Origin of the sequence: Sagittula sp. P11 (genome assembly GCF_002814095.1) — a bacterium.
Taxonomy (GTDB): domain Bacteria; phylum Pseudomonadota; class Alphaproteobacteria; order Rhodobacterales; family Rhodobacteraceae; genus Sagittula.
Window position 1 is genome coordinate 2182397 of record NZ_CP021913.1, and the last position, 57671, is coordinate 2240067.

Annotated in this window: 42 protein-coding genes and 1 tRNA gene (1 of these 43 cut by a window edge); 25 read left to right on the forward strand and 18 right to left on the reverse strand. The window is 68.0% G+C overall.

What is annotated here, in order from left to right; genetic code table 11:
• Window positions 1-106: 106 nt before the first annotated feature.
• The gene (locus CDO87_RS10670) at window positions 107-1081 is read left to right on the forward strand and encodes a ketopantoate reductase family protein (RefSeq protein ID WP_100928762.1); all 975 of its coding nucleotides are present in this window, start codon (window positions 107-109) and stop codon (window positions 1079-1081) included.
• A 2-nt stretch (window positions 1082-1083) separates the two neighbouring features.
• Here CDO87_RS10670 and CDO87_RS10675 read toward each other — a convergent pair whose 3' ends face one another.
• Window positions 1084-3306 (reverse strand): response regulator, encoded by a 2223-nt coding sequence (locus CDO87_RS10675; protein WP_100928763.1) that lies wholly within the window; start codon window positions 3304-3306, stop codon window positions 1084-1086.
• A 68-nt stretch (window positions 3307-3374) separates the two neighbouring features.
• The gene (locus tag CDO87_RS10680) at window positions 3375-3947 is read right to left on the reverse strand and encodes an HD domain-containing protein (RefSeq protein ID WP_100930923.1); all 573 of its coding nucleotides are present in this window, start codon (window positions 3945-3947) and stop codon (window positions 3375-3377) included.
• 239 nt (window positions 3948-4186) lie between these two features.
• On the opposite strand from CDO87_RS10680, the gene CDO87_RS10685 reads away from it, so the two are divergent.
• Complete coding sequence (locus CDO87_RS10685) at window positions 4187-4528, forward strand: DUF2853 family protein (RefSeq protein ID WP_100928764.1); 342 nt, start codon at window positions 4187-4189, stop codon at window positions 4526-4528.
• A gap of 255 nt (window positions 4529-4783) precedes the next feature.
• On the opposite strand, the gene CDO87_RS10690 is transcribed toward CDO87_RS10685, so the two are convergent.
• Window positions 4784-5182, reverse strand: a complete 399-nt coding sequence (locus tag CDO87_RS10690) for a DUF1761 domain-containing protein (RefSeq protein ID WP_100928765.1) — start codon at window positions 5180-5182, stop codon at window positions 4784-4786.
• A gap of 228 nt (window positions 5183-5410) precedes the next feature.
• On the opposite strand from CDO87_RS10690, the gene CDO87_RS10695 reads away from it, so the two are divergent.
• Window positions 5411-5911 carry a hypothetical protein gene (locus CDO87_RS10695; protein ID WP_157814967.1) on the forward strand — a complete coding sequence of 167 codons (501 nt, stop codon included), beginning with the start codon at window positions 5411-5413 and terminating at the stop codon, window positions 5909-5911.
• Between the two features lie 15 nt (window positions 5912-5926).
• On the opposite strand, the gene CDO87_RS10700 is transcribed toward CDO87_RS10695, so the two are convergent.
• From CDO87_RS10700 to tsaD, 4 genes are read right to left on the reverse strand one after another with little or no spacing between them, the layout of a single operon-like run.
• Entirely contained in the window at window positions 5927-6346 is a 420-nt protein-coding gene (locus tag CDO87_RS10700) for an EVE domain-containing protein (RefSeq protein ID WP_100928767.1), read from the reverse strand.
• A complete protein-coding gene (locus tag CDO87_RS10705) occupies window positions 6343-6615 on the reverse strand; it encodes a YciI family protein (protein WP_100928768.1) in 273 nt (90 codons plus the stop codon). Before CDO87_RS10705 ends, CDO87_RS10700 begins: the two co-directional genes overlap by 4 nt.
• Before the next feature lie 2 nt (window positions 6616-6617).
• Window positions 6618-7580 carry an NAD(P)H-dependent glycerol-3-phosphate dehydrogenase gene (locus CDO87_RS10710; RefSeq protein WP_100928769.1) on the reverse strand — a complete coding sequence of 321 codons (963 nt, stop codon included), beginning with the start codon at window positions 7578-7580 and terminating at the stop codon, window positions 6618-6620.
• Window positions 7577-8656: a tRNA (adenosine(37)-N6)-threonylcarbamoyltransferase complex transferase subunit TsaD gene (gene tsaD, locus CDO87_RS10715; protein ID WP_100928770.1), complete on the reverse strand. Its 1080-nt coding sequence runs from the start codon at window positions 8654-8656 to the stop codon at window positions 7577-7579. Before tsaD ends, CDO87_RS10710 begins: the two co-directional genes overlap by 4 nt.
• A 73-nt stretch (window positions 8657-8729) precedes the next feature.
• Here tsaD and CDO87_RS10720 point away from each other — a divergent pair, with 73 nt between their 5' ends.
• From CDO87_RS10720 to CDO87_RS10735, 4 genes are all read left to right on the forward strand, one after another.
• Entirely contained in the window at window positions 8730-9476 is a 747-nt protein-coding gene (locus CDO87_RS10720; RefSeq protein ID WP_100928771.1) for a uroporphyrinogen-III synthase, read from the forward strand.
• Between the two features lie 14 nt (window positions 9477-9490).
• Window positions 9491-10939, forward strand: coding sequence for a COG4223 family protein (locus CDO87_RS10725; protein ID WP_100928772.1), 1449 nt, complete (start codon window positions 9491-9493; stop codon window positions 10937-10939).
• A 13-nt stretch (window positions 10940-10952) separates the two neighbouring features.
• Complete coding sequence (locus CDO87_RS10730; protein ID WP_198521863.1) at window positions 10953-12521, forward strand: heme biosynthesis protein HemY; 1569 nt, start codon at window positions 10953-10955, stop codon at window positions 12519-12521.
• Between the two features lie 46 nt (window positions 12522-12567).
• Window positions 12568-12643, forward strand: a tRNA-Thr gene (locus CDO87_RS10735).
• A 78-nt stretch (window positions 12644-12721) separates the two neighbouring features.
• Here CDO87_RS10735 and CDO87_RS10740 read toward each other — a convergent pair.
• On the reverse strand, window positions 12722-14887 hold the full coding sequence (locus tag CDO87_RS10740) for a malate synthase G (RefSeq protein WP_100928773.1): 2166 nt from the start codon (window positions 14885-14887) through the stop codon (window positions 12722-12724).
• 290 nt (window positions 14888-15177) lie between these two features.
• Between CDO87_RS10740 and CDO87_RS10745 the strand changes: the two genes are divergently transcribed.
• The 4 genes from CDO87_RS10745 to CDO87_RS10760 all read left to right on the forward strand — a co-directional run bounded on the left by CDO87_RS10745 (window position 15178) and on the right by CDO87_RS10760 (window position 20319).
• Window positions 15178-16569 (forward strand): phosphomannomutase, encoded by a 1392-nt coding sequence (locus CDO87_RS10745; RefSeq protein ID WP_100928774.1) that lies wholly within the window; start codon window positions 15178-15180, stop codon window positions 16567-16569.
• A 111-nt stretch (window positions 16570-16680) separates the two neighbouring features.
• The gene (locus CDO87_RS10750) at window positions 16681-18000 is read left to right on the forward strand and encodes a UDP-glucose/GDP-mannose dehydrogenase family protein (RefSeq protein ID WP_100928775.1); all 1320 of its coding nucleotides are present in this window, start codon (window positions 16681-16683) and stop codon (window positions 17998-18000) included.
• A 110-nt stretch (window positions 18001-18110) separates the two neighbouring features.
• Window positions 18111-19112: a lipid A-modifier LpxR family protein gene (locus tag CDO87_RS10755; RefSeq protein ID WP_100928776.1), complete on the forward strand. Its 1002-nt coding sequence runs from the start codon at window positions 18111-18113 to the stop codon at window positions 19110-19112.
• Window positions 19113-19254: 142 nt separating this feature from the next.
• Window positions 19255-20319, forward strand: a complete 1065-nt coding sequence (locus CDO87_RS10760; protein ID WP_100928777.1) for a Hint domain-containing protein — start codon at window positions 19255-19257, stop codon at window positions 20317-20319.
• 144 nt (window positions 20320-20463) lie between these two features.
• Here the strand turns inward: CDO87_RS10760 and CDO87_RS10765 are convergent, their stop codons facing one another.
• Entirely contained in the window at window positions 20464-20958 is a 495-nt protein-coding gene (locus tag CDO87_RS10765) for an SH3 domain-containing protein (protein ID WP_100928778.1), read from the reverse strand.
• Window positions 20959-21061: 103 nt separating this feature from the next.
• Between CDO87_RS10765 and CDO87_RS10770 the strand changes: the two genes are divergently transcribed.
• The 6 genes from CDO87_RS10770 (at window position 21062) to CDO87_RS10795 (ending at window position 25893) form a co-directional block, all read left to right on the forward strand.
• Window positions 21062-22048, forward strand: a complete 987-nt coding sequence (locus CDO87_RS10770; protein WP_100928779.1) for a D-glycerate dehydrogenase — start codon at window positions 21062-21064, stop codon at window positions 22046-22048.
• A complete protein-coding gene (locus CDO87_RS10775; protein ID WP_100928780.1) occupies window positions 22045-22398 on the forward strand; it encodes a CidA/LrgA family protein in 354 nt (117 codons plus the stop codon). Before CDO87_RS10770 ends, CDO87_RS10775 begins: the two co-directional genes overlap by 4 nt.
• Window positions 22391-23107 (forward strand): LrgB family protein, encoded by a 717-nt coding sequence (locus CDO87_RS10780; RefSeq protein ID WP_100928781.1) that lies wholly within the window; start codon window positions 22391-22393, stop codon window positions 23105-23107. Before CDO87_RS10775 ends, CDO87_RS10780 begins: the two co-directional genes overlap by 8 nt.
• An 89-nt stretch (window positions 23108-23196) precedes the next feature.
• Window positions 23197-24984: a gamma-glutamyltransferase gene (ggt, locus tag CDO87_RS10785; RefSeq protein ID WP_100928782.1), complete on the forward strand. Its 1788-nt coding sequence runs from the start codon at window positions 23197-23199 to the stop codon at window positions 24982-24984.
• A gap of 327 nt (window positions 24985-25311) precedes the next feature.
• Window positions 25312-25572: a hypothetical protein gene (locus CDO87_RS10790; RefSeq protein ID WP_100928783.1), complete on the forward strand. Its 261-nt coding sequence runs from the start codon at window positions 25312-25314 to the stop codon at window positions 25570-25572.
• Between the two features lie 120 nt (window positions 25573-25692).
• Window positions 25693-25893 (forward strand): hypothetical protein, encoded by a 201-nt coding sequence (locus CDO87_RS10795; protein ID WP_157814968.1) that lies wholly within the window; start codon window positions 25693-25695, stop codon window positions 25891-25893.
• Between the two features lie 33 nt (window positions 25894-25926).
• Here CDO87_RS10795 and CDO87_RS10800 read toward each other — a convergent pair whose 3' ends face one another.
• Together CDO87_RS10800 and CDO87_RS10805 are read right to left on the reverse strand one after the other, a co-directional pair.
• Entirely contained in the window at window positions 25927-27489 is a 1563-nt protein-coding gene (locus CDO87_RS10800) for a 2-isopropylmalate synthase (RefSeq protein ID WP_100928785.1), read from the reverse strand.
• 12 nt (window positions 27490-27501) lie between these two features.
• Window positions 27502-27858: a cupin domain-containing protein gene (locus CDO87_RS10805; RefSeq protein ID WP_100930925.1), complete on the reverse strand. Its 357-nt coding sequence runs from the start codon at window positions 27856-27858 to the stop codon at window positions 27502-27504.
• Window positions 27859-28155: 297 nt separating this feature from the next.
• Between CDO87_RS10805 and CDO87_RS10810 the strand changes: the two genes are divergently transcribed.
• Window positions 28156-31113 (forward strand): type I secretion protein, encoded by a 2958-nt coding sequence (locus CDO87_RS10810; protein WP_100928786.1) that lies wholly within the window; start codon window positions 28156-28158, stop codon window positions 31111-31113.
• Between the two features lie 229 nt (window positions 31114-31342).
• Here CDO87_RS10810 and epsE read toward each other — a convergent pair whose 3' ends face one another.
• Window positions 31343-32560 carry an exopolysaccharide biosynthesis GT4 family glycosyltransferase EpsE gene (gene epsE, locus CDO87_RS10815; protein WP_100928787.1) on the reverse strand — a complete coding sequence of 406 codons (1218 nt, stop codon included), beginning with the start codon at window positions 32558-32560 and terminating at the stop codon, window positions 31343-31345.
• Window positions 32561-32740: 180 nt separating this feature from the next.
• On the opposite strand from epsE, the gene CDO87_RS10820 reads away from it, so the two are divergent.
• From CDO87_RS10820 to CDO87_RS10850, 7 genes are all read left to right on the forward strand, one after another.
• Complete coding sequence (locus CDO87_RS10820) at window positions 32741-33571, forward strand: glycosyltransferase family 2 protein (protein WP_100928788.1); 831 nt, start codon at window positions 32741-32743, stop codon at window positions 33569-33571.
• Window positions 33568-34923 (forward strand): oligosaccharide flippase family protein, encoded by a 1356-nt coding sequence (locus tag CDO87_RS10825; RefSeq protein ID WP_100928789.1) that lies wholly within the window; start codon window positions 33568-33570, stop codon window positions 34921-34923. Before CDO87_RS10820 ends, CDO87_RS10825 begins: the two co-directional genes overlap by 4 nt.
• Before the next feature lie 193 nt (window positions 34924-35116).
• Entirely contained in the window at window positions 35117-41563 is a 6447-nt protein-coding gene (locus CDO87_RS10830) for a type I polyketide synthase (RefSeq protein ID WP_100928790.1), read from the forward strand.
• A gap of 3 nt (window positions 41564-41566) precedes the next feature.
• Window positions 41567-42556 carry a glycosyltransferase family 2 protein gene (locus tag CDO87_RS10835; RefSeq protein ID WP_100928791.1) on the forward strand — a complete coding sequence of 330 codons (990 nt, stop codon included), beginning with the start codon at window positions 41567-41569 and terminating at the stop codon, window positions 42554-42556.
• Entirely contained in the window at window positions 42543-47066 is a 4524-nt protein-coding gene (locus tag CDO87_RS10840; RefSeq protein ID WP_100928792.1) for a MupA/Atu3671 family FMN-dependent luciferase-like monooxygenase, read from the forward strand. Before CDO87_RS10835 ends, CDO87_RS10840 begins: the two co-directional genes overlap by 14 nt.
• Window positions 47067-47188: 122 nt before the next feature.
• The gene (locus tag CDO87_RS10845) at window positions 47189-47836 is read left to right on the forward strand and encodes a 4'-phosphopantetheinyl transferase (RefSeq protein WP_100928793.1); all 648 of its coding nucleotides are present in this window, start codon (window positions 47189-47191) and stop codon (window positions 47834-47836) included.
• 267 nt (window positions 47837-48103) lie between these two features.
• Window positions 48104-49432, forward strand: coding sequence for a Wzz/FepE/Etk N-terminal domain-containing protein (locus CDO87_RS10850; RefSeq protein WP_100928794.1), 1329 nt, complete (start codon window positions 48104-48106; stop codon window positions 49430-49432).
• A 156-nt stretch (window positions 49433-49588) separates the two neighbouring features.
• Here the strand turns inward: CDO87_RS10850 and CDO87_RS27210 are convergent, their stop codons facing one another.
• From CDO87_RS27210 to CDO87_RS10880, 6 genes are all read right to left on the reverse strand, one after another.
• A complete protein-coding gene (locus CDO87_RS27210) occupies window positions 49589-51061 on the reverse strand; it encodes an exopolysaccharide biosynthesis protein (RefSeq protein WP_254698419.1) in 1473 nt (490 codons plus the stop codon).
• 171 nt (window positions 51062-51232) lie between these two features.
• Entirely contained in the window at window positions 51233-53332 is a 2100-nt protein-coding gene (locus CDO87_RS10860; RefSeq protein ID WP_100928795.1) for an NAD-dependent epimerase/dehydratase family protein, read from the reverse strand.
• On the reverse strand, window positions 53333-54292 hold the full coding sequence (locus CDO87_RS10865) for a glycosyltransferase family 2 protein (RefSeq protein ID WP_100928796.1): 960 nt from the start codon (window positions 54290-54292) through the stop codon (window positions 53333-53335).
• Window positions 54289-55530: a glycosyltransferase gene (locus CDO87_RS10870; protein WP_100928797.1), complete on the reverse strand. Its 1242-nt coding sequence runs from the start codon at window positions 55528-55530 to the stop codon at window positions 54289-54291. The genes CDO87_RS10865 and CDO87_RS10870 overlap by 4 nt, the downstream gene beginning before the upstream one ends.
• Window positions 55527-56675, reverse strand: coding sequence for an NAD(P)-dependent oxidoreductase (locus CDO87_RS10875; RefSeq protein ID WP_100928798.1), 1149 nt, complete (start codon window positions 56673-56675; stop codon window positions 55527-55529). Before CDO87_RS10875 ends, CDO87_RS10870 begins: the two co-directional genes overlap by 4 nt.
• Window positions 56676-56725: 50 nt before the next feature.
• Window positions 56726-57671, reverse strand: partial view of a Gfo/Idh/MocA family protein gene (locus tag CDO87_RS10880; RefSeq protein ID WP_100928799.1) — the 3' portion only. Its footprint extends 179 nt past the window's final position; 946 of the gene's 1125 nt are visible here — the last part of the coding sequence; its start codon lies off the right edge, out of view; the stop codon is at window positions 56726-56728.

Below are 57671 nucleotides of genomic sequence, written 5' to 3' on the forward strand. Positions count from 1 at the left end.
GTCGCGACGCGCCCAGCCTTTGTGTTCCGTGGCGGATCGGGAGCGGTTTCCAACGGTGCATGACCGCGTTTAGGGTGAAGCCGCGGAACGGGACAGGGGGCGGCACATGCGGATCATCGTTTACGGATTGGGCGCCATAGGCGGATGCGTCGCCGGGCTGCTGGCGCGGTCGGGGACAGAGGTCATCGGCATCGCGCGCGGCGCCATGCTCGACGCGGTCCGGGCGGACGGCCTCTGGCTGAAAGGCCATGACCTGGACGAAGCCGTGCCCCTGACCGTGGTCGGCCATCCGACCGAGATCGTCTTCCGCAATGGCGACATGATCCTGATGTGCATGAAGGCGCAGCACATGGCGGGCGCGCTGGAGGATCTGCGCGCAGCGGGTGCCGCCGATCAGCCGCTGTTCTGCCTGCAGAACGGTGTCGTCAACGAGGACATGGCGCTGCGGCTTTTCCCCAAGGTCCATGGCGTCATGGTCTGGATGCCCGCGACCTACATCGATCCCGGGCGCGTGCTCTGCTTTGCCGCTCCGAAGTTCGGAGTGTTCGAGACCGGGCTTTTCCCCGGCGGGCTGGATGCGGATGACGAGCGGTTCGTGGACGCCTTCGACCCGGCGGGCATGGCCGGGTTCACGCATCCGAAGGTGATGGCCTCCAAGTACGGCAAGCTGCTGATGAACCTCGAGAATATCCTGAACGCGGCGATGGGGCCGGAGGCGGAAAAGGGACCGCTTCCCGATCTGATGCGGAAGGAGGCGCTGGCCGTCCTCGACGCTGCCGGGATCGCGTGGGAGGACCGCGCCCAACTGGTGCCGGAACGGCGGGGGCTGGCGCAGATTTCCGACCTTCCGGGCGAGGCGCGGTCGGGCAGTTCCTCGGCGCAGAGCCTGCTGCGCGGCGCCGGATCGATCGAGACGGATTACCTCAACGGCGAGATCACTCGCCTTGGCCGGCTGCATGGCGTGCCGACGCCCGTCAACGCCGCGATGCAGCGGGTGGGGGCGCGCATGGTCCGCGGCGGGTTGCGGCCCGGGGACCTGACCCTGGCCGATCTGATGGCCGAGGTCGGCAACACGGTCTGAGGTCAGGCGCGGCGCTCCTGCGGCACCGCGTCCAGCCAGCGGGCGATCATTTCCAGCAGTTCGATCCTGCGGACGGGCTTAGCCAAGAAATCGGACATGCCCGCTTCGAGGCAGGCGGCCCGATCCTCTGCCATGGCATTGGCGGTCAGCGCGATGATCGGTACGCCGGACGCGCCCGAGGCCCCCTCAAGTTCGCGCATGCGGCGGGTGGCCTCGTAGCCGTTCATCACCGGCATGGAGACGTCCATCAGGACGATGTCCGGCGGGTCGTTGATGTAGCTGGTCACGGCCTCCGCCCCATTGGCGGCGATCTGGAGCGTCACGCCGGTTCCGGCCAGCAGCTTGCGGATCACGAGCTGGTTGGTGGCGTTGTCCTCGGCCAGAAGAATGCGGCGCGCAGAGAAATCCGGCACGCGGGCGGTGGCCCGTGGCGGGACGGGTGACTTGCCGGTCTGAAGCGGGCTTTGGGTGCGGCACAGTTCGCTGGCCAACGTCTCCTGCAAGAGCGGTTTGCGCAGGGCGCCGACGAACCCCTGCTCCTCCAGCGTTTCCATCGGGACATCCCGGTCCGCGCGAAGCATCAGCAGGCAGCCCGGGCTTTCCGGTCCGAGCGACCGGCGCAGCGCGTCGGCCAGCGCCGTGGCCGTCATGTCGGGCAGTTCGTCGGACAGGATCGCAAGCTGGAAGACCGTGCCCTGTTGCGCGTAGGTCCGGGCGAGCGACAGGGCCTCTTCCCCGTTGCGGGCCACCACCGGGCGCAGGCCCATACCGCCCAGAACCGTGCGCAGGGCCGCGCATGTTACTGCCGATGCATCGGTCAGGAGGATGCGTTTGCCCGACAGGTCGCGCCGGGCCATCCGCCAGAACGCGACCTTTCCCGGCGGGGCCTCGGTCCCGGGAAGCGGCAGGCGCAATTCGAAGACGGAGCCCACACCGGGGCGCGACCTGGCCGACAGGCTTCCCCCCATCAGCCGGACCAGCCGGAGCGAGATCGCCAGCCCAAGGCCGGTTCCGTCGTACCGGCGCGTGTGGGTGCTGTCGATCTGGGAGAACTCCTCGAAGATGTGGTCCAGCTTGTCCTCGGCGATGCCGACGCCGGTGTCCGTCACCTTCACGACGATCTGGCCGTCCTCCGACCTGTTCAGCCAGATGTGCACGTTGCCCATGGCGGTGAACTTGACCGCGTTGCCGATGACGTTCAGCAGGCATTGCCGCAGGCGCGTGCTGTCGCCCATGACCATCAGTGGCATTTCCAGTACCGACTCCACGCAGATCTCGACCCCCTTGGCTGCCGCAGCCGGAGAGAACAGCGTGGCCACCTCCTCCACCAGCTTGATCGGATCGAAGGGTTCGGAATGCACCAGCATCTTGCCGGCCTCGATCTTAGAGAAGTCGAGGATGTCGTTGATGATCGCCAGAAGCGCCACGGCAGACGAGGAGATCGTCGAGGTCATGGAGCGTTGCTCGGGGTTCAGCGTGCCCTGTTCCAAGAGTTCGGACATGGCGATGATGCCGTTCATCGGGGTCCGTATCTCGTGGCTCATGTTCGCGAGGAAGGCGGATTTGATGCGCTCCGCCTCCTCCGCGCGCTTGCGGGCATGGTCGAGACCGGCGGCCGTCTTCTTCAGCTGCACCCAGTAGTAAAGTCCGGTGGCGACCGGGATCAGCATGGTGGTCGAGATCAGAAGCGCGACACTCAGCACGAGGTGGCTGTAGAGTTTCGCGATGGCTTCGGACGCGCGCGTGATGTCGATGTAGACCTCGTAGACACCGCGGATCTCGCCATTGAAGCGCACCGGGCTGTAGATCTCCGCGTAGCGTCTGGCGGCGCTGTCGGAGGCGACGATTTCCGTCACGGCCTTTCCGGTCCGCAGCACCTTCCCGGCATTCGACCCTGCATCGGTCTTGTGGGGCATGCGGGTAGGTCCGTTCAGGGAAAACACCGGCTGTCCCCGGCTGTCGAATATCCGGAATTCCAGCACCCCTTCGTCGCGAGCCATCTGCCAGAGGCGGTCGCGGGCCATGGGCGAGGGTGGGTTCCCGTCGAGCAGGGCACGCAGGCCCGTGTACTCTCCCTCTGCATGATGCAGCCAGATGGAGGCCCGTTCCTCCGCACGTGAGACGAGGTCCTGCCGGGCGGCGTCAAGCGCCAGCCGGTTGCCCAGCCAGAGGCTGATCGCCAGCGCGAAGACACAGGCAGAAACGATGTAGACGATGCGGTGCATGCGGTCCTGCGGGCCGTGGGCGGTTGCGCCCTCGATACCGCAGGCCGATTAAGACCTGCTGAACCGCTTCAGCCCACCAGCCGGGAGACGAACCCCTCGCGCAGCACGGCCGGGTCGTAGGCTTTCCGCGAAAAGACTTCCTCGACCATGGGCTCGAAGTGGTCCAGCGGCAGAGTGTCGTAGTCCGGGTCGAAGGACGACTGGTCCCAGCGCTCGCAGAACTCGGCGCAATTGTCGAAACAGGGATGATCCCGGAACCGGTCGCGGGCGTTGCGGTCCCAGCCGTAGTGGTGCGCGTAGTACAGCATCTGGAAGATGCCGTGATGCTCCACCACCCAGGCCACGTCCCAGCGCACGAAGGGGCGGATGACCTCGGCTGACATGCGGTCGTGGTTCTGCGGGGCAAGGCCGTCGCCGATGTCGTGCAGCAGGGCGCCCACGATCCAGTCGAGGTCGGCGCCGTCCCGTTCCGCCCGCGTCGCGGATTGCAGGCCGTGTTCCAGACGTGTGATCCGGTAGCCCTCCAGCGTGACCTCTCCGGCGCGGCGCAGCTCTCCGAGCACGCGGTCGGCGGTCAGCGCGAGGAAGGGCTTCTCCTTCTCCTCCAGCAAGAGATAGTCCTCGCGCGTTCCGTCCTTCATCTGCGTGAAGGTGACGGTACGGGTATCGGTCATCTGCGGCTTCCTTCTGTGACAGGGCCGATGCTGGCAGCGTTTCGGGCGGCGGGCCAGCGGATTTTGGGCCAAGGCACTCGGATCCTCCTCGGGTCATTTTCCTTGCCTGCCCGACCGGAACGGTTAACCATGCCCGACACGGTCGCGAGGGCCGAGAATTCAAGCAAAGTGCGCACAATGCGCCGGGAACGAGGGAGCCTGCTGTCATGGGAAAACGTGACGAACTGATTCAGAAATACGCCGAGGATCTGCGCACCAAATGCGGGATGGAGCCGGACATGGACCTCCTGACCAAGGTGACCATCGGTTGCGGGCCGTCGATCTACAACGCCGATTCCTCCACCGTGGCCTCCAGCCAGCCGGGCGAGCTCGAGACGGTGAAGGACAACTTCCTCGTCAAGAAGCTTGGCCTGAAAGACAGCCCCGACCTGATGGAAGCCATCAACCAGGTGATCGAGACCTACGGCAAGTCCGAGCGCAACAAGTACCGGGCCGTGGTCTATTACATGCTCACCAAGCATTTCGGCAAGGAAGCCGTCTACGGCTGAGCCGGGACGCCTTTGCCTCTGACGCCGCCGCGTGAAACCGGCGGCGTCCGTCATGTCCGATCGGCTTGGGTTTGCCAAAAATTGCCGGGACATCTCGATTGCGGCAGCGGTCACCCGACGCTAGGGTTTCCGTGACATCTGGCCAGAATGGCTGGACCCCAATCCGGTTTCACGTGTGGTGCGTAGGGAGCACGTGGGTGAGAGGGGGGTCCGGTTCGTCCGGCCCCCCGTTTCTTTTCAACTAGGCTTTGCCGTTCAGAAAAGGCTCAGCACGATCCCCATGATCGTACAGGCCAGCGTCGCGTAGCCGCCGTCGATCAGGGTCAGTTTCCGGTCCCGCATCGCGTACATGTTGTTCAGCGCGATCCATGGCGTGATGAAGAACAGGCCGATCCCCAGTCCGCCGACAAGACCGGCGCCGAGCGTCTCGATCCCGCTCAGCACGAAGACGTGGCGCATCATGCCCGCCACGATCAGCTGCATCACGAACCCCAGCCCGTAAATGACCGCGGGCGATCCGCCGCCCTTTGGTCTGCCGTTCTCATCCGTCGGGATGCCGGTGGCCCTGAGCCACGGCTTCGACATGACGTTGTACCAGACCGCCCCGGCGATGAACGCGGCGAGCGTGGCACAGATGACGCTGACAAGGTCCATCAACGATCATTCCCTCCGGTAGTGTGCAGAACCGTTTTGGCCACATCCAGAATTGCAACCTGCCAGGCGCTGTCAACGCCGATCTGCGCGCGCTTCCGGACAGTCGGTCACGCCTTCCAGCGCAAAGAAGTCTTTACTACTGCAACCAGAGATAGATAGTGGGCGGATCGGTGTGTGTATCTTGTTGGCGTCAGCTCTTGCTGGGGCCCGGTTGAAAGTGAGGTTGGTATGCTTTCATTGGAAAAATTCCCAATTCAGGGGTTGGCGGTCATCCGGTGCGAAGGGGCGCTGACCCGAGCCGATGTGTTCGATTGCATCGAAGCGGCGTTCCTTGGCCAGCAGGATCTTCGACGCAACGCCGTGTTCTTCGATCTCTCCGGCATGACGCGCGCCGATATCACCTTCGTCGACTGGCTGGAGGTGTCGCAGCGCCTTCAGGACATCAACGAAGGGGTGCGCCGGGCGCCCGTCAGGGTCGCGGTCTTCGCGCCGGGCGTTCTGGCCTTCGGCGTCGGGCGGATGTGCCAGCAGCTGGTCGAACTCTGTGCGCCGTACGAATTCTGCGTCACGCGGGTCAGGTCGGTGGCGCTTGCCTTTCTCGACCTGAGTGAACTGCCCGCAGCGCCGGAGCCGGAAACCGGGCTGAACGCGATGCTCCGGCGGTTGACCCCGGGATGGCGGGCCGCTCTTGCCCAGGGCGGGGGCGCCTCGAAACCCGACACCGCCTGACACGGGCCGCAGCTGTCAGCCCGTCTTGCCGCCCATTGTACAGATCACGTCCCACTCCGCGGCGGTCACCGGCTGCACGGACAGCCGCGAATTCCGGACCAGAACCATGTCGGCCAGCCGCGGCTCCGCCTTGATCTCGTCGAGCGTGACCGGCCTCGGCAGGGGCTCCACCGCCTTGATGTCCACGCACTCCCATCGGTCGTCGTCGGTGGTGCTGTCGGGATGTGCGGGCGCGCTGACCTCGACGATGCCGACGATCTCCCGGTCTTTCTGGGAGTGGTAGAAGAACCCGAGATCGCCCGGCGTCATCTCACGCATGAAGTTGCGGGCCTGGTAGTTGCGCACGCCGTCCCATTCCTCGCCCGCGTCGCCCTTGGCCACCTGGTCGTCCCACGACCAGGTGGAGGGCTCTGACTTGAACAGCCAGAACTTCATCCGATCACCTTTTTCCAGGCGGTCAGGGTGACGTTCTCGAACAGCCCGGCCTTGGCGTAGGGATCGGAGTCGGCCCAGGCGCGGGCGCTGGCCATGTCCTCGACGTCGAGGATCACCAGCGAACCGGCCAACTCGCCGGCTTCGTCCAGCAGGGGACCGGCCTGCGTCACGACACCCGTCGCCTCGATATAGGCGAGGTGGGCATCACGGTTGTCCTTGCGGGTCTGGAGGTGGCCGGGCTTGTCCCGGGCCATGAGTGCAATGAGCATCGTCATTCTTCCTTGAGTGGTCGTGAAAGCAGGTCGTCCATCGCCTCGCGCACCGTCAGGGCGCCGGTGGTCAGCCGCGCGGTCACGGTGGCGATGGGGGCAGAAAGACCTTTGTCGTCGGCCAGCCGCGCGGCGGCCCGGGCGGTGGCGGCCCCTTCGACCGTGATCTCGGGATCGAAGGCCTCGCCCCGGCCAAGCGACAGGCCGTAGCGGTAGTTCCGCGACAGGTCGGACGTGCAGGTCAGCGTCAGGTCGCCAAGACCGGAGAGCCCGGACAGCGTCTCGGGCCTGGCGCCGAGCTGTTCGGCAAGGCGCATCATCTCGGCGAAGCCGCGCGTCATCAGCGCGGCACGGGCGCTGTCGCCCAGCCCCGCACCGATGCAGGCGCCGCAGGCAATGGCGATCACGTTCTTCAGCGCCCCGCCCAGTTCCGCCCCGGTCACGTCGGTGGTGCGGTACAGACGCAGGGACGAGGTAGAGAGCTGGTGCTGGAGCGTTTGACCGATGGTCTCGTCGGCACAGGCCAGTGTCAGGGCGGTCGGCAGCCCCTTGGCGATGTCGGCGGCAAAACTCGGGCCGGTGAGGACCGCAGGGACCAGGCCGGGTTTCACCTTCTGCGCGGCTTCCGACACACCCAGCCCTGTTTCGAGGTCGATGCCCTTGCAGCACAGCACGAGGGCGCGATCGTCCAGCGGGCTGTCGATGCGCTCCAGAACGCTGCGCAGGGTCTGCGTCGGCACGCTCACCAGGACGGTTTCCGCGTTTGCCGCGGCGTTGAGGTCGGTGGTCGCGCTGACGATATCGGGAAGCTGCACGCCCGGCAGGCGTGGGCTTTCCCGGTGGTCGCGGATGCGCGACACGGCATAGGGATCGCGGGCCCAGAGCGTGACAGGGCGGCCCTCCCGGGCGAGCGTGGTGGCCAGTGCCGTGCCGAAGGCACCGGCGCCCAGGATGGAAATGCTCATGCCTTGGCTCCTTTCCGGCCGTGGCCGATGAGTGGTGCCGCCTGCGTGTCCAGCGGCCAGCGCGGACGGGCGGCAAGCGTCATGTCGTCCTCGGCGCCCGCGGCCAGAAGTTCTGAACCGGCATAGGCGATCATGGCCGCGTTGTCCGTACAAAGTGCCAACGGCGGTGCAGTGAATCTCAGGCCGGTCTCGGTGCAGACGGTCTCCAGCGCACCGCGGATCGCCATGTTGGCCGCGACGCCGCCCGCAACGGCAAGGGCCGGAGCGCCGGGCTGTTCGTCGAGGTACAAGGCGACGGCGCGGCGGGTCTTCTCGGCCAGCGTGTCACGCACCGCCGCCTGGAACCCGGCGCAGAGGTCGGCCCGGTCCTGCCGTGTCAGGCCGTTCTTCTCGGCCACGATCTTGTCGCGCTGGCGCATCAGCGCGGTCTTCAGGCCGGAGAACGACAGGTCGCATCCGGGACGGTCCAGAAGCGGGCGCGGGAAGCGATAGCGGCGCTCGTCCCCCAGCCGTGCCTCTGCCTCTACCGATGGCCCGCCGGGTTGAGGCAGGCCCAGAAGGCGCGCGGTCTTGTCGAAGGCCTCGCCGGGGGCATCGTCGATTGTGCCGCCCAGACGGGTGAAGTCCTGCGCGCCCCGCACGATGAGGAACTGGCAGTGACCGCCCGAGACCAGCAGCATCAGGTAGGGATAGCGCAGCCCGTCTGTCAGCCGTGGCGTCAGCGCGTGCCCGGCAAGGTGGTTCACGCCGACCATGGGTTTGCCCAGTCCGGTCGCCAGCCCCTTGGCCAGCATCACGCCGGACAGCACGCCGCCGATCAGCCCGGGCCCGGCGGTGACGGCAATCGCGTCCACCTCCGACAGCGTAACACCCGCCTGCTCCAGCGCCCGCTCGACGCAGAGGTCGAGCCTTTCGGCATGGGCGCGCGCCGCGATTTCCGGGACCACCCCGCCGAAGTCCGCATGCAGCGCGCTCTGGCCCTCCACCACGGAGGCGAGGATCTCCCGGCCGCGCAGCAGAGCTGCGGCGGTGTCGTCGCAACTGCTTTCCAGCCCGAGGATCAGGGGGTCGTTCATCCGGCGCTCCCGTGGACATGCGTGAGCACAGCGAGTACCACCGGAGAACGCGCCCGACAACGCCAGAGGCCACATGCATGAAACGCTTCCCGTTCTGCTGATGACACGGCCCCGCGCCGCCTCCGAACGATTCGTGGCAGAACTGGACCGGGCGGGTGGGCGCTTCAGGCCGGTCGTGTCGCCGCTGTTCGAGATCGTGCAGACGGAGACCGCGCTGCCGCTGGATGGCGTGAAGGGCCTGATCTTCAGTTCGGTGCATGGCGTGGCGGCATGGAAGGCGCGCGGGCTGAAGCTGCAGATGCCCTGTTACACCGTCGGACAGGCCACGGCGCAGGCGGCGCAGGCCGCCGGTCTGCGCCCGGCCATCGTGCAGCCGACCGCTGCGAGCCTCGTGAAGGAATTGCTGGGGGCGGGGATCGAAGGCCCGCTGCTTCATCTGCACGGGACCCACACGCGCGGGGACATCGCAAGGCGGCTGACTTTTGACGGGCTTTATACCCGCGCCGTTGCGGTCTACGATCAGCCCGAGTTGGCATTGAACGAAACCGCGCGGGCTGCGTTGGTCGGGGACGTGCCGGTCGTCGCTCCGGTGTTTTCTCCCCGGACGGCTTCATTACTGGCGCAGGAAAGGGCAAAAGCGCCGCTTCTTGTCGCGGCAATGAGCGAAGCGGTGGCCTTGGCCCTGCCTCCGCTTCATATAGTGTTTCTGAAGGTCGCGGACCGCCCCGACTCGGGCGCGATGGTGACTGCGGTGCTCGAGACGCTCGACAGGGCGCAGGCGCAGATAAAAGGATCCGGGGCCTCTCCGGACGAAGGTTGAAAGGGTGACAGGACGTGGCAGACACGACTGAGGACAAATCGGCGAAGGAAGAGACCGACGCCGCAACCGAAACCGGACCGGAGGAAGGCCGCAAGACGGACCTGACGCCACAGGAGACGGAAGAGACTGTCGAGACGTCCTCTGACACCGATGCCGCAAAACCTGACGAAGATGCCGGCTCAGAAGGCACGGTAGACGAAACCGGGAACGATGCCTCGATTGACGGCACGGTGGACGAAGCGGCGGCGCCCGAACAGGGTGTGACGCCTGACGATGAAGTTACATCTGAGCAGCCCGCTGTCGTTGCCGACGAACCCACATCCACGGGCGACGAGCCCGCTGCCAGCGACAGCAAGCCCGCGACCGGGATGGTTCCGGTGGCCCCGCAGGCGGAGAAGAAGTCCGGCGGTTTCGTTCCGATGCTGCTGGGGGGCGTGATCGCCGCCGGCCTCGGCTACGGCGCCGCCTATTACGGACTGACGGCGGGCGGCCCCGAGGAGCCCGATCCCTTCTTCGCCGAAACCCGTGCCGCCCTGTCCGACCAGGGCGCTGAACTGGAACGTCTGTCTGCCGGTGCCGATAGCTCTCGCAGCGATCTGGATGCCATCCGGGCGCAGGTCGAAGGCATCGACCTGTCCGCCCTCGAAGGCGGTCTGACGGCGGTGCAGTCGGCGCTGAACGACATCGACAGCCGGATCACCGGGATGGGCGACGAGATGGCGGCTATCGACGGACGCCTGACCGCTCTGGAAAAGCGTCCGATCGAAGAGTCTGTCTCTCCCGAAGCGATTGCCGCCTATGAGCGTGAACTCGACGCCCTCCGCGACGAGGTGACCGCACAGAAAGAGGCGTTGGAGGCCGAGAAGGCCGCCCTGAGCCAGCAGATCGAGGCGCAGACCGCCGAGATGGAGCGTGTCCTGTCGGAAGCGCAGGCACTGGAGACCAGCGCCGAGGATCAGGCCCGCCTGGCCGAGAACCGCGCCGCGCTGGCCGATCTGACGGCGCGCGTGCAGGACGGACGCCCGTTCTCCGAGCCGGTCAACATCCTGACGACAAACGGCGTCTCGGTCCCCGGCGCGCTGGAGGCGACGGCAGGCGATGGGGTTCCCTCGATCCCGACGCTGGCCGAAAGCTTCCCGGACGCGGCGCGCGATGCGCTGGCCGCGGCCCGCAGGGCTCCGGCCGCGGACGGCGAGGAGGGCGGCGGCGGGTTCGCCAGCTTCCTGACCAGCCAGATGGGCGCACGCTCTGTCGTACCGAAGGAAGGCAACTCCGCCGACGCGATCCTTTCGCGCGCGGAAGCGGCCATCAAGGGGGGTGACCTGCAGACCGCGCTTGCGGAACTGGAGGCGCTGCCGGAGGAGGCGAAGGCCGCGATGTCCGACTGGATCGCGCTGGCCCAGTTGCGTGCAGACGCGCTCGCCGGGGCGGACTCGCTCGCCCAGGAACTGAACCAGCAATAAGGGTCCGGAAATCATGTTGTGGTCACTGATAAAGATCGTCGTATTCGTCGTCATCGTGGCGGCGCTGACCCTGGGGCTGGGGTATCTCATCGAAGCGGACGGCACCGGGCTGGCGCAGGCACGCATCACCCTGAACGGCGTGGAATACACGCTGACCCCGGTGATGATGGTCATCGGCGCGATGGTCCTGTTGCTGGGGGTCTGGCTGCTGCTGAAGCTCGCCAGCCTGCTGGTTGCCCTGCTGCGGTTCATCAACGGCGATGAAACCGCCCTGTCGCGCCACTTCCACCGCAACCGGGAGCGCAAGGGCTACGAGGCGCTGTCGGACGGCATGATGGCGCTCGCCTCGGGCGAGGGCCGCCTCGCCATCGCCAAGGCGCAGAAGGCAGAGAAGTACCTGCACAAGCCGGAACTGACCGACCTCGTTACCGCACAGGCTGCCGAGATGATGGGCGACCGCAAGAAGGCAGAAGAGACCTACAAGAAGCTGCTGACCCGCGACGGTACCCGTTTCGTCGGTATCCGGGGGATCATGAAGCAGAAGCTGGCCTCGGGCGACACCGACACCGCGCTGCAACTGGCCGAACGCGCCTTTGCGCTGAAGCCCAAGCACGAGGAAGTGCAGGACACGCTCCTCCAGCTTCAAGCGGAGAAGGCCGACTGGTCCGGCGCCCGCAAGACCCTTCAGGCCAAGCTGAAGCACGGCACCCTGCCGCGCGACGTCTACAAGCGGCGTGACGCGGTGCTGGCGCTGAGCCAAGCGACGGAGATCGAGAACCGGGACGAAAGCATCGCCGCCGCCGAGAAGGCGATCGAGGCGAACCGCAACTCTCCGGACCTCGTGCCTGCCGCCGCGAAAGCCGCCCGCGCCTACATCGCCCAGAACCGCCCGCGCAACGCGATCCGCGTGCTCAAGAAGGCGTGGGAAAGCCATCCGCACCCGGATCTCGCCGCGGCCTACGCCGAGATCGAGCCGAACGAGACGCCGGACGAACGCATCAAGCGGTTCGTGCCGCTGACCCGGATCAACCCGGACCACCGCGAGACCCGTCTTCTGAAGGCGGAACTGAACCTCGCGGCGGAACACTTCCCCGAAGCGCGCCGCTCGCTGGGGGATCTGGTGGAGAAGGAGCCGGACGCCCGTGTCCTGGCGATCATGGCAGCCATCGAGAAGGGCGAAGGCGCGCCCGACCAGGTGGTGCGCGGCTGGCTGGCGAAGGCGGTCACCGCCCCGCGCGGCCCGCAGTGGGTCTGCGATAACTGCAAGACCATCCACGGCGAATGGCGCCCGACCTGCACCAACTGCGGGGCCTTCGACACGCTGGCGTGGAAAACCCCGACCCAGTCGGAGGTCGTGCTTCCCGCACAGGCCAACATGCTGCCGCTGATCATCGGCGCGCTGGAGGACAAGGCGCCCGCCAAGGACCCCGCCGTCGTGCCCGAAGCCACCCCCGGCATGATCGACGTCAGCCCGGTGGAGCGCAAACCGAAGGCGCCCGACGCCACGGAGCCCGCCGACGCGGAGATCCTTGGAGAGCCGAACGAGGCCGCCCGCGCCGAAGCGGCCGCCGGATCAAAATAGGCCTTCCCCTCGGTCGGGCGGCCTGCTAATAGGCCGCCCACCAGATGCCGGTGTAGCTCAGCTGGTAGAGCACGTCATTCGTAATGATGGGGTCGGGGGTTCGAGTCCCTTCACCGGCACCACTTCCCTCCCGGAGCTTGCCGGGATCATGAAGAAGCCCCCGATCCGGGGGCTTTTCGCGTTTCAGAGGCTGCGTTGGCTCAGTGCTGGCGCGCCTTCAGTTGCAGGCGGCGGCGGTGCAGGACGGGCTCGGTGTAGCCGGAGGGCTGCTTGCGCCCGTCGAACACCAGGTCGCAGGCCGCCTTGAACGCGATGCCATCGAAGCCCGGCGCCATCGGTACGTAGTTCGGGTCCTCGGCGTTCTGGCGATCCACCACCTCGGCCATCTGCTTCATGATCTCCTCGACCTCGTCGTTCGAGACCACCCCGTGATGTAGCCAGTTCGCGATGTGCTGGGCGGAGATCCGGCAGGTGGCGCGGTCTTCCATCAGGCCCACGTCGTTGATGTCCGGCACCTTCGAGCAGCCGACACCCTGGTCGATCCAGCGCACCACGTAGCCGAGGATGCCCTGAGCGTTGTTCTCCACCTCGCGGCGGATCTGCTTGCGGGTCCACTGGCGGTAGGCAGCCAGCGGGATGTCCAGCAGGGCGTCGACATAGGCGCGGCGTCCACCCTTCGCCAGTTCCGCCTGCACCGCCATCACGTCGACCTTGTGGTAATGCGTGGCGTGCAGCGTCGCGGCCGTGGGCGAAGGCACCCAGGCGCAGGTCGCCCCGGCGCGCGGGTGTTCGATCTTCTGTTCCAGCATCGCGGCCATCTTGTCCGGCACGGCCCACATGCCCTTGCCGATCTGCGCCTTGCCCGACAGCCCGCATTCAAGGCCGATGTCGACGTTCTGGTTCTCGTAGGCGGTGATCCACGACTTGCGTTTGATGAAGTCCTTCCGAGAGAACGGCCCGGCCTCCATCGAGGTGTGGATCTCGTCCCCCGTGCGGTCGAGGAAGCCGGTGTTGATGAAGCAGACGCGGTGGCGGGCGGCGCGGATGCAGGCCTTCAGGTTGACCGAGGTGCGCCGCTCTTCGTCCATGATGCCCAGCTTGACCGTGTACTGCGGCAGGCCCAGGACCTTCTCGACATGGGTGAAGATCGCGTCGGTGAAGGCCACTTCCTCCGGACCGTGCATCTTCGGTTTCACCACGTAGACCGACCCTTCGACGGAGTTGCGCGGCCCTGCCGTCTTCTTCAGGTCGTGCATGGCGATGAGCGTGGTGAACATCGCGTCCATCAGACCTTCGTAGATCTCGCCACCGTCGCGGTCGAGGATCGCCGGGTTGGTCATCAGGTGGCCGACGTTGCGCACCAGGAGCAGCGCGCGCCCCTTCAGGGTGATCTCCGACCCGTCCGGTGCGGTGTAGGTCCGGTCGCCGTGCAGGCGGCGGGTCATCTGCTTGCCGCCCTTCTCGAACGTGTCATCCAGATCGCCCTTCATCAGGCCGAGCCAGTTGCGGTACGCAAGCGTCTTGTCCTCCGCATCGACGCAGGCCACCGAATCCTCGCAGTCGATGATCGCGGAGATTGCGGATTCGAGCTGCACGTCCGCCAGGCCGGAGGGCGTCTGGCTGCCGATGGGGTGGCTGGCATCAAAGACCAGTTCCACGTGAAGCCCGTTGTTTTTCAGGAGGATCGCGGTGGGTGCGTCGGGATCGCCCTTGTAGCCGGCAAAGGCCTCCGGCGTCTTCAGGGCGGACCCGTCAACCTCAAGCGCGCCGTCCTTCACAACGTAGCTTGTGGCCTTCGCGTGGCTGGTGGCGGTCAGCGGGAATATCTCGTCGAGGAACACGGCGGCGCGCGCCACGACGCGAGCGCCGCGCCCGTCGTCGAATCCGCCCGGCGGCGGCAGGACACCCATCGCATCCGTGCCGTACAGACAATCGTAGAAGCTGCCCCAGCGCGCGTTCGCCGCGTTCAGCACGAAGCGGGCGTTTGTCACCGGCACGACAAGCTGCGGCCCGGGCACGGTGGCAATCTCCGGGTCGACGTTTGCGGTCTCGATTGTGAAATCGCCGCCCTCGGGCACGATATAGCCGATCTGTTCGAGGAACCCCTTGTAGGCGACCCGGTTGTGCGGCGCGCTGCGGCGCTCCTTGTGCCAGGTGTCCAGTTGTTTCTGGATCGTCTCGCGCTTTTCCAGCAGCGCGCGGTTCTGCGGGCCGAAGTCATGCACCAGGGCCGAGAGGCCGGACCACAGGTCTGCGGCGTCGATCCCGGTGCCGGGCAGGACCTCCTCCTCGACAAAGCGTTTCAGCCCGGCGTCGATGGACAGGCCTTCGGTGTCGATACGGGGCGCGGCGGTCTGGTCAGGCACGGATGTTCCTCTTTCTGGTCGTGGAGCGGCTTTGCATGCCACAGTGTGCAGAATGGTGCATTGTTCGGCCGTCGCCAATGGGTCGCTGTCTGCGCGCGGCAAAATCCTCGGGTCGAAAGCGCCGAAACGGGCAGTTGCGCGGCGCAGGGAGATTGTCAGCCGGGCGCCAAGGGGGCGATCGCCCATCGCCTGCGCGACCTGACGTGGCCGGACGCCCGGCCCCCAGCTTTCCCTTGCCATGGCCGACGCCCTGCGGGACAACGCAACCGACACACGAACGGAGTAAAGACATGGCGCCAAAGTTCGGAACAAGCGGCCTGCGCGGCCTCGTGGTGGAGCTGACCGAAGACCTGGTGCACGACTACGTGTCGGCGTTCCTTGCGTCCTGCCCGCATGGCGGCTCGGTGCATGTGGGCCGGGACCTGCGCCCCTCCTCTCCTCAGATCGCGGGCTGGGTGATCGACGCGGTGCGCGCCGCCGGGCTGGAGGTGGTCGATTGCGGTGCGCTTCCGACGCCCGCGCTGGCACTGTCCTCGCTGGAGGCCGGGGCGGCGGCGGTCATGGTCACCGGCTCCCATATCCCGGCGGACCGCAACGGACTGAAGTTCTACGTGCCAACGGGCGAGATTTCCAAGGCCGACGAGACCCGGATCAACGCGGCCCTCGGGCAGCCCCGGGCATCCGGCGGGCAGGGCGATCTTGCGGTGGCCGACGCGCAGGGCGCTTACAGGGCGCGCTACGTGTCCGCCTTTGGCCGGTGCCTCGACGGCCTGACCGTGGGCGTCTACCAGCACAGCTCCGTGGCGCGCGACCTGATGATGGAGGTGTTCGAGGCGCTGGGTGCCACGACCGTCGCCATCGCCCGCTCCGACACCTTCATCCCCGTCGATACGGAGGCACTGGACCCCGAAACCAAGGAGCTGTTCGCAGGGTGGTTCGGCGCGCACGGGCTGGATGTCCTCGTCTCGACCGATGGCGACGCCGATCGGCCCATGGTGGTCGATGACGCGCAGCGGGTTGTGCCGGGCGACGTGCTGGGCGCGCTGACGGCGCAGGCGCTGGGGGCAAAGGTGGTCTGCACGCCGGTGTCCTCGAACTCCATGATCTCCGACGCGGGTTTCGGTTTCGACCGGGTGGAGCGGACGAAGATCGGTTCGCCCTTCGTCATCGCCGCGATGGAAGAGGCGCTGGCCAATGATCCCGCCGCGCGTGTCGCAGGCTACGAGGCGAACGGCGGTTTCCTTCTGGGGTTCACCGCCGACGCGCCTGCCGGTGCGCTGAAGCCGCTGATGACCCGCGACTGCCTGCTGCCCATCGTGGCACCGCTGGCCGCGGCGCAGGCAGAGGGCGTGACCCTGTCGGCCCTGTGGGACGCGCTTCCGGCGGTGTTTACCGCCGCCGACCGCATCCAAGGGATCGAGACGGACGTGTCTAAGGCCTTCATCGCGGAACTCAGGGGCTCTGCCGAGGCGCGGGCGGCGTTCTTCGACGGCTACGGGACCGAGGCATCGGTGGACGAAACCGACGGCCTGCGCACGACCTTCACCGATGGCAGCGTGGTGCACCTGCGCCCCTCCGGCAATGCCCCGGAATTCCGCTGCTACGCCGAAGCGGCGACCCGCGATGCAGCCGAAGCGCTGGTCACCAAAACGCTCGGAAAGCTGCGCGACCGGCTGGCTTGACGCGGGCGCGAGGGCGCCGAAGAAAGGACTGCGCGCCCCGGGTGCGTTGACAAACACCTGCGCGCCGCCCAAGGGTCTGCACCGAACGGCGGGCAGTTTGGGAGTGCGTTCATGAAAATCGCGATGATCGGAACCGGCTACGTGGGTCTCGTGTCGGGTGTCTGTTTCTCGGACTTCGGGCACGACGTCGTCTGCGTCGACAAGGACCCCCGCAAGATCGAGATGCTCGAGGCGGGCAAGGTGCCGATCTACGAGCCGGGCCTCGATGTGCTGATGGCCAAGAACGTTGAGGCCGGGCGCCTCAGCTTCACGCTGGACCTGCAGCAGGCCATCGACGGCGCCGATGCGGTGTTCATCGCCGTGGGCACGCCGACGCGGCGCGGTGACGGCCATGCCGACCTGACCTACGTCATGGCCGCGGCCGAGGAGATCGCCAGGGCGGCGAAGGACTACGTCGTGGTCGTCACGAAGTCGACCGTGCCCGTGGGCACCAACGCGCAGGTGCGCGACGTGGTGGCGAAGGCCAACCCGGATCTCGACTTCGACGTCGCCTCCAATCCCGAGTTCCTGCGCGAAGGTGCGGCCATCGACGACTTCATGAAGCCCGACCGCGTGGTCGTCGGCGTCGAAACCGAGCGCGCCGCCAAGGTTATGGAAGACATCTACCGCCCGCTTTACCTGCGCGACTTCCCGATCATGACGACCGACCTCCAGTCCGCCGAGATGATCAAGTACGCAGCCAACGCCTTCCTCGCGACGAAGATCACCTTCATCAACGAGATCGCCGCCCTGTGCGAACGGGTCGGTGCCGACGTGAAGCAGGTCTCGAAGGGCATGGGCCTCGACGGGCGGATCGGGAACAAGTTCCTGCACGCCGGGCCGGGCTACGGCGGGTCGTGCTTCCCGAAGGACACCAAGGCGCTGGCCCGCATCGGTCAGGACCACGCCAGCCCCGTCAGCCTCGTCGAAACGGTCATCAAGGTGAACGAGGACGTGAAACGCCGGATGATCGAAAAGCTGATGGACCTGTGCAGCGGCTCGTTCAACGGCAAGCGGGTGGCGGTGCTGGGCGTGACTTTCAAGCCCAACACCGACGACATGCGCGATGCGCCGTCCCTGACCATCGTTCCCGCGCTGATCGGCGGCGGGGCAGAAGTCCGTGTCTGCGACCCGCAGGGCCGGCGCGAGGGCGAGCACCTTCTGCCCGGTGTTTCGTGGTACGAAGATCCCTATTCTGCGGCGGCCGAGGCCGACCTCGTCGTCTTCCTGACGGAATGGAACGAGTTCCGCGCGCTCGACCTGCCGAGGATGGCGCAAGGCATGCGTGGCCGGCGGATGGCCGATCTGCGCAACATCTACAGCGCGGATGCCGCGCGGGAGGCAGGTTTTACCGCCTACGACAGCATCGGCCGGTCTGGATTTTCCGAGTAAAGGCAAACGCGCAACATCATTCCCTTAAATTGACCGGTCTCCCTTTTCGGAGCGGCGGCCTGCGTGTTATGTCAAACGGGCCCGGGGGGGCACGAAGACCGAGGACAGAGATGATCCGTCTGTTTGCCGTGGCACTGACTGCCACGTTTGCGCTTGCCCCCGCAGCGCATTCCCAGAGTTATGACGCCGATGCGGGTTATGACCCGGACGCCAGCTATGGGGCAGAGCCGGTCTATGCCGCGCCCGCGAACTACGGCACGCCCGGGCGTGTCGTTCTGGGGCACGGCCGTCTGACGAACAACGACCTTCTGGGCGATCTCGACGACCGCTGGCAGACCGGATCGGTGTCCTCGTCCCGCGTGGTGGGACGGAACTGGTCGGGCATGCTGCCGGACCGGCCGTTCGACATCCTCGAGTACCGTCTCGCCGGTCAGATCATCGCGCCGGAGAACATGCGCACGCCCGACCCGGACGATCGGCCCTGGGCCGGTGCGCTCTCGCTGGGCCTGCACACCCACTTCATGCGCGGCCCGGTGGAAATGAGCATGGGTGGCGACCTTGTGGTGACCGGCCCGCAGACCGGCCTCGGCGACCTCCAGACCTTCGTGCACGATGCCATCGGAGAACAGCCCGCCTCCAGATCGGTGCTGTCTAACCAGATCGAGAACGGCGTGCATCCGACGCTGGTGCTCGAGGCGGCCAACAGCATCCCGATGGGCGGGCAATCCGTGCTGCGGCCCTTCGGAGAGGCGCGCGCCGGGGTCGAGACGCTGGTCCGTGCGGGGTTCGACCTGACCATCGGATCCGTGGGGCAGGGCGAGCTTCTGGTGCGCGACTCCGTGACCGGCCAGCGTTACCGGGTCGTGACCGATTCAGTGCCCGGCTTCAGCTTCGTCATGGGTGGCGACATCGCCTATGTGGACAGTTCAGTGTTCCTGCCGTCCGGCCACGGCTACGACCTGAGCAACACCCGGACCCGCGCCCGCGCCGGCCTGCACTGGCAGGGGCAGAGCAACGCCATGTTCTACGGCTTCACCTGGATGTCGAAGGAGTTCGACACGCAACCCGAGGGCCAGGTGCTGGGATCGGTGCGGCTGGATCTCCGTTTCTGATGCATAACCGCTACGGTTAAAAGGCTTTAGCCGTAGGCCTGCGCTCGAAAGTATAGGGTAGGGTTCACAGGTGAAAGTTGTTCGGTTAACCTTCCAATAATAAATATAAAAATGGTAGTACTTTGAGGCAGGTAGTACAGGTATGGGAACGGGCTATAGAGGCACGTTCGTCATTTCCTGGTCGCAGACGGAAATAGACGGCCTGAAGGCCGCACCCACGTCTGCATTGACCGTCGGGGCCGCGTGGTCCTGGGCGGGTGAACCGGTGCGGGTCGACGGCCCGTCATCGGTCTTGCGATTGGACCAGGCTGACGGCGAAGCGGACTTGCGCAGACGGGCGGCACGCATGGTGCGGCGACTTGTCGGCGCCGCACTGACACAGAAGATACGGGTCGACGATGTCGAGGTGGAGCATCCGCTGACGGATTCCAGCTTTGTCGTGACCGACGGGTCGTCCAGCTACATGGTGACGCTGATCGAGGTGGAGCGCGGGTCGCGACCGCTCCTGATGTTCCTCGACGAGATCCCGCCCGCCGGGCGCGATCTGTGGATCGTGCATCACAACCTCGACCCGCTGGGCACCCACGCGGCCGGGGAACAGTCCAGCGGCGTGATCTGCTTCACGCCCGGCACACGCATCCTGACGCCCCACGGGCCGCTTCACGTCGAGGACCTGCGCGAAGGCGACATGGTGCAGACCAAGGACTCCGGGCCGCAACAGATCCAGTGGATCGGGTCGCGGCGCATGTCGGGGGCGCGGCTCTTTGCGATGCCGAAGCTCAGGCCGATCCGCATCCGTCCCGGCGCCTTCGGAATCGGCGAGCCGGACGATGAGATCCTCGTTTCGCCGGAACACCGCATGGTGGTGAAGGGTGTGGTGGCGCGGGCGCTGTTCAACACGCCCGAGGTGCTGGTGGCGGCGCGTGACCTCGTGAACGGCAGCACGGTGCGGTTGGACATGACCCTGAAGGAGGTGACCTACATCCACCTCCTGCTGTCCCGCCACGAGGTGCTGTTCGCCAACGGCGTCGAGACGGAGAGCTTTCATCCGGCCAACACCGCGCTCTCGACAATCTCGGAGGCGGATCGCGCCCGCCTGCTGAACCATCTGCCGCTTATCGCGGACAACCCGCATGCCTACGGCTCCTACGCGCGGCGCAACCTGTCGAGTTCCGAGGCGGCGATCCTGCTGCACGAGGCGGCCTAGGTCAGGACCGGCGGGGTCGCGGTCCGCCGCGGCCCGTTGTGAGTGACCCTCCGGGCGGCGCCGGGCCGGACGGCGGAGGGGGCTCTGCCCCCGTCGCGTGCCGCGACTCCCCCGAGGTATTTCGGCCAAGATGAAGGTCTGGGGTCAGTCGCGGATCTCGTCCAGGCCGACGCCCCAGAGCGCGGACTTGTCCGCCCAGCCCTTGTAGCCGTCGGCGCTCAGCTCGCACCAGTCGATGCCGCATTCGCCGAGCCGGGCGATGACACCCATTTCCAGCCGCGCGGTGACGTTGCTGTCGGCCTCCGGCCTCTGGTGAAGCGCCAGCAGGTCCTGGTCGACGATGACGGTCCGCACACCCGACAGGAGCGCGTAATGCACCCAGCCGCCCGCGCCGTCGCGGTCGCGCACGCGGCGCCAGTGTCCGTATTCCGCCGTGATCTCGAGCGGCATGTCGCGGCGCTTGTAGACCCAGTCGATCCGGTGCGACAGGGAGGGCCCCCTGCGCACGTTGACCTCTGCGGCCTTCATCGAGACGAAGCGGGGAAGCGGCAGGTTGGTGACCGGGCCGCGCTCTGCCGCAAAGGAAGCCGAGGCCAAGACGTTCAGCGACAGGATCGCCGACAGGATATGTCTGAACATGAGTTGCTGCCCGAATTATTGCGGCGGGGTTCTTGTGCCCCGTCCGGTCCTGACGCAGGTTAGCAAACGAACGGCATCCGCGAGAAGCTTTGGGAGAGATTTCATGCCATCAAAACGTCTGAGTGTTGTCGTGACGCGACGCTTGCCGGAGGTGGTGGAGACCCGCCTGTCCGAGCTGTTCGACGTCCGGCTGCGCAGCGACGACACCCCGATGACTCGCGAACAGCTTGTTTCGGCGGTGCAGGATGCGGATGTCCTGGTGCCGACGATCACCGACAGGGTCGATGCGGGGCTGATCGGGCAGGCTGGCGAACGGCTGAAGCTGATCGCCAACTACGGTGCCGGTTTCGACCATATCGACGTGGCCACGGCCCGGTCGCGCGGCATCCTCGTTTCGAACACGCCCGGGGTGGTGACCGACGACACCGCCGACATGGCAATGGCGCTGATGCTGGGCGTGACGCGTCGCATCCCGGAGGGGCTGACCGCGATGCAGGAAGGATCCTGGCAGGGGTGGGCGCCGAACGCCTTCCTCGGTGGACGTCTGGGCGGCAAGCGGCTGGGTATCCTCGGGATGGGGCGCATCGGGCTGGCCGTGGCGCGGCGGGCGCAGGCCTTCGGGATGCAGATCCACTACCACAACCGCCGCCGCCTGCGCCCCGAGGTGGAGGAGAGTGTCGAAGCCACGTGGTGGGAAAGCCTCGACCAGATGGTCGCGCGCATGGATGTGATCAGCGTGAACTGTCCCTCCACGCCCTCCACCTTCCACCTGCTGAACGCAAGGCGGCTGCAGCTGATGAAACCGACCGCGGTCATCGTCAACACGTCGCGCGGCGAGGTGATCGACGAGAACGCGCTGGTCCGGATGCTGAAGGCGGGCAAGCTGGCGGGTGCCGGTCTGGACGTCTACCAGCAGGGCACGCAGGGCAACCCGGAGCTGCGGGCCATGCCGAACGTCGTGATGACGCCGCACATGGGGTCGGCCACCCGCGAGGGCCGGATCGAGATGGGCGAGAAGGTCATCATCAACATCAAGACCTTCGCCGACGGCCATCGTCCCCCGGACCAGGTCGTCCCCTCGATGCTGTGATCCGCGTCTTCGCCGTCCTGCTGCTGTACCAGCTTGGCGGAGAGACCCTGTCGCGCGCCTTCGTTCTGGCGGTGCCCGGCCCGGTGATCGGCCTTGCCGCGCTGTTCGTCACCTTCCTTGCCGCGCCCCGCCTGGCAGAGTGGATGCGCGAGACGGTGACCGGACTGCTGGGCCACCTGTCCCTTCTGTTCGTCCCGGCGGGCGTCGGGGTGGTCGCGCATCTGGATGCCTTCACGCAGTACGGGATCGGGCTGGCCGTCGCGCTGGTGGCGAGCACGATCCTGGCGATCCTTGCCGGGGTGGGGGCCTTCGTGCTGGTGGCGCGCATGGCGGGGGTCGGTGATGAGTGAGGCTCTGGCGCTCTGGTCCTATCTGGCCCGCGAACCGCTGCTGTGGCTGACCCTGACCCTGTCGGCCTACGTCGCGGCAGAGGCGTTGTCGCAGGCGCTGGGGCGCCACGCGCTGGCCAACCCTGTGCTGATCTCCGTCATTCTGCTGGCGGGTGTGCTGCGGGTGACCGGCACGCCGTACAACACCTATTTCGAAGGTGCGCAGTTCGTGCACTTCATGCTGGGCCCCGCGACGGTCGGGCTGGCGCTGCCGTTGTACCTGAACCTCGGCCGGGTGAAACGGGCGCTCTGGCCGATGCTGGCGGCGCTGCTGGCCGGGTCGCTGGTCGCGATGCTCTCGGCGCTGGGGATCGCGTGGCTTTTCGGGGTGCGCGGGCCGGTTCTGCTGTCCCTGGCACCGAAAAGCGCGACGGCCCCGGTGGCGCTTGGCGTGTCGGAGGCGGTGGGCGGTCTGCCGACCCTCACGGCGGCGCTGGTCATCCTGACGGGCATCGTCGGCGCCGTCGTTGCCACGCCGATGCTGAACGCACTGGGGGTGACCGACTGGCGGGCGCGGGGTTTTGCGGTGGGTGTCGCGGCACACGGGATCGGCACGGCGCATGCTTTCCGCATCCACCCCACGGCGGGGGCGTTCTCTGGCATCGGCATGGGATTGAACGCGATCCTGACCGCGATGCTCGCCCCGCTGGTCGTCGGCGTCCTGTTCTGAGCCGCCAGTTCCAAGCCGCAAGGGCATTGGCCTTTCGGCAGAATCGAGTACCTTCAGGGTAGAAGTTAATACAATCAGGGAGTGTGGCGATGCGTATGTCAGGATGGGTGGCACTGTTGAGTGTCATGGCCGGGACGGCGATGGCGCAACAGGCGGCGGATGCAGTGGACGCAGAGGCGGAAACCGGAGGAACGACAGGTTTCGCCGCAATCTCCGAAGAGGTCGGCGCGGCGCTGGCGGCCAAGGAGGCGGGCGAGCCCGTGACGGCGTCGAAGTGGATGGTCGCGGCGGCCAACCCGCATGCGGTGTCCGCAGGCGCCGAGGTGCTGCGCAACGGCGGCACGGCGGCGGACGCGATGATCGCCGTGCAGACGGTGCTGGGGCTGGTGGAGCCGCAGTCCTCCGGCATGGGGGGCGGCGCGTTCCTCGTCTGGCACGATGGCGAGACGGGCGAGATCACGACGCTCGACGGGCGCGAAACCGCGCCGCTGGACGCGACGCCGCTGCTGTTCCAGGACGAGGCGGGCGAGCCGCTGGGCTTCTGGGACGCTGTGGTCGGCGGCCGGTCGGTCGGTGTGCCGGGCACACCCGCCCTGATGCAGGCCGCGCATGACAAATGGGGCAAGGCGGAGTGGGCCGGCCTGTTCGACGCAGCCACGAAGCTGGCAGAGGACGGGTTCGAAGTCTCTCCGCGCCTCGCCGCGCTGGTGGCCGAGGATCCGCTGAAGCTGACACGGCAGGAGGTTGCGGCCTCCTATTTCTTCCCGGACGGCGAACCCGTCGCGGCGGGCACGACGCTGACCAACCCGGATTACGCCGAAGTCATGAAGACCCTCGCGGCGGAGGGCGCGAAGGGGTTTTACGAAGGTGAGATCGCGCAGGGCATCGTCGACACCGTCACCGGATTCACCGACAATCCCGGCGTGATGTCCCTGCTCGACCTTGCGCTTTACGAGGTGAAAGAGCGGCCTGCGGTCTGTGCGGAGTTCCGCGATCACGAGGTCTGCGGCATGGGTCCTCCGTCCTCCGGTGCGCTGACCGTGGGCCAGATCCTCGGGATGCTCGACGCGTCGGAGCCGGGCGCAGCAGACGATCCGGACACGTGGCGCAAGATCGGCGATGCCTCGCGTCTCGCCTTCGCGGACCGTGGCCGCTACATGGCCGACAGCGATTTCGTCCCGATGCCGACCAAGGGCCTTGTCGATCCCGCCTACCTCGCCGAACGCGCCAAGCTGCTGCAGGGCGACGACGCGCTGCCGGAGGTCGCCCCGGGTGCGCCGGAGTGGGATCACGCCATGCTCTACGCCGATGACGAGAGCATCGAGTTCCCGTCGACCTCGCACATCTCCATCGTCGACCAGTACGGCAACGCGCTGTCGATGACGACGACCATCGAGAACGGTTTCGGCTCGCGCCTGATGACGAACGGCTTCCTGCTGAACAACGAACTGACGGACTTCTCCTTCCGGTCGCATGACGGCGGTGTGCCGATTGCCAACCGGGTTGAGCCGGGCAAGCGGCCGCGCTCCTCCATGAGCCCGACCATCGTGCGCAAGGACGGTGCGCCGGTGCTGGTGATCGGCTCGCCCGGCGGGTCGCGGATCATCGGTTACACCGCGCAGGCGATCATCGCATTCATCGACTGGGGGATGGACGTTCAACAGGCGGTTGCCATGCCGCACGGGCTGAACCGTTTCGGCACCTTCGATCTGGAGGAAGGGACCGACATGGCCGGGATGCAGGACGCCCTGACGGAGATGGGGTTCGAGGTCAGCGTGCAGGGTCTGACCTCGGGCCTTCATGCCATTGCCGTGGCGGCTGACGGGCTGACCGGCGGTGCCGATCCCCGGCGCGAAGGCATCGCCCTGGGCGAATGAGCGACACGGGCGCCCCGCTGGCCGGGGCGTCCGCCAAGAAGGGTTGACGGCGGCACGGCACACCTCTTGTCACACCGGCGCCACACCCATTTTCCATTGCGGACCAGTTCCTTGCGAACGAAGGTTGCCGCGGCTACGCCTTCGCGCATGACCGTGCTTTTCCCCATTCGTGCCCTTGGTGTGTTCCTGTGTTCTGCGCTTCTGGCGGCCTGCGCAGCTCAGACTCCCGGACCTTCGGTCCCCTATCAGCGGGGCGCAAGCCTTGCCTCCGCCCGCGCGGCATTCCAGAGCTGCCTTGGCCCCGCCCAACAGTCGGGACAGAACACCATGGCCGGTCATTACATCGGCAGCGTGCTTTGGGGTGGTGTGGTCGTCGGCCCGATCTTCGTCGCATCGAACGCACCGGCGCTTCGCCACAACGGTGAAGTCTCAGGCATGGACCGCTGCATGAAGAAACGCGGCTTTACCCGGCGCGACCTGACCCCGCAGGAAATGCAGGCGCTGGAAGCCGCTGACCCGGTGACGCGGCGCGCGATCCTCGATCACCTCGTCGCTGGCGGCGCGCTGGACACGCTGCCGCGCGGCTGACACGCAGGCGCGCCGACCAAGGAAATCCGTCAAAATATCCCGACACCGCCCACGGTTGTGCACATTCTTGCCCGATTGCGCCGTCATCGTTCGATGAGAGTGGATGATGGGAAAACGACGATGTCCTCAGATATGACGATCCTCGCTATCGTGGCCGCATTCGTGACATATGCCACGGCACGCGCAAGCGGCTGGGAATTCAGCGCCAGCCGCTACCTCACCGAAAAGCTGGTGCGCGCGCTCTACAAGTGCGTCGGAGCGACCTACGCCGAGAAGAAAGCACCGCAAAAGCGCAGCACCGCCTGGGACTTCGTGAACTGAAGGCGCCGGGGACAGGCCCCGGCGCGTCGTGTTTCAGAGTTCCTTGTAGCTGATCTCGCGCTTGTCGGCCCCCGCGCCGACCTTTTCGCGACGGACGATCAGACGGTTCAGTGCCTGGATATAGGCAAGCGCCGATGCGACCACGGTGTCCGTATCCGCGGACTGGCCCGTGGCGATCACGCCGTCCTCTTCCAGCCGCACCGACACGGTGGCCTGCGCGTCCGTGCCAGCCGTCACCGCGTTCACCTGATAAAGCTGGAGCCGCGCCATGTTCGGGTGCAGCGCGCGGATTGCCTTGAAGGTCGCATCCACTGGACCGTCGCCTTCGCAGGTGGCCGTCAGGTCCTTGCCGTCGATCTCGAGCTCGACCTGTGCCTCGGCCGGGCCGCCGGTGCCGCAGACCACCCGAAGATTGACGAGCGTGATCGCGTCGGCGCCTTCGGTCGTCGCGGACACAAGCGCGAGGATGTCGTCGTCGAAGACCTCCTTCTTGCGGTCGGCGAGGTCCTTGAAGCGGACGAAGATGTCCTTGAGCTGGTTGTCGCCCACCTCTGTCCCGAGGTCCTTCAGCTTTGCCCGCAGCGCGGCCCGGCCGGAGTGCTTGCCAAGCGGCAGCGAGGTGCCGGCAAGGCCCACGTCCTCAGGGCGCATGATCTCGAAGGTTTCCGCGTTCTTCAGCATCCCGTCCTGGTGGATGCCCGACTCGTGCGCGAAGGCGTTCTTGCCGACGATCGCCTTGTTCGGCTGCACCTGGAAGCCCGACACCGTCGCGACGCGGCGCGAGATGTGCATGATCTTCTTCGTGTCGATCTGCGTGTCGAAGGGCATGATGTCGTGGCGGACGCGCATCGCCATCACGACCTCTTCCAGCGCAGTGTTGCCCGCGCGTTCGCCCAGGCCGTTGATCGTGCACTCGATCTGACGGGCGCCGGCCTCCACCGCGGCAAGGGAGTTCGCCGTCGCCATGCCGAGGTCGTTGTGGCAATGCGTGGCAAAGACCACCTCGTCGGCGCCCGGCACCGTCTCGATGAGGCGGCGGATCAGGTCGGCGCTTTCGCGGGGCGCGGTGTAGCCCACCGTATCGGGGATGTTGATCGTCGTGGCGCCTGCCTTGATGGCGATCTCGATCACGCGGCAGAGGTAATCCCATTCCGTCCGCGTCGCGTCCATCGGCGACCACTGCACGTTGTCACAGAGGTTGCGGGCGTGGCTCACGGTCTGTTCGATCCGCTCGGCCATCTCGTCCATGGTCAGGTTCGGGATGGCGCGGTGCAGCGGCGAGGTGCCGATGAAGGTGTGGATGCGCGGACGCTCCGACTTCTTCACCGCGTCCCAGCAGCGGTCGATGTCGGGAAGCTGGGCGCGGGCGAGGCCGCAGATCACGGCGTTCTTCGACCGTTCGGCGATCTCGGAGACGGCGCGGAAGTCGCCCTCGGACGCGATGGGAAAGCCCGCCTCGATGATGTCGACGCCCATGTCGTCCAGAAGCTCGGCGATCTCCAGCTTCTCCTCGTGGGTCATGGTGGCGCCGGGGGATTGCTCGCCGTCGCGGAGCGTGGTGTCGAAGATGAGGACGCGGTTGCTGTCGGTGCTCATGGTCTTGATTCCTCAGATGCTCGGTTTGGAGGCCGGGGTCACGTCGGCGTCTCCGGAATTGGGTTCGCCCCTGGGCTCGATCAGGAGGACCTTCACCTCCTCCTCGGCGCGGGGCCTGTGGGTCTGTCCGGCGGGCACGACGACGATCTCGCCCGCGTGCACCGTCACCGGGTCGCGGTCGTCGTATTCCATGACCATCTCGCCCTCGAGAACAAGGAAGAAGTCATCGGTCGTGTCATGCTTGTGGAACGGGAATTCTCCCTGGAATTTCACCACCATGACGTCGTTGCCGTTGTAACCGGCGACCACGTGCGGGTCCCAGTGGGTGGAGAACAGGGCCAGCTTTTCAGCCAGATTTATCGCTTTCATGAAGTGTCCTAACTCGTGCGTGAAGTGGGTCGGCGCGTCACACATGTCCTCTGAGCACGCGCGCCGATCGGGCCACGCTCAGAGGCGAGTTAGCAGCAGGTCCAGGCCACGCGCAAACGGCGCCGGAAGGCGCTGGATGGTCGCGATATGGGCCAAGGTCATCATGGCCGCCACTATACGGACGGAATCGTGAATGAAAACCCATGAAGTTCGCGAAATGATGCCGGGGCGGTCCGGCGGTTCTTTGCGGGTGGGCCGAGTTGGGGCATACTCGTTGAAAACAGGCAGGGCAGGGCGATGATCAGGACATGGGTAACGGCGGGCGCGCTGGCTTTGGGCATCGTCCCCGGCGCGGGCCGGGCAGAGCTTTCGGTCGCGGAAGTCTACTTCTTCGGCAACTCGCTGGTGCATCACCTGAGCGAGCAGTCGAAGCTGACCAACGTCCCGCACTGGATGAACGAACTGGCGAAGGCGGACGGGCGGTCGTTCGGTGTCGACGGCCAGTGGGGGTTTTTGCGAAACTTCTCGGACGGGCTGCCGCCGACCGCCAACTGGTCTTTCGAGGGTGTGCAGGGCGTGTGGGGGCCGTCGCAGGGGTCTTTCGGCGATGCGGGCTTTGACGCGGTGGTGGTGACGCCGGCGAACTTCATCCAGTACCAGCTGCCCGACGTGCCCTACGAAGGCGACAACACCTCTGGCGAAACGCCTCTGGGCGCCATGCAGAAGCTGTTCGACTGGGTGTACGAGGAAAGCCCCGAGAGCGCGCTCTACGTCTATGAAGGCTGGGCGGAGATGGACGGCATCACCGGCCGCTTCCCCCCGCGTGAACGGGCGTTCGAGACCTACCACGAGGTCAACCGGGGCGATTATCACCAGTGGTATCTCGACCTGATCGGAATGCTGGAGGTCACGCGCCCCGACTACGAGGTGGAGCTGATCCCGGTTGCCTCCGTGCTGGCGGGGCTGATGGCGGAGGGTGGTCCGCTGGCCGATGTGCCGCCCGCGGACCTGTACGAGGACAGCGCCCCGCATGGCACCTCGTCGCTGTATTTCCTTGCAGCCATGGTGACTTACGCCTGGATCTACGAGGTGCCGCCGCCGGAGGGTTACCGCCCGCCCGCGACGCTCCTGCCCGAGGTGGTGGAGAACTACGCCGAGATCGCCCGCCTGATCTGGGAAGCCGTCCCGGAGCGCGAGGCACGGGCGCCCGCCGAAACCGGGGGCGCAGAGCCGGTCGCGGAGGAGGCCGAGGTCGCTGCCGCCGACCTGCCGGAGCGTGAGGCGGTGATCCTGCCGCCCGCGGGCATCCGGCCCGACGGGGTGCCGTCGCTGGGCATGGGGCTGAACGGGATCGCCGACTGGTCGACCCAGCATCCCTTTGTGGACATGATGAAATCCGCGCGCGGATGGGTCGGTCACACGGCGGAGGGCTGGGGCGCGATATCCACCGTGGAACTGCGGGCCGGTGGCTACCTCGACGAGAACGACTGGCCGGTGCGTGTCCCGGAAGAGGCGACCGCGCTGGAGGCGGTGTTGCTGACCGACCAGAACCCGGATCAGTCCTGGCTGCGCGGGTCTTACGTGCTGCGCTACGAGGGCACCGGAGAGCTGAAGCTGTCGGGCCGCGCGAAGCGGGTGCGCTATGACGAGCACGAGGTGGGCTTCTTCTACGAACCGGGCGAGGGGGTGGTGGGCGTCAGGATCACCGAGACCTCCGCCGACGATCCGATCCGCAACATCTCGGTCGTGAGGGAGGAGCTGGTGCCGCTGTGGGAGGCGGGCGCGCTCTTCAACCCCTTGTTTCTTGATACAATTCAGGATGTTCGGGAAATCCGGTTCATGGACTGGATGATGACGAACGGCTCTCCGGTGATGACCTGGGAGGATCGCCCGGTCATGGAATTGTCGACGTGGAGCGAGTGGGGCGTGCCGCTTGAGGTTATGATCCGGCTGGCCAACGTGATCGGTGCCGACCCGTGGTTCACCATGCCGCACCAGGCCGACGACGCCTATGTCCGGCAGTTCGCCGAGATGGTGGAGCGCGATCTGGACCCCGGGCTGAAGGCCTATGTCGAGTATTCCAACGAGGTCTGGAACCAGATCTTTCCGCAGGCCGTCTATGCGCGGGAGCAGGCGACGACCCTCTGGGGTGAGAGCGAGATGGGCTGGATGCAGTGGTACGGGCTGCGCTCGGCACAAGTGATGGACATCTGGACCGAAGTTTACGGCGATGCGGCGAAGGACCGGCTGGTCCGCGTGGCGGCGACGCACACCGGCTGGCCGGGGCTGGAGGAGAACATCCTCGTGGCGCCACTGGCCTATCTGGCGCTGGGCAAGAAGCCGGTGGAAAGCTTCGATGCCTATGCGGTGACGGGCTATTTCGGGTACGAGATGGGCACCGAAGAAATGGCCCGACGGATGGACGGGTGGCTCGACCAGTCGGAGGAGCTGGCCACCAAGGCGGGAGAGGCCGAGGGCCTGCGCCGTGTCGCCCTGCGGGAGTTCGTGAAGGACGCGCGCTTCGAAGGGGCCATCGCGCCGGTGGCCAAGGCCTTGGAAGAAGGGTCTTTATCGCAACTCGTTAACGAAGTGTTCCCGTACCACGCCGACGCGGCAATGAAATACGACCTGACGCTGGTGATGTACGAAGGCGGCACCCATGTCGCCGGGCACGGCGCGCGGGTGAACGATGAACGGCTGACCGCCTTCTTCCGGGAATTCAACTATACCCCTGAAATGGCGAAACTTTACGAGATCCTGATGGGCGGCTGGGCGGCTGCCGGGGGCACGCTGTTCAACGCCTTCGTGGACGTGGCACCGGCCACGCAATGGGGGTCCTGGGGCGCGTTAAGACATCTTGAGGATTCCAACCCGCGCTGGGACATGCTGATGGCCTACAACGCCTCCGGCCCACAGTGGGAAACCCGCGATCCCGTTGTTTTCGAAGACGGAATCCGGGCGCTGGGCTCGGGCTCGGACGAGCGGGTGGAGGGCACGGCGGCAGAGGATTACCTCGTCGCGCTGGGCGGGGACGATATTATCCTGACCGGCGGCGGCGCGGACGTGGTGCACGGCGGGGCCGGGCGCGACGTGGTGGTGCTGCCGCTGCCGCAGGAAAGCTATGAATTCCAGCAGGTTGGCGACCGGCTGGAGGCCACGGGCCCGGATGGCACGATCCGCATGGCCGGGGTCGAGGTGCTGCGATTCGAGGTCGAGAACGGCCCCGACATGGCGGTCGAGCGCCTCGGGGGTTAACCCGCCGCCCGCGGCGTTCATCCGCGCCCGTTAACCAATTCTTATGGTGAGTCCCGGCCGGTTCAGCCCCTCGAACCGGCCGGTTGTTAACCATGGAATCCGGCGATGGCGGCGCGATCCGGCAAAAATCCCGGGTTCGCCCGGGTCGCGCCGGAAAAGCGCACTGACGCGTCACACGTTTCCGTGAACACAGGGACGAATTCCGCCGCACCTCCTCCCGAAGGCGTCCTCAGGAGTCCTTCTTGGAGAGGCGCCGGATTTCCTCCACCAGCACCTCTGCCCCTAGGGAGGCGCGGAACTTGTCCTCTATATGCGCGCGGCCCGCTGCAGAAAGGCGGAGCAGCGCGTCGGGGTCACCCGCCAGCGCGCGGATGGTGCGGGCCAGTTGCCCGGGGTTCTTCGGTTCGACGAGATAGCCGGTCGACCCGTCGTCGATCAGTTCACGCACCCCGCCCGCGTCGGTGCCGATGGTGGGGACGCCCATGGACATCGCCTCCATGTAGGCGACGCCCAGCGGTTCGTGCCACGAGGCGAGGACGAAGAGGTGGGCCTCTTCCAGCTTGGCCTTCACCTGCTCGGCCGAGATCGCGCCCAGAAGCTTCACGTGGTCCTGCAGGCGGAGCTTCTTGAGGTGTGCCTCAAGCTCCTGCCGGTAGCCGGTGCCACCGTCGTCGTCTTCGCCCGCGATCTCGACCCGCACGTCTGTGCCCTGGTCGATGAGCTGGCGGGTGGCGGTCATCAGGTCCTGGTGGCCCTTCACGATGTTGAGCCGCGCGCAGGAGAAGATGCGCAGCGGGCGGCCATGTTCCGGCGGGGCGTAGGGGGCCTTGCGCGACAGGATGTCGGTGTCGACGCCCATGGGCCGGACGATGAGCCGTTCGGGCAGGTCGCCGGCGAGTTCCTCGTGCACCTCGGCCAGCAGCTTTTCGGTGATGACCGTGGCAAAGGAGGCGCGGCGCCACTTGAAGCGCTGGCCGGGGCCGTAGTCGGACAGCGGGCCGTGCAGCGTCAGCGAGTAGTTCGGCCCGCCCATGCGGTGCGCCAGCGCGGCGATGAAGGCGGCGCGGGCGGCGGAATGGGCGTGGATGTGATCCAGTTGCAGGCGGCGCGACGCGGCATGAAGCCGGTCGGCGGCGGCGAGGCAGACGGTCACGTCCTTCATGAAGGTGCGCGGTTCTGACAGCACCCATTTCGCCAGACCCTTGGGCAGAAGCCTGGCGATGGCGGCGCTGGCGCGGAACGGGTCGAGACGGCCGAGATATGTGGTGCGGGCGATGGCCTCTCCGGACCAGTCGTGCGAAATGAGCCCTGCGGGGGGTCTGCGTGTGGAAAAGACGTGAACGGAATGCCCCATCGCTTCGAGCGCCTTGATTTCGCGCCAGAAGAAGATGTGAGTTTGTCCCGGGAATTGCGGGACCAGATAACCGATGCGGAGGCCTTGCGGCACGAATGATTCCCTGAAGTTTGGCAGCCCTGCCCTCCCACAGACAGGTGGGCCAACTATTCCGGGGGGTATCATCATTTGGCCATAGTTAACTGAAAGTAAGGGTCTGCCACCGACCCGGTTTTTCCTGGGGTGTGGCGCAGCGGGTACGGGTTCGTGCGTAAGAGTGACAACACATATGCGATGCGGGCGGCGGTGATCGTCCCGGCCAGCAACGAGGCGGCGCTGATCGGCGGCTGCCTTTCGGCGCTTGTCGCGTCGGAGTGGCCCGGCCCGGATGGCGTGGAGGTCATCGTGGTGGCCAACGGCTGTACCGACGACACGGCAGAGCGGGCGCGGGACCATGCCGGGGCCTTTGCCGCGAAGGAGTGGCGGCTGACGGTGCTGGAGCTGGCGGAGGGCGGCAAGCTGGGCGCGCTGAACGCCGGTGACGCCGTGGTGTCGGCGCCGGTGCGGATCTACCTCGACGCCGATGTAACGGTCGGGCCGGGGGTGATCCGGCAGGTCGTCGAGGCGCTGGAGGTCGACGCCCCGCGCTATGCCAGCGGCCGGGTGGAGATCGCGGCGGAGGGCGCGGTGTCGCGCGCCTACGCCCGGATCTGGCGGCAGGTGCCTTTCATGGCGGCAGGTGTGCCGGGATGTGGTCTGTTCGCGGTCAATGCCGCGGGCCGCGCGCGCTGGGGGGCCTTTCCCGACATCATTTCCGATGACACCTTCGTGCGGCTGAACTTTACTCCGGAAGAGCGGGTGCGGGTCGACGCTGCCTACCGCTGGCCAATCGCCGAGGGTTTTTCCCGGCTCGTGCGTGTAAGACGCAGGCAGGATGCCGGTGTCGAGGAGATCGGGCGTATGTACCCGCATTTGCTGAAGAACGAGGACAAGGCGCCGCTGGGGGCGGGCGCGAAGCTGCGGATGGCGCTGCGCGATCCGCTGGGCTTCGGCGTCTACTCCGGTGTCGCGCTGGCGGTGAAGGCCACCCGCGGGCGGCAGAGCGGCTGGAGTCGCGGGCGATGATCGCGCTGTCGAGGCTGCGCGGCGGGTCGCTGGGTGCGCGGGTGATGCGGTCCTCGCTGCTGACGGTGGGGGGCTTCGGCTTCAGCCAGATGGTGCGGCTGGCGTCGAACCTGATCCTGACGCGGCTGCTGTTCCCCGAGGCCTTCGGCCTGATGGCGCTGGTGATGGTCTTTTTGATGGGCCTGCACCAGTTCAGCGACGTGGGCGTGGTGCCCGCGATCATGCAGTCGAAGCGCGGCGACGACAGGGATTTCCTCGATACGGCGTGGACCATGCAGGTGGTGCGCGGCTTCGGCCTGTGGGTGGTGGCCTGCGCGCTGGCCTGGCCCGCCGCGCAGTTCTTCGGGGCGCCGCAACTGGCGCACATGCTGCCGGTGGCGGCGCTGACGCTGGTGATCGACGGGTTCAGGCCGACCAAGATGGTCACGGCGAACCGCCACCTGATGCTGGAGCGGGTGACGCTTCTGGACATGGTCACGCAGCTGTCGGGCGTGGTGGCCGCGATCCTGCTGGCGTGGTGGTGGGGCAGCGTCTGGGCGCTGGTCGCCTCGGCGCTGGTCGGGTCCTGCGTGCAGCTTTACCTCAACACCCGCTTCCTGCCCGGCGTGCGCGACCGCCTGCGCTGGGACCAGAGCGCCGCGCAGGAGCTCATCTCGTTCGGCAAATGGGTCTTCCTCGCCACCGTGTGCGGGTTCTTCTACAATCAGGCCGACAAGATCCTGATGGGGAAATTCCTGCCGCTCGACGTGTTCGGCGTCTACAACATCGGGTTCTTCTGGGCGTCCTTCCCGCTGATGCTGGGCTACATGGTGACGCAGAAGATCCTGATCCCGATCTACCGGGAGGCCCCCCCGCGCGCGAGCGCCCGCAACTTTGCCAAGCTGCGCAAGATGCGGGTGATCGTGACGAGCCTGCTGATGGTCTTTGTCGGCATCTTCTCGGTACTGGGTGTGTGGCTGGTGGGAATGTTGTACGATGACCGTTACGCGGCGGCGGGGGCGGTGGCCGTGGTGCTGGCCTGCGCGCAGATGCCGTTGCTGATCGTGATGACCTACGACCAGGCGGCGCTGGCGGCGGGCGACTCGCGGCGGTTCTTCTACCTCGCGCTGACGCGCGCCGTGCTGATCTGGATCGGCCTGATCGTGGGCGTCTGGGAGCACGGCCTTCTGGGGGCGCTGATCGGCATGGGCGTGGCCTACCTGGCTGCCTACCCGGCGGTGGTCTGGCTGGCCGTGCGCATGGGCGCCTGGGACGCCGCGCATGACGTGGGTTTCGCATTGGTTGCAGTATGTTTAACATCGCTCGCATTGTGGGTGAATTGGGGCGCAATTGTGGCATTGGCGGCCATGTGACCCCACCCCTTCGGATAGGTCGATTATCAGTACGACCTGCCGCGATTCAAATCAGGGTGCCGCATTGTGCAGCACCCGGAGACAAGGCCCCGGCAAATAAGACCATTTGCGGGGGATTACCTAAAAATCGCCGTATTCACCCCGCATTTACCATTCAGGGTGGTGGCGTAGTGAGGGGCATGGTGTGTTGGGCATGACGGACGCTTACGGCGAGAACGACATCGCAATTGTCGGGATGGCGGCGCATCTTCCGGGTGCGGCGGATATCGACGCCTACTGGCGCAACCTGCGCGACGGGGTGTCCTCCATCCGGCGCCTTTCCGAAGAAGAGCTGCGCGAGGCGGGCGAAGATCCCGGCCTGATGCGCCACCGCGACTACGTCCCCTTCGCCGCGCCGCTCGACGGGTTCGAGATGTTCGACGCGGATTTCTACGGGCTGTCGCCCAAGGACGCGGGCGTGATGGACCCGCAGCACCGCCAGTTCCTCGAATGCGCATGGGAGGCGCTGGAGACCGCGGGCCACGTGCCCGAAGGCTTCGACGGCCGGATCGGCGTCTTTGCCGGCTGCGGAATGGGGTCGTATTTCTATTTCAACGTCTGTTCGAACCCGGACCTCGTGGACAGCACGGGGATGTTCCTGCTGCGGCACACCGGGAACGACAAGGACTTCATGACGACGCGCCTGTCGCACATCCTGAACCTGAAGGGCCCTTCGGTGAACCTTCAGACGGCGTGTTCGACCTCGCTCGTGGCGGTGCACTACGGGGTGCAGGCGCTGCTGAACGGCGAATGCGACATGGTGCTTGCGGGCGGCGTGACGATCGAGCTGCCGCAGAACCGCGGATACCTTTACAAGGAGAACGAGATCCTCAGCCCGGACGGCGCCTGCCACGCCTTCGACCACCGCGCGCAGGGCACGGTGTTCGGGTCCGGCGCGGGGGTCGTGGTGCTGCGCCGCATGGCCGACGCGGTGGCCGACGGCGATCACATCTGGGCGGTCATCAAGGGCACGGCGGTCAACAACGACGGTTCGGCCAAGGCGGGCTACCTCGCCCCTTCGGTGGAAGGGCAGGCAGAGGCCATCGCCGAGGCGCAGGCCGTGGCGGGCGTCACCTCGGACACGGTGGATTACGTGGAATGCCACGGCACCGGCACCTACCTGGGCGACCCCATCGAGGTCGCCGCGCTGACGGAGGCCTTCCGCGAGACATCGGAGGCGGTGGGCCATTGCCGCATCGGGTCGGTCAAGACCAACATCGGGCACCTCGACACGGCGGCGGGCGTCGCCTCGCTGGTGAAGGCGTCGCTGGCGCTGCATCACCGGCAGATGCCGCCCTCGCTGGGCTTCGAGGCGCCGAACCCGGCCATCGGGTTCGAGGGCTCGCCCTTCGTGGTGAACGACCGGCTGACCGCCTGGGAGCGCGGGGCGCATCCGCGCCGCGCCGGGGTGAACTCGCTTGGCGTGGGCGGGACCAACGCGCACGTCGTGCTGGAAGAGGCGCCGGAGATCGCCAGCGAAGAGAGCGACTGGCCGTTCCAGATCCTGACCGTTTCGGGCCGGTCGAAGGCCGCGCTCGAGGACAACGCGGCGCGGCTGGCGGCGCATCTGCGGGCCCATCCCGAGCAGAAGCTGGCGGACGTGGCCTATACGCTGCGCGAAGGCCGCCGGGCCTTCGAAAAGCGCATGGTGGTGGTCGCCGAGAGCCACGAACAGGCGGCGCGCTACCTCGACGGCGACGCGCGGCGGCGGCACCTGCACGAGGCGCTGGAACGGCCCGAGGTGGTCTTCATGTTCCCCGGCGGCGGTGCGCAATACGCGGGCATGGCGCGCGATCTGTACGAGACGGAGCCGGTCTTTGCGGAGTGGATGGACCGCGGGCTGGAGCATCTGGCGGGGCTTGAGGCGGAGGCCGCGGGTGGTCTGGCGGCCGAGAAGGCGCAGACGCTGAAGGCGCTGTGGCTGCCGGAGACGGCAGAGGACGTGGCGGCGGCGGATAGGGCGCTGCTGCGCCCTTCGGTCCAGCTTCCGCTGATAATGATCACCGAATACGCGCTGGCGCAGATGTGGATGGGCTGGGGCGTCACGCCGGTGGCGCTGACCGGCCATTCCATGGGCGAGAACACGGCGGCCTGCCTTGCAGGCGTGATGTCCTTCGAGGCCTGCATCGGCCTCGTGCACTTGCGCGGACGGCTGTTCGACACGGTGGAGCCGGGCGGGATGCTGTCGGTCGCGCTGTCGGCGGATGCGCTGCGGCCCATGCTGGGCGACGCGCTGGATCTTGCGGTGGTGAACGGCCCGGGGCTGTCGGTCGCCTCCGGCCCGGTGGCGGCGCTGGAGGACCTGCGCGCGCGGCTGGAGCGCGAGGGCATCGACTGCCAGCGCATCGGCATCGACGTGGCGGCGCACAGCCGGATGCTGGAGCCGATCCTTGCGGAGTTCGGGGCATACCTGCGGGGGCTGGAGCTGCGCGCCCCGGTGCTGCCGCTGACCTCCAACGTGACGGGCGCGCGGATGACCGACGCGCAGGCCACGGACCCGGACTACTGGGTGTCCCACCTGCGCAGCACGGTGCTGTTCGGCGACTGCATCGGCGCGGTCGCGGGCGAGGGGCGCGTGTTCCTCGAGGTCGGGCCGGGCAAGGCGCTTTCCTCGCTGGCGCGGCAGCATCCGTCGGTCGCGGCGCAAGCGGTTCTGTCGAGCCTCCGGCACCGGGACGAGGACGTGCCCGACGACCGTTTCATGTTCGAGGTGCTGGGGCGGCTGGCCGCGCTGGGCGTCGAAATCGACTGGGGCCAGGTCTGGGGCGAGGCGCGGCGCAAGCGCGTGGTGCTGCCGACCTACGCCTTCCAGCGGCAGAGCTATTTCATCGCGCCGGGCACGGCGCGGACGCAGGGCTCCACCTACCTGATGCGCAGCGACGAGATCGAGAGCTGGGGCTGGAAACCGGTCTGGCGCCCGCGCGCGGCAGAGGTCGAGGTCGACGTGGCGCACGGGCTCAAGGACGCGGAGCGGCAGGTCTGGCTGGTGTTCCGCGACGAGGCGGGCGTCGGCACGCGGGTGTCCGCCCGGCTGCGCGCCGCCGGTCACGACGTGGTCGAGGTGCGCCCCGGCGACGCCTTTGCCCGGCTGTCCGACGGCAACTACGTGCTGGCGGCGGAGCGCGGGCGCGAGGGCTATGATCTGCTTGTCGCGGACCTTTCGGCGCGCGGGCTGCTGCCCACCCGCATCGCGCACCTGTGGCTTCTGACGGAGGGCGAGGGGCACCGGCCCGGGTCGTCCTTCTTCCACCGGGTGCAGGAGCAGGGTTTCTACGCGCTGCTGTTCCTTGCGCAGGCGCTGGAGGCGGAGAACACGCCGCGCCCGCTGCACCTGACGGTCGTGACCAACGGCGCGGCCCGGCTGCGGGACGAGGCGCTGCCCTACCCGGCAAAGGCCACCATCGCCGGTCCCGCGCGGGTCATGCCGAAGGAACTGTCGGGCGTCACCGTCTCTACCCTCGACGTGGTACTGCCGGTCGCCGGGGAGGTGCCGTTCTGGGCGCGCACCAAGGCCGAGGCGGCGCGGGCCGCCGCGCTGGACGTGCTCGACATGCGCGTGCTGGAGGAACTGCTGGCCGAGCCGGGCAACCGCATCGCGGCGCTGCGCGGCGACCGCCGCTACGAATGCGCGATGAAGCCGGTGGCCCTGCCGCCGGCACAGGAGGTCCCGGAGGGCGGCGTGGTGCTGATCACCGGCGGCTTCGGCGGCATCGGCCTGACGCTGGCGGGCGACCTCGCCAAGCGCGGGGCGAAGCTGGCGCTTCTGGCGCGCAAGGCCCTGCCGGAGCGGTCTGAGTGGGACGATTACCTGATGCGCCACGCCCCGCAGGACGCGGGCGCCCGGCGCATCCGGGCGGTCATGGCGCTGGAGGCGCAGGGCGCCGAGGTCATGGTGCTGGCCGGTGACGTCTGCAACGCGTCGCGGATGCGCGAGGTCCGCGCCGAGGTCGAAAAGGCCTATGGCCGGATCACCGGCATCGTGCACGGCGCGGGCGTGATCGACGACGCGCCGATGCTGGCCAAGACACCGGCCAGCGTCGAGGACGTGTTCACGCCGAAGATCCACGGCACCGACGTGCTGGGCGAGGTCTTTCCCGACGGCGATGCCGACTGGATGGTGCTGTTTGCCTCGTCCTCCACCGTGACGGCGCCGGCCGGGCAGGTGGATTACGTCGCCGCCAACGAATTCCTCAACGCCTTTGCGCAGGCGCGGTCCGGCAAGACGCGGGTCGTGGCGCTGAACTGGGGCATCTGGAACGAGGTCGGCATGGCGGCAGAGGCCGTGGCCGCGCGCACCGGCGACCTGCCGAAACCGCCGGTGACGGATGTGGCGCTGCCGATGCTGGACACCGCCAGTTTCGACGCGCAGGGCAACCGCGTCTTCCACGCCCACTGGTCGGTGAACGACTGGTGGATCGGAGAGCACCGCACCCGCGCGGGCGACGCGCTGCTGCCCGGCACCGGCTACCTGACGCTGGCCGCCCATGCGCTGCGCGCCCACCACGAGGATGGCGCCTTCGAAGTGCGCGACCTGAACTTCCTGCGGCCGCTGAAGGTGGCGGAGCAGGGCACGCGCGAGGTCAAGGTGCGGCTGGAGCGGACGGATTCCGGCTATGATTTCGCGGTGCTGGCGGATGTGAGCCTGAACGGGCGGCACGGCTTTGCCGCCCATGCCGAGGGGGCGCTGTCGCTGATGCCGCTTTCGCGGCCCGAGGCGCTGGACCTCGACGCGATCCGCGCGCGCTGCGTGTCGAAGCGGGACGGCGAGGGCAGCAAGATGACCGCCGCGCAGGAGGTCCATCTCGCCTTCGGCCCGCGCTGGAAGGTGCTGGACCGCACGGCGCTGGGCCGGGGCGAGGGCATCGCGGAACTGTCGCTGGGCGCCGTGGCGGAGGGCGACCGCTGCCTCCTGCACCCGGCGCTTCTGGACATCGCGACCGGCTGGGCGATGGACCTGATCGAGGGCTACCAGGCGATGCACCTCTGGGTGCCGGTGCGCTATGCCTCGGTCAAGGTGCACGCGCCGCTGCCGGACCGCATCGTGTCCTGGGTGCGCAACGCCGCCGAGAACCGCGCCGACCGCGCGGCGGCGTCCTTCGACGTGACGCTGTGCGACACGGACGGGACCGTCGTGGCGGAGATCAAGGGGTTCACCATCCGCAAGCTGGACAGCCCGGACGCCCTGTCGGCCACGCGCCTGACCTCGGCGGAGGTGGAGTTCGACGAACCGGGCGCGACGCAGGCGCTGTCGCCGGCGGAGGAACGGCTGGCCCACAACCTGTCGCAGGGCATCCTGCCCGACGAGGGGGCAGAGGCGTTCCGCCGGGTCCTTGCCTCGGGCGAGCGGCAGGTGGTGGTGTCCTCCATGGACCTGCCGTCGCTGGTCCGGCAGGCGTCGGTGGTGGAAAGCGTGGCGAGCCAGTCCTTCGACCGGCCGCAGCTGGACAGCGATTTCGTCGCGCCGGAGGGCGAGATCGAGGTGCGGCTGGCGGGCTTCTGGCAGGACCTTCTGGGCGTGTCGAACGTCGGTGTCGAGGACAGCTTCTTCGACCTCGGGGGGCATTCGCTGATCGCGGTGCGCCTGTTCGCCATGGTCAAGAAGGCGTTCCGCGTCGACTTCCCGATCTCGGTCCTGTTCGAGGCGCCGACGATCCGCGCCTGTGCCCGCCTGATCGAGGCGGAGATCGGCCCGGTCGGCGGCGACACACCGGACGTGCAGGCCGCGCCGGTGCGGCGGTTCAAGCACCTCGTTGCCATGCATGACGGCGACGGCGGCGCGCAGCAGCCGTTCTTCCTGATCGCGGGCATGTTCGGCAACGTGCTGAACCTGCGCCACCTCGCGCATCTGCTGGGCACCGACCGGCCGTTCTATGGCGTGCAGGCGCGCGGGCTGTACGGCGGCGAGGCGCCGCACGAGACGATCGAGGAGGCGGCCCGCGACTACATCGCCGAAATCCGGCAGGTGCAGCCGGAAGGGCCTTACATGCTGGGCGGGTTCTCGGGCGGGGGGATCACCGCCTACGAGGTCGCCCGGCAGCTCGAGGCCGACGGGCAGGCGGTGTCGCTGGTCGTCCTTCTGGACACGCCGCTGCCGCAGCGCCGTCCGCTGTCGCTGCCCGACCGGCTGATCATCCAGGGCCACAAGGCGCGCGAGAAGGGGGTGTTGTATCCCTTCGTCTGGGCGCGGAACCGCATCGCCTGGGAGTTTGCCAAGCGCCGCCAGTCCGGGGTGACGGAGGAGGCGCACGGGTTCCACAACGCCGAGATCGAGGCGGCCTTCTACCGTGCGATCTCTGCATACAATGTGCATCCATGGGATGGGCGGCTGGTGCTGTACCGTCCGCCGTTGAAGGGCAAGTGGCGGGTGTCCGGCGGAAAGCTGGTCAACTCGGAACGGACCTACGTGCTGGAGGACAACGACTGGCGCACGGTGGCGCCGCAGGTGGAGGTCCACGAGGTGCCGGGCGACCACGATTCCATGGTGCTGGAGCCGAACGTGCGTGTCCTGGCGGCGCTGATGCGCGACGCCATCGAGGCGGCGGAGGCCGGGCAGCGCGGCGGCGGAGAGGTGCTCCGCTTTCCGGGGCACGCGGCGGAGTAGGTCATGGCGCGTGTGCTGGTCGTATCGCTGAACTACCGGACCCCGGAGATGACCCTGCGCTCGCTGCGCGCGGCGCTGGGCGCGCTGGACGGTGTCGAGGCCGACGTGGTCTGCGTCGACAACGACAGCGGCGACGGGTCTTTCGAGGCGATCCGGGACGCGGTGGAGGCCGAGGGGCTGGCCGTGCGCGTGATCCAGTCGGGCCACAACGGCGGCTTCGGCGCGGGCAACAACGTTGGCATCGCGGCGCGGATGGCGGACGGGTCGGCGCCCGACTACGTCTACCTGCTGAACTCCGACGCCTTTCCCGCACCCGGTGCGATTGCCGCGCTGGTCCGCCACATGGAGGCGCATCCGGACACAGGCATCACCGGGTCGCGCATCGTGGGCGAGGACGGGGAACCGCACTGGACCGCCTTCCGCTTCCCCTCTGTCGCGTCGGAGCTGGAGGGCGCGGCGCGCCTCGGGCCGATCTCGCGGATGCTGGAGGCGCACAGGGTGCCGCTGGGCGTGCCCGAGGCGACGCGCCCCGTCGACTGGCTGGCGGGGGCCTCGATGATGATCCGGCAAAGCCTGCTGGACCGCATCGGCGGCTTTGACGAGACCTTCTTCCTCTACTTCGAGGAGACCGACCTGTGCCTGCGCGCGGCGCGTGCCGGGCACGGTACACATTATGTATGCGAAAGCGAAGTGATGCACATCGGCTCTGTCTCGACGGGGATGCGCCGGTGGCAGCGGGTGCCGGGCTTCTGGCTGGACAGCCGCTGGCACTACTTCTCGAAGAACCACGGGCGGGCCTATGCCATGGCCGCGACCGCCGCGCATGTGGCCGGCGGCCTGCTGTGGCGGCTGAGGGTGCTGTTGCAGAAGAAGCCGCCCGCCGATCCCGCGCATTTCCTGCGCGATCTCGTGAAACACGACCTGAATGCCATGCTGCGCCCGCTTCCGGCGGCAGCCGGCCCGCAACGGAGGGAAGACCATGCCCGCGTTTGACTGCGTCCTGATGGGAAACGAATCTCTGCTGGTGCAATGCGCCGAGATGGTGCTGAAGCGCGGCCACCACATCCGCGCGGTTGTCACGAAAAGCGATGACGTCCGCCGCTGGGCGTCGGGGCGCGGGCTGCGGGTGGAGCACTACGGTCCGGGCCTGTCGGAGCGGCTGGGCATCTTCGACTGGCTCCTGTCCATCGCCAACCTCGAGATGATCCAGGACAACGTGCTGCGCTGCGCGGTGTCGGGGGCGGTGAACTTTCACGACGGGCCGCTGCCGCGCCATGCCGGGCTGAACGCGCCGGTCTGGGCGCTGATCGAGGGCGAGACGACGCATGGCGTGTCATGGCACATGATCGAGGGCGGCGTGGACGAGGGCGACGTGCTGGTGCAGCGCGGCTTTGACGTGACGCCGGAGGACACCGCGCTGACGCTGAACACCAAGGCGTGGGAGGCGGCGATCGGCTCTTTCCCCGAGGTGCTGGACCAGTTGGAGACCGGGCTGAAACGCCAGCCGCAAGACCTGTCGCAGCGCAGCTACCATGCGCTGAAGGACCGGCCCGCGGGCTTCGGCCTTCTGGATTTCACCCGTCCCGCCACCGAGCTTGAGCGACTGGTGCGCGCGCTGGATCACGGGCCCTACTGGAACCCGCTGTGCGCCGCGAAGCTGCGGTCGCGCGATGCGCTCTGGCTGGTGGGCGGCGCGCGGGTCGAACAAAGCCACGCCGCGCCGGGCACGGTGCTGGAAGCGGGCGACCGGCTGGTCGTGGCCTGCGGCGGCGGCGCGCTGGTCCTGACAGGGCTGACGCGCATCTGCGGGATGCCGGCGGAGGCGTCGGAGGTCGCGGCGGTGGGCGACGTGCTGCCGCTGGGCGCGGAGGGCACGGTCACGGACGCGGTGCGGGCAGAGAAGGCGGCGCGCGCGGCCTTCCGCACTTATGCGCCGGCGATGGTGCCCGGGGCGGGCGGCACGCCGGGCGACATCCGCGCGCTGGAACTGGAGAACGTGACGGAGGCGGCGGTGCCGCTCTGGGCGCGGCGGGTCACCGGGCTTGAGGCCGCGGACCTTGCGCGCGCATGGCACACCGGCAGCGGCCTGGTGTCCGACTGGGCGCTGTGGCGCTGCGGTGCGGAGCCGTCCGAGCCGCTGCCCTTTGCCACCGACCTCTTCGCCCGCGCGCCGGAACTGTCCTGGCCGGAGATGCCGGAGATCGGCGTCAGCCACGGCGGCCATGTCCCCGGAACCGTGGTCACGGTGGACCTGCAGACCCGCGCGCTGACCTACGACGCGGGCCGCCTTGCGCCGCGCATGGCCGAGATCCTCGCCGCACGGCTGGAATGCTGGGCGACCGCGCCCGAGCTGCCGCTGCCGGAGGCGGAGCGCGCGCAGGTCGTGGACGAATGGAACCGGACGGAGATGGCGCATGACCGCGCCCTGACCATGCAGACCGCGTTCGAGGCGCAGGTCGCCCGGACGCCCGACGCCGTGGCGCTGATCTTCGAGGACACGAAGCTGACCTACGCCCAGCTCAACGCCCGCGCCAACCGCGCCGCGCACCTTTTGCGCGAGATGGGCGTGGGGGCCGGGCAGGTCGTGGGCCTGTGCACCTCGCGCTCCGTCGACCTGATGGTCGGCGCGCTGGCGATCCTGAAGGCGGGCGGGGCCTATCTGCCGATGGACCCGTCCTACCCGGCGGACCGGCTGCAGCACTTCGTCGAGGACAGCGGCGCGCGGGTGATCGTGACGCAGGCGGCGCTGGACGCGAAGCTGCCCCGCCATGACGCGGCGCTTCTGGTGCTGGACGCGGAGCCGCGGCTGGACGCCATGCCGGAGGGTGATCCGGCGCCTGCCAGCGGGCCATCCGATCTTGCATACATGATTTATACAAGCGGCTCGACCGGCAAACCGAAGGGCGTCATGGTGGAACACCGCAACGCCGTGAACTTCTATGTCGGCATGGACCAGCACATCCCGGCAGAGGGCGTCTGGCTGGCCGTCACCTCGCTGTCCTTCGACATTTCGGTGCTTGAACTGTTCTGGACCACGGCGCGCGGCATGACGGTGGTGCTGACCGGCGACGAGGACCGCGGCATGATCTCGAAAGGGCCGATGCCCACGGTCGGCGGCATGGACTTCTCGCTGTACTACTGGGGCAACGACGACGGCGCGGGCCGCGACAAGTACGCCCTGCTGCTGGAGGGCGCGAAGTTCGCGGACGAGAACGGATTCGTCGCGGTCTGGACGCCGGAGCGGCACTTCCACGCCTTTGGCGGGCCTTACCCGAACCCCTCCGTCACCGGCGCCGCCGTGGCGTCGATCACGAAGAACATCGGCGTGCGCGCAGGCTCGGTCGTGGCGCCACTGCACCATCCCGCCCGCATCGCGGAGGAATGGGCGGTCATCGACAACCTGACCAACGGGCGCGCGGGCATGGCCATCGCCAGCGGCTGGCAGCCCGACGACTTCGTGCTGCGCCCCGAGAACACCCCGCCGGAAAACAAGCCCGCGATGATGCGCGACCTCGACACGGTGCGGAAGCTCTGGCGCGGCGAGGCGGTGGCCTTCCCCCGCAAGGACGGAACCCTGCACGAGGTGGTGACTCAGCCGCGCCCGGTGTCCTCCGAACTGCCGGTCTGGGTGACGACGGCGGGCAACCCGGCCACCTGGAAGGAGGCGGGCGCCAACGGCTGCAACGTGCTGACCCACCTGCTGGGCCAGTCGGTCGCCGAGGTGAAGGGCAAGATCGACCTCTACCACGCGGCGCTGCGCGAGGCGGGGCATGACCCGGCGGACTTCAAGGTGACGCTGATGCTGCACACCTTCATCGCCGACACCCGCGACCACGCCCGCGAGATCGCCCGCGGCCCGATGAAGGACTACCTGAACTCGGCGGCAGGCCTCATCAAGCAGTACGCCTGGGCCTTCCCCGCCTTCAAGCGGCCGGAGGGCGTGTCGAACGCCTTCGACCTGCAACTCGACGGGCTGGAGCCGGACGAACTGGACGCGATCCTCGACTTCGCCTTCGAACGCTACTTCAACGACAGCGGGCTGTTCGGCACGGTGGAAGACGCGCTGGCGCGGGTCGAGGAGGTCCGGGCCATCGGCGTGACCGAAGTGGCCTGCCTGATCGACTACGGCATCGACCGCGAGGTGGTGCTGGAAGGGCTGCGTCCGCTCGCCAGGGTGGTGGCAAAGGCCAACGAGGCCCGCGCGCTGGCGCCTGACGACTTCTCCATCGCGGCGCAGATCGTGCGGCACGGCGTGACCCACCTGCAATGCACCCCGTCCATGGCGCGGATGATCGCGCTGAACGACGAGGCGCGCTTTGCCCTGAGGGGTGTGCAGCATGTATACTTGGGGGGCGAGCCGCTGCCCGGCGCCCTTGTGGCGGAATTCGCCCGCATCACCGGCGCCACCGTCACCAACATGTACGGCCCGACGGAGACGACGATCTGGTCCTCCTGTACACGTGCCGCCCCCGGCGAACAGGTGGTCAACATCGGCCTGCCGCTCGCCAACCAGCAGCTTTACGTGCTGGACGAGGCGCAGCAGCCGGTGGGCATCGGCATGGAGGGCGAGCTCTGGATCGGCGGCGAGGGCGTGACCCGCGGCTACTGGCAGCGGCCCGACCTGACCGCCGAACGCTTCGTGCCGAACCCGTTCCACCCGGGCCGGATGTACCGCACCGGCGACCTCGTGCGCAGGCGCCCCGACGGGCGGATCGATTTCGTCGGCCGGGTCGACCACCAGGTGAAGCTGCGCGGCCACCGCATCGAACTCGGCGAGATCGAGGCCGTGCTCGAGGCGGTCCCCGGCGTCACCCAGGCCGTCGTCATGGCGCGCGAGGACACGCCGGGCGACATGCGGCTGGTGGGCTATTACACCGGCGCGCCGCAGGACGAGGCCGCGCTGAAGGCCGCCATGGCAAGGGACCTGCCCGCCTACATGGTCCCGGGCCGCTTCGTGGCGCTGTCCCGCTTCCCGCTGACGCCGAACCGCAAGGTCGACCGCAAGGCCCTGCCGCGCCCCGAAGCCATCGCCGTCCCGAAAGCCGCGCCAAGGCCGCAGGCCACGCCCAAAGCCGCCCCTGCCCCTGCGCAGGTGGCCACCGGACCGGGCGCCGACGCGCAGGCCGTACAGGCACAGGTGGCTGCGATCTGGGAACGCTTCCTCGGCGTGCAGAAACCGAAAGGTTCGGACAACTTCTTCGACCTGGGCGGCCACTCGCTGCTGGCCGTGCAGGTCCACCGCGCCATCCGCGAGGAACTGGGCGCGGTGAAACTGTCGATCACCGACATCTTCCGCCTGCCGGTCCTCTCGGACCTCGGGAAGAAGGTGGCGGAACTGGCAGGTCCCGTCGTGCCAAAGGCGGTGCCCGCGCAAACCAGGGCAGCGGCCCCCGACCCGGTCAAGGTCGCGCAGATGCCCGAACAGACCGCCGCCACGCGCGCCAGCGCCCGCTCCGACGCCATGGCGCGCCGCCGCGAAATGCGCAGCCGCAGACGCGCGTGACCTGTGCCGCCCTCGCCCTGCCTTCATCTTGGCCGAAATACCTCCGGGGGGTCCGGGGGGCGGCGCCCCCCGGCGGGTCGGGCCGCGTCAGCGGTCCGAAACCCCGTGGAAAGCATGTCGAGATGACCGGCCCGCATCAGGCCCTTCTGGCGCTGATCGAGCGGCTGCATGCACCCGGTGTACACTGGGGCATAGTGCGGATCGACGAAGTGGCGGAGCTTACCCCTTCGGAGGCGGCCTCCGTCGCCCGGGCGGTGCCTGCCCGCAGGCAGGAGTTCGCCGCCGGGCGCCTTGCCGTCCGCCGCGCCCGCGCGGGCCTTGGCCTGCCGTCTGACGATCCGGCCGACGGTTTGCCCGCCGGACCTGACCGGCTGCCGCTCTGGCCTGACGGGATGACCGGCTCCATCAGCCACGCCGCCGGGCTTGCGGTGGCCGCGGTCGCCCGCCCGCCGGTGCGTCTCGGCATCGACCTGGAAGAGGACAAACCGCTGGACCCCGAGCTGGTGGAGGAGATCTGCCTTCCTGCCGAAGGGGCCATGCCGCCGATCCGGGTGTTCTCTGCCAAGGAGGCGATCTTCAAGGCGGAGTATCCCCGCACCCGCGTGCTGCACGGTTTCCACGGCATCGAGGTCGACCTCGCCCGGGGCCGCGCCCGCTACACCGATCATCCGGAGGTCGCCGTAATTCCGCCCGAATCGCGGCGGCCCCTTCCCATCCTTCAGGCGGTCGGTGGCGGGCTGATCCTGTCGCTTTGCCGGACCGGGGCCTAGCATGGCATCACCAATGTGTGTCCAATCCCGACAGGATCGCTGCATTCGCCCTATCCTGCGGAAATTGCGGCGAAACTGTGGCGGTGTTTCGCGATCCGGCGACGCTCTGTTTCCGGGAAACCGACCATCGGGTCGTGGCTTAAATATGGCAAATCGCCTAGATTGCGGCCAGAAGAGGGCGCGTTTCGGTCGCAATCGGTCAATTGCGTTGGCCAGATCGGGGCAGCCCTCTCCGCATCGGGGGCCAACTTTGCGGGAGCATGTGACATGAACCAGTTCCAGTCCGTCGGAGAAATCTTCGCCGCCCTGCGCCGCCGTGCGTGGGTGATCATCGGCATCTTCCTCGTCGGGTGCGTGATCTCGGTCGACTATGCCCTGGTGCAGCAGAAGGTCTACGAGGCGACCGCCGTGGTCCAGATCGAGGACGCCCGCGTTTCCAGCACCGCCACGGCCACCGTGTCCGACGCCAACGAGGCCTCGCGCCGGCTGCAGCTGATCGAGCAGCGGCTGATGTCGCGCGACAACCTCATGACCCTGATGGACAAGTACGACCTGTTTTCCGACGACCCGGAGCGCAACGACGGCGAGCGCATCTACATGATGCGGCAGGCGGCGCGGATCACCCCGATCACCAATCCAGCCCCGACCTTTACCGCCGCCGCGCAGGCGCCGTCGGGGCTGATGATTTCCGTCATGCTGCCCGACCCGGACAAGGCCGCGACCGTGGCGAACGACCTGATGAACAAGGTGATCACCGAATCCCGCGACCGCTCGGCCCGGCAGGCGAGCGAGACGCTGGCCTTCTACGAGACCGAGGAAGCCCGCGTGAACGCGGAGATCGTCGCGCTGGAAAACCGCATCGCGGAGTATAAGCAGGCCAATTCCGCGCAGCTTCCCGCCGGCGTGGCGGCGCTGCGCACCCAGCTGACCACGCTGCGCGAGACGGAGCTGGACCTGGCGCAGGAGATCATCACCATCCAGTCCGACACCGCCCGCAAGCGGCCCGAGGAACTGGCCCGGCAGGTCGCCCAGCTTGAGGATCAGCGCGCGCTGGTTGCTGCCCGCGCGACCGAGATCGAGGGCCAGATCGCATCCGCCCCCGAGGTGGAACGCCAGCTCAGCCAGCTCGAACGCGAGATGGACCGCCTGAAGGACCAGTACAGCGTCATCACCCGCGGCAAGGCCGAGGCCGAGATGGGCCAGGCGTTGCAGGACCGTCAGGCCGGTGGCCGCTACGAGGTGCTGGAAACCGCGCTGGTGCCGGAGAACCCGATGACCTCCAGCCGCAAGAAGATCGCCGGTATCGGCGCCTTCGCGAGCCTTCTGGCCGGTCTGATGGTGGCGCTTGGGCTGGAGGTGATGAACCCCGCGATCCGCAGCCAGCAGCAGATGGAGCGCCTTCTGGGCATCCAGCCGGTGGTGGCGATCCCGGTGATCAGCAACCGCCGCGACCGGACCTGGGGCGGGCTGAAGTTCCTGGCGCGGGCGCTGGGAATCCTTGCGCTGGTGGGTGGCGTGACCGCCTGGCTGGCGAAGACCTCTGGCCTGGGCGCGCTGTTCGGCAGCGGCACGCCGCGCCGCGCCGTCCGCGGCTGATCCACGACCAATCGGAACACCTGTCCCGTTCTGGTGGGGATCGGACGGGAACGGGACCGCAGCGGGCCGGTGGGGCCTCGCCGCGGTTGCCTGTCGGACTGTTTGTTCGGGGATCTGTCTGAGCGAGAGGGTCGGTGACCGGCCCGAAGGCGCCGCTCAGTAGGCGTAGCGGCCCACGTCCACGCCTTCGGCCTTGTTCAGGATCATGCCCAGAAGCGGCGTTTCGGTGCCGAGCCGGCGTTCCACTTCCTTTATCTCGCGCTCGGTCGTCAGGCCGCCGCCGACCACCAGCAGCACGCCGTCGAACAGCGGCTGGAAGGCGATGACGTCGTCGAAGGACAGCGCCGGCGGCAGGTCAAACAGCATCACGTCGGGGCGCAGTTCCTCTTCGATCCGTTCGAGCGTGGAGCGGGTGCGCGGGTCCTGCAGCAGTTCGGAGGCATAGGGCTCCGTCACCGTGTTCAGGCCGAAGGCGATGTTGTGCCCGGCGTTGAAGTCGTTTTCGCCCAGCCGGATCAGGTGATCCTCAGGCGCGATCCTGCCGCGCAGCATGTCGCCGATGGGGCCGGGGCTGTCGACGCCCAGCACGCGGTGCAGGTTCGGGCGCCGCATGTCGAAGTCCATCACCAGCGTGCGGGTGTTTTCCTGCCGGGACAGCGAGATGGCGAGGTTGGCGACGGTGAAGGTCTTGCCGCAGCCCTTGCCGGGCGAGGTGACAGCGACCCGTTTCCAGCCGCGTTCGGCCAGCGTGTGCATCAGCCGGGTCCGCAGCACGTCGAAGGTGGCATGAGCCGGGTCGAGCCGGTCCGCCGTGACGACCCGGTTGTGGTTGAGCTGGCCCAGCTCGAACCGCGCCACGGGCAGGTCGAGCCATGCTGTATCGGGCTGCGGGCGTCTGGCCTCCGGACGGGGCGCCGGTGCGGGTGCCGGGGCGGGTCCGGGGGCCGGGGCCGGGTGGCTGCGCTGTTCCGGCGTGAGCGAAAGCGGCGGCATGGCCGGGACGGGCCGCGCGGGCGGGGTGTCCGCCTTCGCCTCGTCTGTGTCTGTGTCTGTGTCTGTGTCGTCTTCGTCGGCCGCGGCTTCGCGGCGGGCCTCTTCGGCCAGACGTGCCTCTTCGGCGCGCCGAAGCTTTGCCGCCTGCCGCGCTTCCGCGAGCTTCCGGCGCCGTTCCTCGGCTTCCGCCTCGGCACGTTCCAGTTCTTCTGCCTGACGGCGGGCTTCGGCCTCCGCCTCGGCGCGGGTTTGTTCCTCTGCCTGACGGCGGGCTTCGGCTTCCGCGTCGGTACGGGCGTGTTCCTCGGCTTGGCGCTGCGCTTCGGCTTCCGCATCGGCGCTGGCCTGATCCTCGGCCTCGCGCCGGGCGTCCGCTTCTGCCTGTTCCTCTGCCCTGCGGCGGGCTTCGGCGGAGGCGAGGCGGGCGGCCTCGCGGGCGCGGGCGAGGCGGTTGGCTTCGGGGTCGGCCGGGTGCTGGGCTCCTTCCTCGCGGGCGCGGCGGGCCAGACGTTCCTCCCGCGTTTCCAGCGGGGGAACCGGGGCCATGTCCTTCGAGGTGTCCTCCTGCACGGAGGGCTCTCCGGGTGTCAGGGGCTTGCGCTTGCGGCGAAACTTGCGGCTGTCCATCATGTTCATGCCTTGTGCCCTCGGGCTCCTGCCCATCCGGCGCAGGCGGCGCGCGCGCCGGTTGATATCTCTGCGCCCCTCGGACGGGCGCAAATGCTCAGACCCGTTAGACCAGTTGAATCTGGCCATAATATGGTGATCCGAAGGGATTGTTTACCAAGCGGCACCATCACACCACCGTCAGAAGCCGAACAGCCCGGCGTCGCCGATGGCCCGGTCGACGAAACGCGCGCGGTCTGCCTCGGGTTGCCAGCCCAGCCGTGCCTTCGGCTTGGCGTTGTCGAAGGGCGAGAAATGCGCCCGGCTTTTCCAGTCGGCCAGCGAGGGACGCACCACGCCCTTGCGGCGCAGCGCGTGCTTCTTCAGCAGGTATTTCACCGCGTCGGAGGCGTAGAAGGCCGTGAGGTTGCCCGAGGACACGCGGATGCGCGCGCCGAGACGGTCGTTGATCGCGTCGAAGTAGTCGCGCGCGGTCAGCATCGGTTCGCCCGTCAGGTTGAAGCTTTCGCCCACCACCGGCGCGTCGATCATGGCGATCAGCCCGTCGGCGATGTCGTCGTTCAGCACGAAGGGCAGGGTGTTGGTGCCCGGTCCCCAGATGCGCGCGGCCCCCGCGCCATGCCAGCGGGCGATGCCCCAGTGCTGGAGCGGACCGCCGGGGCCGACGACGATGCCGGGGCGGGCGATGACCAGCGGCAGGCCGCGCTCCTTGTGGAGCTTCATGAGCTGGCGTTCGCATTCGGCCTTGGACCGGGCGTACATGTTGCGGTCGGTCATGTCGGCGGGGAAGGGCGTGACCTCCGTGATGGTCCGTGTCGGGTCGGACATGTCGTAGGAGGCGATGGTGCCGGTGTAGATCAGCCGCTTCACGCCGGCCTTTTCGCAGGCCATGCCGATGCGGGTGGCGACGCCGACATCGTGGATCAGCGCGTCGGACCATGTCCCTTCGAGCGAGCGGGCGAGGTTGAAGACCACCTCGATGCCCTGCATCGCCTCTGTCAGCGCGTCGAGGTCGTAGAGGCTGACGCCCACCGTCTCGACGCTGTTGGGCAGGTCTGGGAAGGGGCCGCTTTTGCCGCGGGACAGGACGCGCACGTCATAGCCGTTGTCGACGAGGCGGCGGGTCAGCGCGCGCCCGATGAAGCCGGTGCCGCCGATGACCATGGCGGTGGGCTGCGGCCTGCGGGAGGCGACGGGCGGCGTCGCCACCTGCTTGGCCGCGTCGGGCAGCAGCGTGATGGCGTCGTCGATGGCCTGCATGACGGCCACGGCGCTGTCGGCGGAGAAGGACGGGTCCTGCCTGCCCTGCGCCATGGCGCCATAGATCGCGGCGTCCATGCCCCGGAAGCTTTGCGCGTAGGGGTTCTTCGTGTTGAGCGACCTGCCCTGCGTCCAGGCGTTGCGCAGGCCGTTCTTCAGGTGCTGGCCGGAGAGGTCGAGCTGCCGGCGGAGCGGGTTCATCACGAGGTCGGCGGCGTTTTCCCGTTCGACGGTCAGCACGTCGGAGGCGTAGTCGAGCCGCGCCCGGGCGGAGGAGCCGCGCAGCGTGACGGAGCGGTCATCCACAGTCTCGACCATGGCGATCTGGAAGAGCAGGTTGACGTGGCCCGCGCGGGCGAGAATGCGGAAGGACTGCGGGCGCGGATCGTCGCCCGGGAGCATCACGGGGTGCCCTGCCTCCGCATGGGTGACGGTCACCGGGCCGAAGAGGTCGTGGGCGAAGGCAAAGAGGTGCGGCCCCAGTTCGAGGAGCAGGTTCTCTGGCTTCCTCAACAGCCACAGGTTGTACGGGCCGGAGCGCAGCGGGGCGAGCGGCAGGGCCCATGTGATCTCGGCGGTGTGAATCCGGCCGTAATCCCCTGCCTGCATCGCGTCTTTCAACCTGCGGTAAGACGGCAGCCCGAGGAAGTTGTGACCGGGTGCAAAGAAGCGGCCCGCCGCCTGCGCGGCTTCGGCGATTCGCCGGGTCGCGGCGCTTGATTCGGCAACAGGCTTTTCCACAAGCACATGAAGCCCCGCAGAGAGACATTCTGTCGCAATGGGCTCGTGCAGGTTGGGCGGGGTGAGTACGTGGACTGCCTCGCAAACATGCGCTTCGATCATTTTCTGCACAGATGTGAATACTTGCGCGCCATGTTGTTGCGCGAGGGCCTGCGCAGCCGATTCGCGGGGGTCGCAGACGGCGGCGATCCGCACCCCCGGCGTCGCCTTCAGGGCGTCCGCGTGCCAGTCTGCGATGTATCCGGCGCCGATCAGGCCGATGGGAATGGTTTTCGACATTTACTTGTACTCGATGATGCGCATGTCCGACCGCCGCACGCGTCGCGTGTGGAACCGGGCCATGCCGATGAGGTTTGGAATCTTGGACAGGGTGAGGAGGAGGCTGTGCCGCCATGCCTGCGCGGCGGGCAGCCCGTCGCGGATCAGCCCCTGAGCCGTCCGCACGTAGTTCAGCGCGTAGACGGCGAGGACGGCGGCGGACAGCCAGAGGGTCGTCAGCAGCCCCGCGAGGAACAGCAGCGGCAGCGCCAGGCCGTAGACCAGCACGCGGCGGCGTTCGCGGACGAAGTATTCGGGATGCAGGTGGCCGACCTGCGCAAATCCGTGGCCGGTGCGCACCGCGCGGGTCCACCACTGGCCGAAGCGGGTCATGGCGGCGTCGTGGCGCGTCATCTCGTGCGGGATGCGGTGCAGCGTCCAGCCCGCCTTGCGGAAGCGCACGCAGACCTCGTCGTCCTCGGCGGCGATCACGTCGGGGTTCATGCCGCCCACGTCGCGCCAGAGCTGCGCCCGCACCATCATGTCACCGCCGCAGGCCGCGATTTCGCCCGCGGGACGGCGCCATTCCCAGTCGCAGAGCTGGTTGTAGAGCGTGGCGTCGCGGTGGATCTCCGACCGCCAGCCGGTGACCATGCCGGTGCCGGGGTTCAGGTCGAGAAAGGCGCGGGCGGCGTCAAGGTAGCCGGGCACCAGCGCGCAGTCGCCGTCGATGAACTGCACGTATTCCGGCGCGTCGAGCGCGTCGAACCCGGCGTTGCGGGCGCGGGCGGCGGTGAAGGGGCGGGTCATGTCGAGGTTGACGACCTTCGCACCGGCGCGTTCGGCGGCGGCCACGCTTTCGTCGGTCGATCCGGAATCGACATAGACGATCTGCCGCGCCTGCCCGGCGACGGAGGCCAGCGCGGCCTTCAGCCGGTCCCCTTCGTTGCGGCCGATCAGGACGACATCGACGGGGGTCATGGCCGCGGCTCCGGACGTTTCGGCGGCTGCTTGTCTTCCGCATAGGCGGTGAAGAGGGTGGAGAGGCGCGCGGCCTCCTGCGCCACGTCGAAGTCGGCGGCGACCTTCGCGGCGCCCTTTGCCCCCATGGCGCGGCGGCGGTCCGGGTCGTCCAGCAGCGTGGCGATGGCGGCGGCCAGCGCATCGGGATCGCCCGGCGGCACCAAGAGCCCGGTCTCGCCGTTCTCCACCAGTTCCGGCACGCCCGCGATCTGCGTGGTGACGACCGGCACGCCGGAGGCCAGCGCCTCCATCAGCACCACGGGCACGCCCTCGGCAAAGCTGGGCAGGGTGAAGATGTCGGCCTCTGCCAGTGCCTCTGCCACCTCCGCCTGGCTGCGGTAGCCCAGGAAGGTGACGCAGGTGTGCAGGTCGAGCTGGCGGGCCAGCGCGTCGATGCCCACCCGTTCCGGCCCGTCGCCGATCAGCGTGAGCCTGAGGTTGGGGTACTTCGGCTTCAGTTCGGCCATGGCCTGCAGCAACACCGGCACGCCCTTCACTGCCGCCATGCGCCCGGTGAACAGCAGGCTTTCGCCGTAATGCGGTGCGGCGGTGTATCGGGCCGGGTCGACGCCGCAATGGATGACGTGGAAGCGGTCCCAGTGCATCTGGTCGGCAAAGCACATGAGCTGCGAGCGGGCGAAGTCGCTGATGCAGGCGACGAAACGCGCGCGGGCGGCCTTTTCGTCGATCCGCCAGTGATGCGGTTCGAAGAAGATGTCCGGCCCGTGGATGGTGAAGCTGTAGGGGATGCCCGAGAGTTCGGACGCCAGCATCGCCACCGTGCAGGACGCCTTGGCGATGTGGTTGTGCAGGTGCGTGACGCCGTTGCGGGCCATGTGGTCGGCCAGCACGCCCGCCTCGGCGAAGTAGATCAGGTTGTAGAGCCGGCCCTTCAGCCCCTTGGGCGCGGTCTGCCATGCCAGCCGGAGCGTCCGCAGGTAACGTTTCGGCCGGGCCATCCAGCGCAGGTGCGCGGACAGCAGGCGCGGCCCCTTGCAGGCGGCCAAGACCTTGAAGGTGCGCTTGTGCTCCTCGCGCTGTTCCGGCCCGACGAGGTGTTCGGCGCCGGTGGTGCGGATCGAGCAGGTCATGACCTCGTGCCCCAGCGCCCGCAGGCCCGCCACCTCGCGCTGGATGAAGGTGTCGGAGGCGCGGGGGTATTCGCCGGTCAGGTAGGCCAGTTTCGGCAGGGTCATGCGCGGCCCTCCCGCGTGGCGGTCATCAGATCCTCGAACCGGGGGCGCTTGCCGGGGAAGGCGCTGTGCAGCCGGTCCGTCGGATAGCGCAGCGGCATCATCCGGGCGCGCAGCACGGGCTCGCGGAAGAGCCCGGGCAGCCTGTGCGCAACGGGGCGCAGCAGGCGGACCATGGCGGACCAGAGGGTGTAGGGCACTGTCACGTTCAGCCGCGGCCAGCCGTGCACCTTGCGGTGCGCCTTCAGGAAGCGCGCGCGGGTCGGGCGGTCGTGGTCGAAGACGTTCAGCACGCCCGGGCCGGGGGTCGGGGTGCGGGCCGCCTCCACCGCGATGCGGGCGACGTGGTCGACATGGGCCAGCGGCAGCTCACCCTCCGACCCGATTGTGACGAAGAGCTTCGACGCCCAGAAACCCTGGAGCGCGTGCCATGACCGCCCCGGTCCCCAGATCGCGCCGGGGCGCAGGATCCAGTCGTCGTCGAGCGCGTCGTCGAAGAGGAACATCGCCTCCTGCAGGCGTTTCGCCCCGGCATAGGGATCGCGCGCGCCGCGCAGGGTGGCGTCGGGCAGGGGGATCAGCGCGCTCGATTCCCTCAGCGAGTCGCCCGCGTGCAGGCGGTCGGTGTCGTAGACCGCGAGCGAGGAGATCAGCACAAGGCGCGGCGCTTTGGCCGTCCATGCGGCATGGACCGCACGGTTGGCCTGCAGCGTGTCGCGGGCCAGCGCCTGCGCATCGTCGCCAAGGTGGGCTGCGGCATGGATCAGGGCGCTGTCTTCGGTGAGCGCCCCGGTCAGCCGGTCGGCGGCCTCCGGCGCGGTGAGGTCCAGTTGCAGGGTCGCGATGCCCGCGTCGTCGGCCCAGCCGGGCAGGGGGCTGCCGCGGGTGACGGCGAGCACGGGCAGGTCGAGGCGCCGTGCCTCGGCCACGCAGGCACGCCCGAGGAAACCGCTGGCGCCGGTGACGACGATGCGCGGACCGGGCGCTGCGGGCGCGAGCCGGGCCTCGTCCTCGCCCGGGCGGGCGGAGGCGTTGTCCTTTGCCGCTTTGCCTTGCTCCGGTGTCACTTCGGTTGCCTGCCTTTCCGGTTGGGCTTGTGTCTGTGTGCGGTCCGGTCTCACGTCGCCGGACCGTTCCTGCGGTTTCATTCCGCCGTCCTGAAGCTCCGGTTTCACTTCGGCTTTTTCTTGCTCCGGTCTCACTTCGCCCATGGCATCGGCTCCATCGGCGCGCAGGTCGTCGTCATGCGTTGCGCGCCCGTCGTCTCGCCCGCGTTCTGGATCGCCAGCGTGACCTCCGTCAGGTGCAGGGCCATGTCGTTCGACAGGCGGCAGGGGCGCCCCTCGCGCAGCGCCTCCAGCACCTCGGCGGGTCCGAGCGCAAAGTTCATCGCGGCCGCCCCCCAGCGCGCCACCTTCGGATGGGTCGGCTGCTTCAGCCGGATGCGGCGCTTCACCGGCGATTCCATCAGGCGCCGCCGGATCGTCAGCCGCCGGGCAAAGCGCACCTTCGCGGCATTGTCCCACGCGGCGTCGCAGGACAACACCCCCTTGTCCCCCATGATGCGGATCGAATGGTCGTGCGGCGCCACGATGGAACAGGTCAGCCGCGTCACCGGCCCGTTCTCGAAATAGAGCACCGCGACCGACAGGTCCGGCGCCGAAGGGCCATGGCCGCCCTTGTCGGGGACCGTCTCGGCCGAGGCCGCGACCACCGTGCGCACCGGCCCGAACCACGAGATCAGCCAGGTCAGGTAGTAGCCCGCGTGTTCCAGCGTGCAGCCGACGCGGAACTCGTCCTCCGCGGGCCAGGGCGCGCCGGATTCCGACAGCCACTTGTCGTAGGCCGCCTGCGGGATGAAGCCGTCGTCGAGCTCCGCGTAGATCGCGCGCGGGCTCCCGGCCACGCCGTCGCGCAGCGCCCGGCCCAGCGTCTGCGCCGCCTCGCCCAGCGCCGAACAGGGGGCGGAGGCCAGCGCCAGCCCCTTCTCCGCCGCCAGCGCGTGCAGGGTTTTCGCGTCCTCCACCGTCATGGCGAGCGGCTTTTCGGAATAGACCGGGTGCCCGGCGTCAAGGCAGGCGCGCGAGGTCTCGAAATGCGCGCCGGGATTGGTGAGGTTCAGCACCAGTGCGCCGGGTGCCATG

Coding starts and splice junctions, on each gene's coding strand:
- CDO87_RS10670 (WP_100928762.1), top strand. CDS start 107: ATGCGGATCATCGTTTACGGATTGGGCGCCATAGGCGGATGCGTCGCC.
- CDO87_RS10675 (WP_100928763.1), bottom strand. CDS start 3,306: ATGCACCGCATCGTCTACATCGTTTCTGCCTGTGTCTTCGCGCTGGCG.
- CDO87_RS10680 (WP_100930923.1), bottom strand. CDS start 3,947: ATGAAGGACGGAACGCGCGAGGACTATCTCTTGCTGGAGGAGAAGGAG.
- CDO87_RS10685 (WP_100928764.1), top strand. CDS start 4,187: ATGGGAAAACGTGACGAACTGATTCAGAAATACGCCGAGGATCTGCGC.
- CDO87_RS10690 (WP_100928765.1), bottom strand. CDS start 5,182: ATGGACCTTGTCAGCGTCATCTGTGCCACGCTCGCCGCGTTCATCGCC.
- CDO87_RS10695 (WP_157814967.1), top strand. CDS start 5,411: ATGCTTTCATTGGAAAAATTCCCAATTCAGGGGTTGGCGGTCATCCGG.
- CDO87_RS10700 (WP_100928767.1), bottom strand. CDS start 6,346: ATGAAGTTCTGGCTGTTCAAGTCAGAGCCCTCCACCTGGTCGTGGGAC.
- CDO87_RS10705 (WP_100928768.1), bottom strand. CDS start 6,615: ATGCTCATTGCACTCATGGCCCGGGACAAGCCCGGCCACCTCCAGACC.
- CDO87_RS10710 (WP_100928769.1), bottom strand. CDS start 7,580: ATGAGCATTTCCATCCTGGGCGCCGGTGCCTTCGGCACGGCACTGGCC.
- tsaD (WP_100928770.1), bottom strand. CDS start 8,656: ATGAACGACCCCCTGATCCTCGGGCTGGAAAGCAGTTGCGACGACACC.
- CDO87_RS10720 (WP_100928771.1), top strand. CDS start 8,730: ATGCATGAAACGCTTCCCGTTCTGCTGATGACACGGCCCCGCGCCGCC.
- CDO87_RS10730 (WP_198521863.1), top strand. CDS start 10,953: ATGTTGTGGTCACTGATAAAGATCGTCGTATTCGTCGTCATCGTGGCG.
- CDO87_RS10745 (WP_100928774.1), top strand. CDS start 15,178: ATGGCGCCAAAGTTCGGAACAAGCGGCCTGCGCGGCCTCGTGGTGGAG.
- CDO87_RS10750 (WP_100928775.1), top strand. CDS start 16,681: ATGAAAATCGCGATGATCGGAACCGGCTACGTGGGTCTCGTGTCGGGT.
- CDO87_RS10755 (WP_100928776.1), top strand. CDS start 18,111: ATGATCCGTCTGTTTGCCGTGGCACTGACTGCCACGTTTGCGCTTGCC.
- CDO87_RS10760 (WP_100928777.1), top strand. CDS start 19,255: ATGGGAACGGGCTATAGAGGCACGTTCGTCATTTCCTGGTCGCAGACG.
- CDO87_RS10765 (WP_100928778.1), bottom strand. CDS start 20,958: ATGTTCAGACATATCCTGTCGGCGATCCTGTCGCTGAACGTCTTGGCC.
- CDO87_RS10770 (WP_100928779.1), top strand. CDS start 21,062: ATGCCATCAAAACGTCTGAGTGTTGTCGTGACGCGACGCTTGCCGGAG.
- CDO87_RS10780 (WP_100928781.1), top strand. CDS start 22,391: ATGAGTGAGGCTCTGGCGCTCTGGTCCTATCTGGCCCGCGAACCGCTG.
- ggt (WP_100928782.1), top strand. CDS start 23,197: ATGCGTATGTCAGGATGGGTGGCACTGTTGAGTGTCATGGCCGGGACG.
- CDO87_RS10790 (WP_100928783.1), top strand. CDS start 25,312: ATGGCCGGTCATTACATCGGCAGCGTGCTTTGGGGTGGTGTGGTCGTC.
- CDO87_RS10795 (WP_157814968.1), top strand. CDS start 25,693: ATGTCCTCAGATATGACGATCCTCGCTATCGTGGCCGCATTCGTGACA.
- CDO87_RS10800 (WP_100928785.1), bottom strand. CDS start 27,489: ATGAGCACCGACAGCAACCGCGTCCTCATCTTCGACACCACGCTCCGC.
- CDO87_RS10805 (WP_100930925.1), bottom strand. CDS start 27,858: ATGAAAGCGATAAATCTGGCTGAAAAGCTGGCCCTGTTCTCCACCCAC.
- CDO87_RS10810 (WP_100928786.1), top strand. CDS start 28,156: ATGATCAGGACATGGGTAACGGCGGGCGCGCTGGCTTTGGGCATCGTC.
- CDO87_RS10820 (WP_100928788.1), top strand. CDS start 32,741: ATGCGGGCGGCGGTGATCGTCCCGGCCAGCAACGAGGCGGCGCTGATC.
- CDO87_RS10825 (WP_100928789.1), top strand. CDS start 33,568: ATGATCGCGCTGTCGAGGCTGCGCGGCGGGTCGCTGGGTGCGCGGGTG.
- CDO87_RS10830 (WP_100928790.1), top strand. CDS start 35,117: ATGACGGACGCTTACGGCGAGAACGACATCGCAATTGTCGGGATGGCG.
- CDO87_RS10835 (WP_100928791.1), top strand. CDS start 41,567: ATGGCGCGTGTGCTGGTCGTATCGCTGAACTACCGGACCCCGGAGATG.
- CDO87_RS10840 (WP_100928792.1), top strand. CDS start 42,543: ATGCCCGCGTTTGACTGCGTCCTGATGGGAAACGAATCTCTGCTGGTG.
- CDO87_RS10845 (WP_100928793.1), top strand. CDS start 47,189: ATGACCGGCCCGCATCAGGCCCTTCTGGCGCTGATCGAGCGGCTGCAT.
- CDO87_RS10850 (WP_100928794.1), top strand. CDS start 48,104: ATGAACCAGTTCCAGTCCGTCGGAGAAATCTTCGCCGCCCTGCGCCGC.
- CDO87_RS27210 (WP_254698419.1), bottom strand. CDS start 51,061: ATGAACATGATGGACAGCCGCAAGTTTCGCCGCAAGCGCAAGCCCCTG.
- CDO87_RS10860 (WP_100928795.1), bottom strand. CDS start 53,332: ATGTCGAAAACCATTCCCATCGGCCTGATCGGCGCCGGATACATCGCA.
- CDO87_RS10865 (WP_100928796.1), bottom strand. CDS start 54,292: ATGACCCCCGTCGATGTCGTCCTGATCGGCCGCAACGAAGGGGACCGG.
- CDO87_RS10870 (WP_100928797.1), bottom strand. CDS start 55,530: ATGACCCTGCCGAAACTGGCCTACCTGACCGGCGAATACCCCCGCGCC.
- CDO87_RS10875 (WP_100928798.1), bottom strand. CDS start 56,675: ATGAAACCGCAGGAACGGTCCGGCGACGTGAGACCGGACCGCACACAG.